Below are 56,622 nucleotides of genomic sequence, written 5' to 3' on the forward strand. Positions count from 1 at the left end.
CGGCGCGACGAGCGTGGAGAACGGTCGGCTGCTGTGCGGTCACCACCACCGCCGGGTCCACGATCCGGCCTACCACCACCGGGTCAGGCCCGACGGCAAGGTCGAATTCCACCGACGGGAGTGAGGGTGACCCGGTCGCGGAGCGACCTCCCGAGAGAGTCGGGTCCCAGGTCGTCGTCAGTGGTGCTGGTGCGGCGGCTGGGGCGTGCCGGGGACGAGGTCGGCCCAGAGGGCGATGAGGGCGGCGGCCGTGAGGGCCACGACGAGCGGGGCGTACGACGCGACGACGGGGGTGGCGGCGATGGTGCCGAACAGCCAGCCGAGGAGCGTGCCGCCGACCAGGCTCGAGACCGCGCCACCGATGGAGTGCAGCCCGCCGAGGCCCCGGAGGGCGAAGCCCTGGCAGTAGAGCAGCAACGGCCCCCCGAGCCCGACGACCACCACCTGCTCGAGGAAGCAGCCGAACGGGTCGTTGATCGAGGTGCGGCACCGCTCACCGGTGCCGAAGGCCTCGTAGGCCAGCACCAGGACGTGCACGCCGACGAACGTCACCAGTGCGGCTCGGACCGGACGTCGTGCCCACCAGCGCCGGCGCGGCGCCGCGCCCCCGTCCTCCCGCTCCACGCGCACGTTCCTAGCCCACCTCGCCACCACGGACCGTGCGACACCCGGGAGGGGCCGAAAACGGTTCGCCCCGCACGGGGCCCGCTCCGTAGCGTGGGCGGGTGCGCCACCTCCCCCTCACCCACCCCGGGACCGCCGACCACCGGTCGCCGGACCGGTTCTTGTGGTGGATGGCGCGCGGGCAGTGGCGCACGCTCGTGGTGGCGATGCTGTTCGGCATCGTGTGGATGGGCGCGCAGGCGGTGATGCCCGCGGTGATCGGTCGCGCCATCGACCAGGGGGTGGCGGCGCAGGACCTCCGGACCGTGGCGGCGTACGGCGGCCTGATGCTCGCCCTCGGCCTGGTCCAGGCGGGCAGCGGCATCATGCGGCACCGGTACGCCGTGACCAACTGGCTCACGGCGGCCTACCGCACCGTGCAGCTCGTGGGTCGGCAGACCACCCGGCTGGGCGGTTCGCTGCCACGGCAGGTTTCGACCGGCGAGGTCGCCGCGATGGGCACCAGCGACCTCGAGCACCTCGGCCACGTGATGGACGTGCTGGCGCGGTTCGCCGGGGCGGTCGTGTCGTTCGTGCTGGTGGCGGTGATCCTGCTGCAGACCTCGGTCACGCTCGGGCTGGTCGTGCTCGTCGGCGTGCCGGTGCTGGTGCTGCTCGTCGGGCCGCTGCTCTCCCCGCTGCAGCGGCGCAGCACCGCCCAGCGCGAGCTGATGGGGTCGCTGTCCAACACCGCCAGCGACATCGTCGCGGGCCTGCGGGTGCTGCGCGGGGTGGGTGGCGAGCAGGTCTTCGCCCGCCGCTACGCCGCCGAGTCGCAGCGCACCCGCCGCGCGGGGGTCGAGGTGGCGCGGCTGCAGTCGGTGCTCGACGCGCTCCAGGTGTTCCTGCCCGGTGTCTTCGTGGTCGTGGTGGTCTGGCTCGGCGCGCGGTACGCCGTCGCGGGCGACCTCACCGCCGGCGAGCTCGTCGCCTTCTACGGGTACGCCGCGTTCCTGGTGCTGCCGCTGCGGACCGCCACCGAGTTCGTCAACCGGCTGATCCGGGCCCACGTGTCCGCGCAGCGCCTGGTCAGCTTCCTGGCGCTGCAGCCCGAGCACGCCGACCCGGCCGTGACGCGGCCGGAGCCGCCCGTCGGGTCCGACCTCGCCGACGCGGTGAGCGGGCTGCACGTGCGCGGCGGGACGGTCGTGGCCCTGGTCGGCGAGCGGCCCGACGAGACGGCCGCGCTCGCGGAGCGGCTCGGGCTGGCGACGCCGGCGCGCGACGCGGCGGTGACGCTGGGCGGCGTACCCCTGACGGCGCTGCCGCTCGAGGTCGTACGCCGGCGCGTGGTGGTCTCCGACACCGGCGCGGCCCTGTTCTCCGGGCGGCTGCGCGACGTGGTCGACGTGACCGGGACCGGCGACGTCGGGGCGGCCCTGGCGACCGCGTCGGCGCAGGACGTCGTCGAGGCGCTGCCCGACGGGCTCGACCACGTCGTCACCGAGCGCGGCCGCAGCTTCTCCGGCGGCCAGCGGCAGCGGCTGGTGCTCGCCCGCGTGCTCGCCCTCGACCCCGAGGTGCTCGTGCTCGTCGAGCCCACCTCGGCCGTCGACGCCCACACCGAGGCGGCGATCGCCCGGCGGCTGTGCGAGCACCGCCGTGGCCGGACCACCGTGGTGACCACGTCCAGCCCGCTGCTGCTCGACGCGGTCGACGAGGTGGCCTACCTCCGCGACGGCCGCGTGGTGGCGAGCGGCCGGCACCGCGACCTGCTGGTCTCGGTGCCGGAGTACCGCCTGACCGTGACCCGCGAGGACCTCGAGGAGGTGGCCCCGAGGTGACCGCGACGACCACCCTGCCCGTGGCCCAGGGTCCGCAGGTGCGGCGCTACGCCCTCGACCTCGCCCGTCGCCACCCGCGGATGCTCGGCGCCGCGGTGCTGCTGCACCTGCTCGCGGCACTGGCCGGCCTGGCCGCCCCGCGGCTGCTGGGCGACCTCGTCGAGGGCGTCGAGACCGGCACCACGCTGGCCGCGGTTGACCGGGTGGGGGTGCTGCTGGCCGGGTTCCTGGTGCTGCAGACGGTGCTCACCCGGTTCGCGCGCTACCTCAGCCAGGTGCTGGGCGAGCAGGTGCTCGCCGAGCTGCGCGAGGACTTCGTCGGCCACGTGCTGCGGCTGCCGCTGGGCACCGTCGAGGACGCCGGGTCGGGCGACCTGCTGACCCGCACCGGCCGCGACACCGACCAGCTCGCCTGGTCGGTGCGCTGGGCTCTGCCCGAGTGGACGATCGCGGTGATCACCGCCGTGGTCACCTTCGCCGCCGCGCTCAGCGTCGGCTGGTGGGTGCTGCTGCCGTGCCTGCTCGGCGTGCCCCCGCTGGTGGCCGGGCTGCGGTGGTACCTCGCCCGCGCCAAGGACGGCTACCTGCGCGAGAGCGCGTCGTACTCCGCCATCAACGCGACCCTGACCGAGACCGTCGAGGGCGTCCGCACCGTCGAGGCGCTCGGGCTGGGCGAGCAGCGGGTCGGCGCCGTCGACGACGCCATCGCCACGTCGTACGCCGCTGAGCGCTACACCCTGCACCTGCGCACCGTGTTCTTCCCCAGCATGGAGCTGTCCTACCTGCTGCCCACGGTGGGCACCCTGCTCGTCGGCGGCTACCTCCACACCCAGGGGCAGGTCTCGCTGGGCGACGTCACCACGGCCACGCTCTACGTGCAGATGCTCATCGACCCGGTCGACCGGATCGTCTCGATCCTCGACGAGCTGCAGCTCGGCGCCGCGGCGCTGGCGCGGCTGCTCGGCGTGGCCCAGGTGCCCGACGACCGCGAGGCCACCGGGGTCCGCGCCCACGGCGAGGACCTGCGGGCCACCGGCGTGCGGTTCTCCTACGTCGAGGGGCGCGAGGTGCTCCACGGGGTCGACCTCGCGGTCGCGCCGGGGGAGCGGGTGGCGATGGTCGGGCCGTCGGGCGCCGGCAAGTCGACCCTGGGTCGGCTGCTCGCGGGCATCCACCCGCCGGGCTCCGGCAGCGTCCGCGTCGGCGGCGCCCCGCTCGTCGAGCTGCCGCTGGAGGAGCTGCGCGGCCACGTCGCGCTGGTCACCCAGGAGCACCACGTCTTCGCCGGCACGCTGCGCGAGAACCTCGCGCTCGCGCTGCGCGAGGACGCCGACGACGCCCGCATCCACGACGCGCTGGCCGCGGTCGACGCCGCGGAGTGGGTCGGCCTGCTGCCCGAGGGCCTCGACACCGTGGTCGGCTCGGGCGGGCTGGCGCTCAGCGCCTCGCAGGCCCAGCAGGTCGCGCTGGCCCGGCTGGTGCTCGTCGACCCGCACACGCTGGTGCTCGACGAGGCGACCTCGCTCATCGACCCGCGCGCGGCGCGCCACCTCGAGCGGTCGCTGGCCGCGGTGCTCGAGGGCCGCACCGTGGTGGCCATCGCCCACCGCTTGTTCTCGGCCCACGACGCCGACCGCGTCGCGGTCGTCGAGGACGGCCGCATCGCCGAGCTCGGCAGCCACGACGAGCTGGTCGCGGCCGACGGCTCGTACGCCGCGCTCTGGCGCAGCTGGCACGGCGAGGACGCCCCCGAAGTGGACCAGCGGTAGACCAGTCATCGGCCCTTCCCGCCGCCCGGCCCCCGTAGGGGGCCCGCCGGGAGGGCCGGTGAGCGGCCGGTCGGGCGGGTTTGCCGAGCCGTTGCAGCAAGGCGTTACGGTGACGCCGCATCCCCCTTGCACCACCAGCGCACCACCAGCGCACCATGAGCGAAGGACGAGAAACCCAGACGTGGCACACAAGCTCGTGATCGTGGAGTCGCCCGCCAAGGCCCGCACCATCGAGGGATACCTCGGTCGGGGCTACAAGGTCGAGTCCTCCATCGGTCACATCCGCGACCTCCCCCAGAGCGCCGCCGACATCCCGGCCAAGCTCAAGGGGGAGCCCTGGGCGCGCCTGGGGGTCGACGTCGACCACGACTTCGCACCGGTCTACGTCGTCTCCCGCGACAAGAAGTCGCACATGACCAAGCTCAAGGGCCTCCTCAAGGACGCCGACGAGCTCTTCCTCGCCACCGACGAGGACCGTGAGGGCGAGGCCATCGCGTGGCACCTGCTCGACGAGCTCAAGCCCAAGGTGCCCGTACGCCGGATGGTGTTCCACGAGATCACGCCGGCCGCCATCAACGCGGCCGTGGCGAACCCCCGCGAGATCGACATGGACCTCGTCGAGGCCCAGGAGGCGCGGCGCATCCTCGACCGGCTCTACGGCTACGAGGTCTCCCCGGTGCTGTGGCGCAAGGTCATGTCCGGCCTGTCCGCCGGCCGCGTGCAGTCGGTCGCGACCCGCCTGGTGGTCGACAAGGAGCGCGAGCGGATGGCGTTCCGCGTCGCGTCGTACTGGGACCTCGAGGGCACCTTCGACGCCGGTTCGGACCACGAGCAGCGGATGTTCCCGGCCCGGCTGCACTCCGTCGACGGCACCCGCGTCGCCCGCGGCTCCGACTTCGGCCAGGACGGCGAGCTCAAGGCCGCTGCGGCCAGCGGCTCCAAGGCCGTCGTCCACCTCGAGAAGACCCGCGCCGAGGCGCTGGCCGACGCGCTGTCGGACACCGAGTTCTCGGTCCGCAGCCGCGAGTCCAAGCCCTACACGCGCAAGCCCTACGCGCCGTTCCGCACCACCACGCTGCAGCAGGAGGCCAGCCGCAAGCTCGGCTACGGCGCCTCCCGCACGATGTCGATCGCGCAGCGGCTCTACGAGAACGGCCACATCACCTACATGCGCACCGACTCCACGACGCTGTCGGAGACGGCCGTGAACGCGGCGCGCAACCAGGCCCGCGAGCTGTACGGCGCGGAGTACCTCCCCGACAGCCCTCGCACCTACACCTCCAAGGTCAAGAACGCCCAGGAGGCGCACGAGGCGATCCGGCCCGCCGGCGACGCCTTCCGCACCCCGGCGCAGAGCGGCCTGACCGGCGACGAGTTCCGGCTCTACGAGCTGATCTGGATGCGCACCATCGCCTCGCAGATGCGCGACGCGCAGGGCCAGTCGGTCACCATCCGGCTCGGCGGCGCCGCCGCGACCGGCGAGGACGTCGTGTTCTCGGCCAGCGGTCGCGTCATCACCTTCCACGGCTTCCTCAAGGCCTACGTCGAGGGCAGCGACGACGACGGCGCGACCGACGACCAGGAGACGCGGCTGCCCAACGTCTCCGAGGGCGACCGCGTCACCGCGGCGCAGCTGCGCGCCGAGGGCCACGCCACCAAGGCGCCCGCGCGCTACACCGAGGCGACGCTGGTCAAGGAGCTCGAGGAGCGCGAGATCGGTCGCCCCTCGACGTACGCCTCGATCATCGGCACCATCCTCAACCGCGGCTACGTCTACAAGAAGGGCACCGCGCTGGTCCCGGCGTGGCTGGCCTTCTCGGTGATCCGGCTGCTCGAGGAGCACTTCACCCGGCTGGTGTCCTACGAGTTCACCGCCCAGATGGAGGACGTGCTCGACGACGTCGCCGGCGGGCGTCGTGACCGCAACTCCGAGCTCGGCGAGTTCTACTTCGGCACCCCCGAGGTCGAGGGCCTGCAGAAGCTGGTCAACGAGCTCGGCGACATCGACGCCAAGGAGCTGGCCACCTTCCCGATCGGCGGCCCCGACAGCGGGGTCCACCTGCGGGTCGGCAAGTACGGCCCCTACCTCGAGGGTCCGGGCGACGACGGGACGGCGTACGCCACCAAGGCCAACGTGCCCGACGACCTGCCGCCCGACGAGCTCACCATGGCCAAGGCCGAGGAGCTGCTCGCCAACCCCGCGGGCGAGGAGACGGTGCTCGGCGAGCACCCCGAGACCGGGCTGACCGTGGTCGCGAAGAACGGCCGCTACGGCCCCTTCGTCACCGAGCTGCTCCCCGACGACCCTTCGACGGGCTCAGGACAAGCGCGCAAGAGCAAGGACAAGCCGAGGACGGCGTCGCTGTTCAAGGACATGTCGCTGGAGACCATCGACCTCGACCAGGCGGTCAAGCTGCTCTCGCTGCCGCGCGTGGTCGGCGTCGACGACGACGGCGAGACGATCACGGCTCAGAACGGCCGCTACGGCCCCTACCTCAAGCGCGGCACCGACTCGCGCTCGCTCGCCACCGAGCAGCAGCTGTTCGACATCACGCTGACGGAGGCGCTGGAGATCTACGCCCAGCCCAAGCAGCGGGGTCGCGCGGCTGCCGCGCCGCCGCTCAAGGAGCTCGGCAACGACCCGGTCTCCGGTCAGCCGATGGTGGTCAAGGCGGGCCGCTTCGGGGAGTACGTCACCGACGGTGAGTACAACGCCACCCTGCGCAAGGACGACTCCGTGGAGGAGCTGACCGCCGAGCGCGCGGCCGAGCTCCTCGCCGAGCGCCGGGCGAAGGGCCCGGCCAAGAAGACGGCCAAGCGCGGGGCGAAGAAGACCACCGCCAAGAAGTCGACGGCCAAGAAGACCACCACGAAGAAGACGACGGCCAAGAAGACGACAGCCAAGAAGACGACCAAGAAGGCGGCCGCCGAGAAGTCCTGAGCGTCGCCGGTGAGACCGTAGGGTCGGGGCATGGCTCTGCCTCCCGTGACTCGTGCTGCGGCTGTCCCGGCCGTCCTCCTCCTCACCGCCCTGGCCGCGTGCGGTCAGTCGGCCGACACCTCCGAGCCGAGCGGCTCCCCGTCCCCGTCGGCCTCGGCATCGCCGTCCGGGTCGCCCTCGGGCTCGGCCGGAGCCGTCGAGCCCGGGGCCGCTGCGGACGGGAAGTGCGGTGGCGGGGCCTTCGAGACCACGACGGTCGACCTCTTCCAGGACGCCCGCATCACGGTGCCGGCCGACTGGGAGGTCGAAAGCTTCCGTGCCGGCCTGCAGAACCGCTTCTACCCGCCCGACCGGGACGTCGGCGACGGCTACCTGGCGATCGAGCCGTCGACGCAGACCCTCGACGAGGCCGTCGACGACGTGCTGGAGGCCACGCGGGCATCGGCCAGGACCACGTCGGAGCAGGAGCTCGAGCTGCCGGGGTTCGACGGCGCACGCATGGTCACCTTCGCGTACGACGACAGCACGTTCGCCGTCAACGTGGTGGCGGTCTACCGGGGCTTCCGGCTGCAGGCGAACATGACCCGCGAAGGGGTCCCGGAGGAGCAGCCGGTCGCCGAGTCCTGCCTGAGCTCGATCTCCCGACCGTCCTAGGGGGCCGGCCGGTCGGTCCCCTCCAGCACCGAGCCGGACACGATGGACTCCTGGCCGCACTTCTCGGCCCGGTACGTCAGGACGTGGCGGGCGGGAGAGGTCGGGTCGATGCAGGCGCGGAGCTTCGTGCCCGGGGTCCAGTAGTCGTCGGCCACCGAGTCGTCCCCGCCGTACCAGGTCCCGTCGCGCTCGTAGGCGTAGTCGAAGACGTAGCCGCTGCCCGTGGTGGAGTCGTAGGTCTCCCGGGGGTCGATCACGGTCACCGTCACGCGCTCGGTCAGGGCGCTCTGGTCGTCGCCCCGCGTCACGACGAAGGCTGCGACCGCGAAGAAGCCGCCGAAGAGCACCACGACCGCCAGGGCGGCGCAGCCGAGCGCCTTCATGCGGTCAGGCTCCAGGGACGTACGCGCAGGCTGCGGGTGACCCGCTCGACCAGCTCGGCTCCTGCCTCGTCGTCCGGGACCAGGATGCGGACGACGTGCATGAGCTCGCCGTCGGTCGTCACCACGACGCGCTGGTGGACCAGGTTGCCGCGCACCTCCCCGAACTGGTCGGCGGCCGACGCCGCGGCCCCCTCGACGAAGACGCCCACGTGGGTCTCGCGCAGGGTGTCCGACCCGGGCTCCGGTCCTGGTCGGAGCTGGGTCAGCTCGTGGTTCAGGTGGTGGCGAGCCCCCGTGGCGGTGCCGAGCCGCGTCTCGCGGGCCGCCACCGACAGGCTGAACAGGTCGGACCCGTCGCCCGTCCACTGCCACAGGTGACCGTAGGTGGCACGGACGTGCCGCGGCGCGGTGTCAGGGGCGAGCAACGACACGGGGCCGAGATCGGTCCGCAGCAGCAGGGTGCCCACGTCAGCCTCCCAGCCCGCCGTAGTGCGGCAGGTCCGTCGCGGGGTTCACCCGGATCATCTCGCTGCTCCCGGGCTCGCGGTGCCAGATCTGGGTGGCGGTCTCTCCGGACGCGCCCCACCCGGCCTCCACTTCGCCGAACTTGAAGTCGTACTCGCGGTCTTCCTCGGCGTACTTCTCGATCACGGTCTGGCGCACGTTGAGCTCTCCGTTGGCGAGGGCCAGGTCCTTGGCCCGGTCGATCTCACCGGCCTGCAGGGCCGCCTTGATGTCGTCGAGGGCCGGGTTCTTGGCATCGACCTTGAGCTCGACGTCGACGCCGGCACCGGTGCTGGTGTGGGGGGGAGCGGCGAGGCCCAGCGTGTCGTTGGCCACGGCCCCGTCCATCTTCCCGGCCAGGATGAACGAGTCGAAGTCGCCGTTGTCCTTGATCTTGATCTCTCCCGAGAGCTGTGCGGCAGCGCTGTACCCCGAGTCCTTCTGACCGAGCTCTGCCTCGGCGCTCGCGGCGACCTTGAGGCCGAACTGGTCCTTGACGTGGTCGTAGTACGCCTCGGCACGTCCCTCGACGGCACCGCGCGCCCACGAGGAGTCGAACTCCATCTCGCCGGAGGCGTAGACGCCGGTGCGGAAGCTGTCGATCTCCTGCTCGTTGACGTAGCGGGCCACGTTGAGGGCGACCTCGCGTGGGGCGTCACCCGTGGCGACGTCCCAGACGCCGACGTCCTTGAAGGCCTCGGACCGCAGGTTCTCCAAGAACTCCTGGGCCTCCTGGGGGTTGTCGAACTTCAGGTCCAGGTCGGTCGTGCCCCCGGCGCCCACGTCGGCCTCGGCGTCACCGACCTCGATCTCGCGACCCAGCCCGGCCTCGAGGTGCAGCGAGAGGACGGTGGTGCCGTCGGCCATGACCTTGTAGTCGGCCTGGGCCTTGCCCTCGAACTCGAAGCTGCCGATCTCGGCCTCGAGCTCGAGGTACGCCGAGACGGTGTGGATCGTGACGTCGTCACCGAGGAGGGCCGCCAGCTCTTCGGGGTCGAGGCGGTCCATGCTCACGGGTCGCTGGTTGATGGCGTCGTAGAGCGAGCCCGTCCCACCGTCGGTCTTCCCGTCCGCTGCCGCGGTGAGCGCCGCCGCGAGGTCCAGGTCTGCCTCCTGGGCGGCCATCAGGGCGGCGTCGATGTCGGCAGAGACGCGGTCGACCTCGACGCCCACCGCGTCGCGCTCGAGCGGGTCGTCGTAGGTGCGGGGGTCCTTCACGACGCCGGTCTGCTTGTCGACCGTGAACCCCTTGGCGGCCGCGGAGGACAACGCGTCCTGCAGCGCCTGCTTCGCCGACTTGATGCGGTTCGCGGCATCGTCGAGGTTGACCGTCACGTCCGAGACCTCGGCGGCCATGTCGAGCAGGCGTAGCCGCAGCTTCTCGTGGCCGGTATGGGCGCGCGACGCCGACCCGGCCACCCAGGTGGCCGGCGGCTTCGCCCCGTCGATCTCGTCCTGCAGGTCCACCAGCTTCTTGCGCTTCGCGGACAGCGTGTCGGCGACCTCGCCGAGGGTGCCCGGCTTCCAGTCCAGGAGCGTGTCGATCGAGACCATGGCGGCTCACAGCCCCCCGGTACGGCGCAGCAAGATCTTCTGCTCGACGTCGGCGCGGTAGTCACTGGCGTCATACGCGCCGGCGCTGTCCTCCATGCGCTGGGACTGCGCCTCCGCGTCGTCGTGCCACCCGGTGAAGCGGTCGCGCCACGCCGTGACCAGCTTGGCCGCCGCGGCAGCGCTCTTGCTGCTCGGCAGTGCGGTCGCGACGTCGTCGACGCTCGCGCTGGGGTCGGCCGACGTGACGCCCGTGGCTGCCGACGACATCTCCTTGCTCGCCGCGCGGATGTCTGCGGCGACCGCCTCGAAACCACTCACTGTGCGCGTCCCCCTGGTACGTCAGGGAAACGGTAGGTGATCTCGTGGGCGTCGGCCACGAACTCTCCTGATTCGGGCGTGAACCCGCCAGGACCGTGCGCTGCCGTCGCCCAGCACGGCTACGGTCGGCGCATGCCGTGGCCCGGGTACGTCTTCCTCTCCCTGCTCGCCCTCCTCGTCGTCGCAGCGGTGCTGCTGGTCGTCCACGCCGTGAAGAAGCAGGGGGCGGGCCAGGAGGAGCTCTCGCAGCGGGGCTGGACCGCGTTGCCCGACGAGGCCGGGCCCGACGTGGTCGCCGGGTGGCGAGGCTGGCCCTTCGACCGCGGCACGAAGCCCGGCGACGCGAGGGACATCGCCACCGGGCAGTACCAGGGCGTGCACTTCCTGCACCTGCGGTGGAACCAGCACGAGGGGAGCACCAACGGCGGCGCCAGCAGCGACAACGAGAGCTACACGATCCTCGCCCTCCGGGTGGAGCAGCAGTACCCGCACCTCTCGGTCGTGCGCGGCAACTACAAGGTCGACCGCTCCCGGCTGACCGAGGAGACGGCGGAGTTCGAGACCGGCGACGCGCGCTTCGACCGTCGTTGGCAGACCCTGGGCGACGCCGAGTTCGGGCGGGCGGTGCTCAGCCCGGAGGTCCGCGCCGCCCTCGACGCCGACAACCACGCCCTGGTCTTCCAGCCCGGCTCGATCACCAAGGTCCGGCCCTGGCGCTACTACGCCGGGGAGGACCAGATGACCGAGGACCTCGACCAGCTCGCGGCGGTGGTGCGGCTGGTCCCCACCGAGGTGTGGAAGCGGTACGGCGGCGCGCCGAGGTTCCTGCAGAGCCTGGGCCACGGCCAGGTCGGCGGCTGACACCCCTCCCGCCTAGGGTGTGCGGCGTGCAGGACTTCCCCGGGACGTACGCCGAGACCGGGCTCTTCGTCTGCTTCGAGGGCGGCGAGGGCGCCGGCAAGTCGACCCAGTCCGGCCTGCTCCGTGAGCGCCTCGAGGCCGCCGGCCGCACCGTGCTGCTGACCCGCGAGCCGGGCGGCACCCCCGTCGGCGCCGAGGTGCGCCGCATCGTGCTCGACCCCGCCACCGGCGTGCTCGCCGACCGCACCGAGGCCCTGCTCTACGCCGCCGACAAGGCCGAGCACGTCGAGTCGGTCGTGCTCCCCGCGCTCGCGCGCGACGAGGTCGTGGTGACCGACCGCTACGTCGACTCCACGCTGGCCTACCAGGGTGCCGGCCGCGCGCTCGACCCCGGCGAGCTCGAGCAGGTCGCCCGCTGGGCCACCGGCGACCTGCGGCCCCACCTGACCGTGCTGCTCGACCTCGAGCCGAGCCGCGGGCTGGTGCGCTTCGCCGAGCGCGACCGCATCGAGGGCGAGTCGCTGGAGTTCCACGAACGGGTCCGGGCGGCTTTCGTCGCGCTCGCCGGTGCCGACCCCGAGCACTACCTCGTGCTCGACGCCCGTGCCGAGGTCGACGAGATCGCCGCGCTGGTGTGGTCCCGCGTCGAGGGGTTGCTGGCGTGAGCGACGTCTGGAGCGGGCTGGTCGGCCAGGCCCCGGTGATCGCGCTGCTGCGGCGGGCGGTCGCGGGCGACATGACCCACGCCTGGCTGTTCACCGGACCGCCCGGGTCCGGCCGGTCCAACGCCGCGCTCGCGTTCGCCGCCGGCCTGCAGTGCGAGCGTGGCGGGTGCGGCGAGTGCCACAGCTGCCACGAGGTCTCGGTCGGGTCGCACCCCGACGTGCGCCTGACGCGCACCGAGAAGCTCTCGATCGGCGTCGACGAGGTGCGCGAGCTGGTCCGCACCTCTGCCCTCGCGCCGGCGGGCCGGCGCTGGCAGGTGATGGTGGTCGAGGACGCCGACCGGCTCACCGACCAGGCCGCCAACGCGCTGCTCAAGGCGGTCGAGGAGCCGACCGAGCGCACGGTGTGGCTGCTGTGCGCCCCCACCGTCGAGGACGTCCTGCCCACGATCCGCTCGCGCACCCGCCTGGTCGTGCTGGCCACGCCCTCGGCCGACGACGTCACCGACTTCCTGGTCCAGCACGACGGGTTGCCGGTCGAGACCGCGTCGTACGCCGCCCGCGCCTCGCAGGGCCACATCGGCCGCGCCCGGGCGCTGGCCCGCGACGAGGACACCCGGCGCCGTCGCCGCGAGGTGGTCTCGGTGCCCGGTCGGCTGAAGAACCTCGGCGCCTGCATGGCGGCCGCCGCCGACCTCCACGACCTCGCCAAGGAGGAGGCCGACGCGCTGACCAGCGAGCACGACCGGCGCGAGAAGAGCGAGCTCGAGCGGTCCTACGGCGTGGTGGAGCGGGGCCGGCGGCCCAAGGAGTACGCCCCCGCCCTGCGCGACATGGAGAAGGCCCAGAAGACGCGGGCCAAGCGGCGGGTGCTCGACGTCGTCGACCGGGGGCTGATGGACCTCGTCTCGGTCTACCGCGACGTGCTGACGCTGCAGCTGGCCACCGGCACCGACCTGGTCAACGAGGAGCTGCGCGGCGAGGTGGTGGCCCTGGCGCGTGCCTCGACCGCCGAGCTGACGCTGCAGCGGATCCAGGCGATCTTCGACGCCCGCGAGCAGATGCTGGAGTTCAACGTGCCGCCGCTGCTGGCGCTGGAGTCGATGACCGTCGCGCTGCAGCACCGCGCGCCCGCCTAGGCCGACGGGCTCGGGGCCCCGCCCCTAGGGTGGCGCCATGGCCTTCCCGCCCCCGCCGCAGCAGGTCCCGCCGCCGCCCGGGGACGGGGGCCCCCCGAAGCGGGGCTGGGGGACGACCGCGATCGTGCTCACGGTGGTCGGTGCGCTGGTCGCGGCGTTCGTGGTCGTGGGGATCGCGGGCTTCGTGACCTACCGGGTGGTCAGCGACGACGGCGACGCCGCGTCGTCCCCGAGCGTGACGCCGCCGTCCGACCCGGACTCGGAGGCCCCGGAGCCCGAGGTGCCCGCCGAGCTCCGGTCGTTCTACGACCAGGAGCTGGACTGGAGCGATTGCGGCGAGAACCAGTGCGCCCGGCTCACCGTGCCGCTGGACTACGCCGAGCCCGACGGCGAGACGATCGAGATCGCGGTGCTGCGCGTGCGAGCCGGTGACCCGGACGAGCGGGTGGGCCAGCTCGTGGTCAACCCCGGAGGCCCCGGCGGCTCCGGCGTCGACTACGCCGCCGGTGGGGAGGCCGTCTTCGGCGCGACCCTGGCCCGCTTCTACGACATCGTCGGCTTCGACCCGCGCGGCGTCGGCCAGAGCACCGCCCTGGAGTGCGCCACCACCGCGCAGACCGACGAGTTCCTCGCCTCCGACCCCGACCCCGACACCGACGCCGAGGTGCAGCGCAACGACCGCCTCACCCGCGCCTACGGCGAGGGCTGCCTCGAGCGCAGCGGCGACCTCGCCCGGCACGTGTCGACGGTCGAGGTCGCGAAGGACGTCGACGTGCTGCGCGGTGCGCTGGGCGAGCGGCAGCTGGACTGGTTCGGCGCGTCGTACGGCACCACGATCGGGGCGACGTACGCCGAGCTGTTCCCCGCCCAGGTGCGCCGGATGGTGCTCGACGGAGCCGTGGCGCAGAACCTGCCCGAGGACCAGATGGACGTCGACCAGGCCCGCGGCTTCCAGACCGCGCTGGACGCCTACCTGCGCGACTGCCTCGACCAGGGCTGCTTCCTCGGCGACGACCTCGGTGAGGCGCAACGCCGGCTGAGCGCGTTCCTCGCGGACGTCGACGCCGAGCCGCTGCCGACGGGAACGGCCGACCGCCCCCTGACCGAGGGGTTGGCGGTCTACGGCATCTTCCTGCCGCTCTACGTGCAGTCCTACTGGCCGCTGCTCACCGAGGCGCTGCGCCGGGCGATCCAGGACGGCGACGGCACGCAGCTGCTGACGCTGGCCGACCAGTACACCCAGCGCACCCCCGAGGGCTACCAGGGCAACCAGACCGAGGCGCTGTACGCCGTGAACTGCGCCGACTCCTCGGAGTCGGTCCCGCTGGCCGAGGTGCCGGACCGGTTCGGGGAGTTCGAGGCGGTCGCCCCGGTGTTCGCCCGGATCTTCGCCTACGGGCTCGCGACCTGCGACAGCTGGCCGATCGAGCCGGCGGAGAAGCGCCCGGAGGTCGACGGGAAGGGGGCGGCCCCGATCCTGGTGGTCGGCACGACCCGCGACCCGGCGACGCCGTACCGCTGGGCCGAGGAGCTGTCCCAGGAGCTGGACTCCGGTGTCCTGCTCATCCGGGACGGCGACGGCCACACCGCCTTCCAGCAGGGCAACGCCTGCATCGACGAGGCGATCGAGGCCTACCTGGTGGCCGGCACCGTGCCGCGCGACGGTACCTCCTGCTGAGCCCCCGGCCTCGCCAGGTCGGCCCGTCGAGACCCCCGGACCCGGTTTGGCGACCGCCCTGACCGCGCCCCTATACTCGTCCGGCGTGCCCGGCTGACCGGCCGGGCACTGCGCCGCCTTAGCTCAGTCGGTAGAGCGTCTCACTCGTAATGAGAAGGTCGTCGGTTCGATTCCGACAGGCGGCTCCCAACGTTTCGCTGACTTGACGGTCCGGCAGGTCACGGTCACTGCGGTGCGCCGGTCAGGCTCGGATCCATGCCGTACTGGGCGGGGACGCCGAGGTGCTCGCGCAGGGTGCTGCCCTCGTAGTCGCGGTGGTAGATGCCGCGGTCCTGCAGGATCGGGACGACGTGGTCGACGAAGGCGTCGATGCCGTCGTGGTAGGAGTCGATGGCCAGGGAGAAGCCGTCGCAGGCGCCGGCGTCGAACCAGGCCTGCATGTGGTCGGCGACCTCGGCGGCGGTGCCGGGGACGACCGGGTGGTAGTCGAGGACGCCGTGGGCGATGACGTCGCGCACGCTCCAGCCCTCCCGGGCGACGGCCGCGGCCCGCGGCGATCGCGGGTCCAGCGGGCTGGGTCGTAGCCGGGTGAGCTGGTCGGCGGTGAGCGGCTCGTCGAGCTGGGCTGGGTCGAGGGAGAGTCCGAGCATGGCGCCGAGGTGGCGTACCCGCTGGTCGAGGTCGACGGACTCGTCGAGGAAGCGGCGGTGATCGAGTGCGGCCGGGGTGTCGGTGAAGAAGGTGGTCTGGATCTTTCCACGCTCGGCGGCCTGGGCGTGGCGCACGTAGACGTCGAGGTCGGTGTAGCTCTGCAGGTTGGTCATCTGGTCGGTTGTGGTCGCTCCGGATCGTCCGAAGCGGGGGCTGGCCCCATGTGAAAGTAAACGGGGGACCCCCCTGTTTGACAAGTGGGGGTTGACCCCGTTTCACTGTTCCGGGGTTACCCCCCACATCCAGAACCCTCCCGCACGCCCAGCTGCCGACCGCCCATCCGGGGCCGCTGCGCCGTGCGCACCGCGAAGGAGCGCCTCCACCATGTCCCTGCACGACACCCCCACCGACGAGCGTCGGGGCCAGGGCGCCGCGGTGGTCGAGGACAGGCTGCCGCGCGCAGACGTCGTCGTCATCGCGTTGCTGATGGTCTCCACGTTCATCGTGCTGCTCAACGAGATGCTGCTCGGCGTAGCGCTGCCGACCCTCATCGAGGACCTCGACATCTCCGCTACGACGGGCCAGTGGCTCACCACCGGCTACCTGCTCATCCTGGCCGTGCTGATCCCGGCCACCGGGTTCGTGATGCGCAAGTTCCACCTGCGCACGATCTTCTTGACCTCCATGTCGCTGTTCGCGCTCGGCACCGCGTTGGCCGCGGTCGCGCCCGCGTTCGGACTGCTGATGACCGGCCGCGTCGTCCAGGCCATCGGCACGGCCGTCTTCCTGCCGCTGCTGATGACGACCACCATGCGGTTGGTCCCGCCCGCCCGCCAGGGGAGCGTCATGGCGTTCGTCGTGGTCGTCACCGCGGCCGCACCCGCCGTCGGCCCGGCCATCTCGGGCCTGGTCCTCTCCCAGCTCGGCTGGCGCTGGCTGTTCATCGCCATGCTCCCCATCGCGGTGCTGGGTCTCGTCCTCGGTGCGGCGATGCTGCGCAACATCACGACCCCCGAACCGGTCCGGCTGGACCTGTTCTCGCTCGCGCTGTCGGCGCTCGGGTTCGGCGCACTGGTCTTCGGGCTCGCCTCGATCGGTGAGTCGCTGTCCGGCCACACCCTCGTGTCGCCGTGGATCCCCCTGGTCGTCGGCGTGCTCGGTGTGGCTGCGTTCGTGCTGCGCCAGCGCCAGCTCCAGCGCGACGACGACGCCCTGCTCGACACGAGGATCTTCGCCGTGCCCGCGTTCGCGGTGCCGGCCCTGGGCATGCTCGCCCTCACCATGACCGCGTTCGGGACGGCCGTGATCTTCCCGCTGCTGCTCAGCAACGTGCGCGGACTCAGCTCGCTCGAGATCGGTCTGTTCCTGGTCCCCGGTGGCGTTACCATCGCGGTCGTCTCCGCGATCGGTGGCCGGTTCTACGACCGCTTCGGCCCCCGCCCCCTGGTGACTCCCGGTGCTGTCATCGTCGCTGCGTCGCTGTGGTTCCTCACCCAGACCAGCGCGACCACCAGCACCTGGACCCTCCTGGTCGCCTATGTGGTGATGATCGTGGGCCAGGCGCTGATGTGGTCGCCACTCACCACGGCCGCGCTCTCGTCGCTCCCCGAGCACCTCTACCCGCACGGCAGCGCCGCGTTCGGCGCCATCCAGCAGCTCGGCGGCGCCGCCGGCGCCGCGGTGCTGATCTCGGCGTACACGCTCGGATCGGGCACCAGCAACACCGGCGCCCTGGACGTGGCCAGCTCCGTCTCGGCCGCATCTGCCGCCTTCGCCGCCGCCGCCGTCATCGCCACTGTCTCGGCTCTGATCAGCCTGGGGGTACGGCGCCCCACTACCGCCTGACCCCCTCCTGCACGCCCATCCGACCCACCTGTCCCGACCTCAGCACACCAGGAGCACCACATGAAGATCGGCATCATCGGCGCAGGCAACATCGGCGGGTCCCTCGCCCGCACCCTCAGCCAGCTGGGCCACGACGTCCGTCTCGCGAACTCCCGCGGAGTCGAGGGCGTCCGCGAGGTGGCCGAGCAGGTCGGCGCCACTCCCGTCGATGCACGGGGAGCGGTCGAGGGCGCCGAGGTCGTCGTGCTCTCGATCCCGCTGCCGGCCGTGGCCGCCCTGCCCGAGGACCTGTTCGACGACCTGTCGGGCGACGTCCCGGTCATCGACACCGGCAACTACTACCCCGGCCTCCGCGACCCCCGCATCGGGGCCCTCGACGCCGGGCAGCCCGAGAGCGAGTGGGTCGCCGAGCAGATCGGACGCCCCGTCATCAAAGGCGTTCAACAACATCCTCGCCCCGTCACTGACCGACCGGGGTCGACCCGCGGGGGAGCCCGGACGGCTCGGCATCACGGTCGCCGGCCCGGACGGGTCCGCGAAGCGGACGGTGATGGACCTCGTCGACGCCGTCGGGTTCGACCCGGTCGACGGCGGCACCCTGGCCGAGTCGTGGCGCCAGCAGCCCGGCACCCCCGGCTACTGCTGCGACCACGACGCCGAGACGCTGCGCCGAGGCCTCACCCAAGCGGTGCCCGGCCGGGCACCGCAGAACCGCGACGAGATCACCCGCGCCCTGACCACCCCCGGCAGGGCCGTGGGCCTCCAGGACGTCGTCGCGGTCAACCGCGCCGTCAACGCCGTCTCCTGACCCGCGGCGCGCAGTACGCTGGCCAAACGGGGCCACCCCCCGGCACAGACGAGGAGAAGGCGACGATGGCGGCTGGTGAGACCCGGGCACGACGTACCCGGTCCGACTCCGAGCGCAACCGCTCAGGGATCCTGGACCAGGCCGAGAAGCACTTCACCGACCACGGCGTCGGTGCCTCCCTGGAGGCGGTCGCCCGCGACGCGGGCGTGGGCTCGGCCACGCTGTACCGGCACTTCCCGACCCGGGACGCGCTGCTGGCTGAGCTGCTGCAGCGTCGGGCGTCGCAGATCGAGGCCGAGAAGGAACGCATCGACGCCCTCGAGGACAGCGCAGCAGCTCTGGAGGAGTGGACCGTGGCCCTGGAGGAGTTCTTCGCCGCTTTCGACGGACTCCCGGGGCCGCTGCGCAGCGCGTTCCAGGAGGAGCACAACCCGCTCGCCGTCACCTGCGTCGGCTTCATCGAGTCCACCGACCACTTCCTCACCGCCGCCCAGCGCGACGGCCGGGCTCCGGACTGGCTCCGTGGCCGCGACATCTTCCTCGCCGCGCTCGCCGCGAGCTGGGTCCGCGGCTCGTCCCTGGCGGACGAGGTCTCGCAACAGCAGGTGCGGGCACTGCTGCGGGACGGCTACCTCTCGACGTCCCGCGACGCGTCGCGCCGCTAGGACGGGTCGGTACGACGGTCGAGCACGCCGCGGGCGGTCAGCCACCGCTCGGTCAGTCTCGCCAGGCCGACTTCGGAGCCGGTCAGGTCACGGGGTGGCTGCGCTCCAGCCTGGTGCCCTCGACGTCGAGGTCGGGCAGGAGGCGGTCCAGCCACCGCGGGAGCCACCAGGCCTTCTCGCCCAGCAGGTGCATCGCGGCGGGGATGAGCAGCATCCTGACCACGAACGCGTCGACCAGCACGCCGAACGCGAGCCCGAAGCCGATGGGCTTGATGGTCGCGTCGTGGCTGAAGATGAAGCCGGCGAAGACCGAGATCATGATGATCGCGGCCGCGGTGACCACCGAGCGCCCCGCGCGCAGGCCGCGCCGCACGGCGACGCGGGCCGGCGCACCGTGGGCGTAGGACTCGCGCATGCCGGAGACGAGGAACAGCTGGTAGTCCATGGCCAGCCCGAACAGGATGCCGGTCGCGATGATCGGCAGGAAGCTCAGCACCGGCCCGGGCGCGTTGACTCCGAACAGGTCGCCGAGGAAGCCCAGCTGGAAGATCGCCGTGATGCCGCCGAACGCCGCGAGCAGCGAGAGAACGAAGCCGAGCGTGGCGGTGACGGGCACCAGGACCGAGCGGAACACGAGCACCAGGATCAGCATCGACAGGCCCACCACGAGGGCGAGGTAGACGGGCAGGACGTCGAAGAGCTGGTCGGAGATGTCGATGCCCGCGCTGGCGTTGCCGGCCACGCCCAGGGTGGCCTCGTCACCGGAGGTGGTCGTGGGGGTCGAGGACCGGAGGTTCTGGACCAGCTCGGCGGTCGACGCGCTGGTGGGCGAGCCCTCGGGGATGACCTGGAACGCAAGGGCCGAGCGGTCCTTGGAGGCACCGATCGGCACGACCGCCTCGACGCTCCAGGCGTTGCCGACCTGTTCGCCGATCCTCGCCTGCTCGGCGGTGACGTCGTCCTCGGCGACCGGCTGCGGCAGGGTGGCGAGGACCAGCAGGGGGCCGTTGGCGCCCTCGCCGAACTCGTCGGCCTGCACGGCGTACGCCCGGTAGCCGCTGGAGTCCGGCGCCTGGGTCGAGCCGTCCGGGAGCCCGAGCCGCATCTGGGTCGCGGGGGCGGCCACGACCAGCAGGGCCACGATCCCCAGCCCCAGGACGGCCCAGGCGCGCGAGCTGCGCCTCGGGCGGTCGCGATCGGCGCGCCCGTCGGTGGGCGTCGGTGTCGACCCGAGCCGCTCGCGCTCGCGCCGGCGCAGGATGCGCATGCCGATGAGGGCGAGGACGGCCGGGGTCAGGGTGATCGACATCAGGACGGCCACGAGCACGGCGACGGCGCCGACGGTGCCCATCAGGCCGAGGAAGCCGACGCCGGTCACGTTCAGGGCCAGCAGCGCGACCATCACGGTGACCCCGGCGAACACGACCGCGTTGCCCGAGGTGCCGGTGGCCACCCCGATCGACTCGTGCAGGCCCACGCCTCGCATCAGCTCGCGACGGTGGCGGTTGATGATGAACAGCGAGTAGTCGATGCCGACGGCCAGGCCCAGCATCACGCCGAGCACGGGTGTCACCGACACGAACTCCACGACGCCGGACAGGGACAGCGAGGCCAGCGAGGCCACGCCGACGCCGAGCAGGGCGGTGAGCAGCGGTAGTGCCGCGCCGATCAGGGTGCCCAGCACGACGACGAGCGCGATGGCGGCGATGACGACGCCCGCGATCTCGCCCGGGCCCAGGATCGAGGGGACCGTCTGGGCGATCTCCTGCGAGGGGTGGATCGCGACGCCCGCGATGTCGGCGTCGGCGACGATCTCCTCGATCGCGGTCTTGGTCTCGGGCGAGACCTCGTTGACCGGGACGTCGAAGACCACGTTGGCCACGGCCGCCGAGCCGTCCTCGGACACGGTGCGGTAGCCGGCCGACAGCGAGGTCAGGGTCTCGCCGTCCGCGAGACGTGACTCCTGCACGTCGAAGTCCTGCCGCCCCCGGTCCAGCCGCTCCTGGCCCTGGTCGAGCTGCTGCGCCGCCGCTCGCAGCTGGGGCTGGGCCTGCGCGAGGGCGCCGGAGTCGCGCGCCAGCTCGCGCTGGGCCGCCAGGCCCTGACGTCCCGCGGTGATCTGCCCCTGCGCCCGGCTCAGCTCGGCGCGACCCTGCTCGAGCTGCTGACGCCCGTCGGCGACCTGTCGGGCGGCGGCGTCGAGCTGACGCTGCGTCGCGAAGGGGTCGTTCACGTCCGTGACCCCCTCGACCTCGGCGACCCGGTCGAAGGTGTCGGCGAGCTCCGCCTGCCGCTCGCGGGAGATGCGGGACCCGTCCGTGGCCTCGGCGACGAGCGCGCCGTTGCCGCCGCCGGCCGCCTCGAAGTCCCGCTCGAGCTGCTGCGAGACGCGTGTGGTCGGGGTGTCCGGCAGCGTGATGGAGGGCGACAGGGTGCCGGCGAAGGACACGTAGGTCACCGCGGTCACGGCGAGGACGCCCAGCCATGCGCCGATGACGGTCCAGCGGCGGCGGGTGGCGAACAGTCCGAGGCGGTAGAGGAGCTCAGCCATGACGTGGGGGAAGGCCTTTCGGGCTGGGAGGTGGGAGGGGTCGGTGCCGGGCGCGGACCGGCTCAGCCGGTGCGGACCCGGACCAGGACCCGGTCGAGGAGCTGGGCCCAGTCGGCGCGGGCCGTCGGCGACACCTCGCTGGTCGGGTCGCGGTGCCGGTCGAGCCAGATCTCGGCGATGACCGCGATCCCGGCGAAGAGCAGGGCCAGGCCGATCTCGAGGTCGACCGGGTCGAGGTCGGGGGCGCGGTGGAGGAGCTGCTCCCGCAGCCGACCGCCCGCGTGGTCGAACGCGGTGCGCGAGATGACCTGGAGGCGTTCGTCGTCGGAGTCCGGGGAGCCGAGGGCGCGGTCGATCGACGCGATCGCGCTGGGCAGGTCGATGCTGCGGGTCGCCTGGGCCACGGCGTCGAGCAGTGCCGGCGCGGCCGTCCCGGCCGCAGCGTCGTCGTCGCCCCAGCGGCGGAAGATCTCGGCCAGGAGCGCCGTGGTGGCGTCGTCCAGGATCTGCTCGCACACCTCGACGAGCAGCTGGTCGAGGCCCGCGACGTAGTTGAAGATGGTCCGCCGCGAGACGCCGGCGCGCTCGGCGACCTGCTCGACGGTGAAGCCGTCGGCGCCGTGCTCGGTGGCCAGCGCCCGGGTCGCCTCCAGGATGGCGCGTCGTCGTGCCTCGCGGAGAGCACTGAGCCCACGCGGGGGAGCGAGCGGTGCCATGCCGATCAGTATTGCACTCAGTGCAATTCCGGGCTCGGGCGCCCGGCCCTCTGAGGCGCCGCGGGAAGCCCGGGCCGCTCCAGGACGTTGGCGCCACGTGAAGGTCTCGCTGCTCGACCGGTCGCGGACCCGGCTGCACGAGCCGGACGCCGAGGCGCTGCACGGGTCGGTGGCCCGCGCCGTGCACGCGGAGCGGGTCGGCTACGACCGGTTCTGGGTGGCCGAGCACCACGGGGACAGCGCGGCGCACGTCACTATCTCGCTGGACGTGCTGGTGGCCGACGACGACTCATCGGCGCGCCGGCTCGCGCTGCCCGAGGCGTGGGCGATGGCACGGTCGCGGCAGACGGGGGGAGTTCCCGCCGCTGGAGCCCGTCGAGGACGTCGAGGCCGCCCCGCGGTCGGACCAGGTGGAGCAGCGGGTGGAGAGCCGGCTGGCCTCGGCCATGACCGGGAGCCCCGCCAGCGTGCGGCGACGCCTCGACCAGCTGGTGGGGTCGACGGGGCGGACGAGGTGATGTCGAGCGCCTCGACGTACGACCGGGAGGCGCTGGCCGAGTCCGACGAGCTGCTGCTGGAGCTCCTCGCCTGACGCCGGTGCCTGGCCGGGAAACGGGACGGGCGACCTGTCCGGGACGTCTGTCGTGGGTCAGGTCAGCTCGGCCGTGACGGCGTCGCAGAACTCTCCCGACTCGTTGCCGTGGAAGTCGCCGGAGACCTCCTCGACGAGCTGCGACCCCGGCATCTTGTCGCCGAGCGTGTCCTGGATGTTGGTGGCCTTGTAGACGCCGCTGATGCTGACGAGGCGGCCGCCGTCGGCGGCGTACATCCGGAACGTCCCGGCGTCCACGGTCGTGAACTGGTAGATCGTCGGCTTCGCGGGATCCAGCAGCGTCGCGGTCGTCTCGACGAAGCTGCCGCTGCCGATCGTGGTGACGTAGGGGCCGTCGGGGTCCGACGCGAGCGTGATCGTCTCGGTGAAGCGGTAGCGGTCGTGGAGCAGGAACGCCTCGTTGGAGCCGGGTGCCGGCTTGACGAACGACGTCCCGCTGTAGGACACCTCGAAGTGCAGCGCCAACCCGCAGTCCGTGGCGTCGAAGCTGTCGGTGCCGGAGTAGTGGTCGACGGGGTCGAGGGGTGGGGCGGCGCTCGCGATGCCCGGAGCTGCGCCCACGAACAGGACCGCCGTACCTGCTGCCGCTGCGACTGTCCGTGCTCGTGCCATCGGGATCCCCTGTGTCGAGTCAGGTCCTCAGACGACGCTCATCCCCGCCGTGCGTCAACACGTCGACCTTCGCGGTCTAGTGCGACGGGTGCCACGGTCGGTGGCGGAGCCGAGGTCCGACGGGACGGGCTCCACGGCGGGTGTCCTGGCCCGCTGGCGAGGGGTGCCCTGCGAGTACACCCCTCGCCAGGGACTTCCTGGCCGGTCGTCGCGCGCGTTGAATCGACGGGTGGGGCGTCGGGTGCGCCGCCACCGCCGTTCCCGGCTCGAGCGAGAGGACCCCGTTGTCCCGTCACCTCCACCTGCTGACCCGCCTCCTCGTGGCCCCGGTCGTCGCGGCCGCGACCCTGGCCGGGTGCGGGCCGTCCGGCACCGAGCAGCAGCAGGCCGACGCTCCGGTCCCCAGCCCCGACGCCACCGGCAGCGGGTCGGCACCGGGTGCCACGGAGTCCCCGTCCGGCGACCCGGTGGCAGACGCCCTGGCCGAGCACGACCCGTCGCTCGCGGACTACTTCGACCGGGCGCCGGCCGCGTCGGCGTTGCAGCTGGGACAGGTCCGGTCGCGCACCGCGACCCAGACCTCCTACGACGTGTCCTTCCGCAGCGAGGGCCTGCGGATCACCGGTGTCGTCGACGTGCCCACGGGCCCGGGGCCCTTCCCGGCCGTCGTGCTCGCGCACGGCTGGATCGACCCCGAGGTCTACGTCCAGGGCCAGGGGATGAACCGGGAGCGCGACCACTTCGCACGCGGCGGCCACGTCGCCCTGCACGTCGACTACCGCAACCATGCCGGCTCCGACGACGATCCGGGCCTGGTGGAGCAGATGTACCTCGGGTACGCCGCGGACGTCCTCGCCGCCGTCGCCGCCCTGCGTGCCTCGGACCTGCCCGTCGAGGACGACCGGGTCGCCCTCGTGGGGCGCTCGATGGGTGGCAGCGTCGTGCTGCAGGCCCTCGAGATGTTGCCGGGCTACGTCGAGGCCGGCGTCGTCTACTCGGGCCAGTCCTCGCTGGAGTCGGAGAACTACGTGCAGTGGGGCGGTCCCGGCGCGTCGTACGCCGCGGACTACGTACGCCGCCACGGCACGCCGGCCGAGGATCCCCTCGCCTGGCGGGCGGTGTCCACGCGGCCCTACTTCTCCCGGGTCACCGAACCCGTGCTGATGGTCCACGGCACACGTGATGAGCAGTGCCCGCCGCGCTGGGCGCGGGCCACACGCGACGCGCTCGCTCGTGCCGACGTCGACGTGCGCCTGCGCTGGTACGACGACCAGCACGCCTTCAGCCCCCGGTTCGAGGACTCCATGCGCGACATCGACACCTTCCTCGACCGCCACCTGACCTGATCCCCCCCACCGGCACCGCGGACCCGCGGCGACCGTCCAGCACGAAGCAAGGAGCACCACCATGCGAGCAGCACTCATGTACGAGGCCGGCGACGTCCGCGTCGAGTCCGTCCCCGACTCCGTCGTCAAGGAGCCGACCGACGCGCTGGTCCGCGTCACCGCCAGCTGCATCTGCGGGAGCGACCTCCACCCCTACCACTCGATGACGTCGGAGAACGGGCCCGCGCGCATGGGCCACGAGTTCATCGGCGTCGTCGAGGAGGTCGGCGGCAACGTCACGACGCTGTCCAAGGGCGACCTCGTGGTCGCGCCGTTCGCCTTCTCCGACGGCACCTGCTCCTACTGCCGCGAGGGGCTGCAGACCTCCTGCGAGAACGGCACCTTCTGGGACGCCCTGCCCGACGAGGGCGGCCAGTCCGAGCTCGTCCGCGTCCCGCTCGCCGACGGCACGCTCGTCAAGCTGCCGGTCGCGCCCGACTCCGCGCTGATGCCCTCGCTGCTCACCTTGTCCGACGTCTACGGCACCGGCTACCACGCCGCCGTCAGCGGCGGTGTCTCCGCCGGCAAGACCGTCACCGTCATCGGCGACGGGGCCGTCGGCCTGCTGGCCGTGCTCTCGGCACGCCAGCTGGGCGCCGAGCAGATCATCCTGATGGGCCGTCACCAGTCCCGCACCGACCTCGGCCGCGAGTACGGCGCCACGGACGTGGTCGCCGAGCGCGGCGAGGAGGGCGTGGAGAAGGTGCGTCAGCTGACCGGCGGTCAGGGCACCCACGTGGTGCTCGAGGCGGTCGGACACATGCCCGCCTACGAGCAGGCCTACGGCGTCGTCCGGCGCGGTGGCGTCATCAGCCGGGTCGGCGTACCCCAGTACGAGGAGGCCCCCGTCGGCTTCGGCAGCCTCTTCGCGCACAACATCACCCTGACCGGTGGACCGGCCCCTGTCCGCGCCTACATCGAGCAGCTCCTGCCCGCGGTGCTTGATGGGACTGTCGACCCGGGCAGGGTCTTCGACCGGACGATCGGCCTCGACGACGTTCCCGAGGGCTACCGCGCCATGGACGAGCGGAAGGCGCTGAAGATCCTCGTGAAGCCGTGAACACCTGCCACGGGTGCTTCCTGCACCGGTAGGAAGACGTCGGGTGCCCGTCCCTGAGGACGGGCACCCGACGTGCTCTGGTGCCGCTTCCGTCAGCGGCTGACGCGCTCGTAGGTGACGCGGAAGCCCTCGGCCGGATCGGCGGGGGTGAGGACGAGGGTGTCGCCCCGGACCTCGAAGCCGCGGGCGAGCTCCTGGCCGACCAGCGCGTCCGCCAGGGCGTTCTCGACGGTGACGACGAAGCTGCTCGACCGTCGGTCGACCGCGACCGAGCCGTAGAACGCCTCGTAACCGTCCACGGTGTAGGCCGTGTCGGGCGCGTTGGGGTCGGGGTTGGAAGCCTGGACCGACATGGTGCCGGAGCGGGTGAACACCACCTGCCCGGAATAGGGAATGGGCCGCAGGTCGCCCGGCGTCCCCACGCGGAGCTCGGTCATCCTCCACGCGCCCACCAGGGCGCCCAGACCGTGCTGGGCGGGCGCCGGTTTCCGCGGACCGCTGTGAGCGAGCGCGGGCGCGAACACCAGCAGGGCCGAGCTGAGCACGAGGGCGAGCAACGGAACGAGCCTCTTGGTCATGGGGTTTGTGCCTTCCGAGGGGAGAGATGGGTTGCCTGCGGAGCCCGACGGAGCCGGGCGCGGATCCAGGACAGCCCATTCCGCGGTCTGGGGGGAGTCACGCTCGTGAGGCGTACTGCCAGGGAACCCCAGGACAGGCGGCAAGCTCTCAGTCCAGACGCCCCAGGGGATCGTCGCTGGGGGCGGCCTGGTCGCGCTTCCCCGGGGTCGCCGGACTGCGGTCCGGCAACCAGATGACGAAGGTGCTGCCCACGCCCGGTCGGCTGGACAGGGCGAGCCGCCCGCCGTGCGCCTCGACCGCCTGCCGGGCGATGGTGAGCCCGATCCCGGATCCCGCATGGGCAGCCGGGTCCTCACCGGGGACCCGCGAGCTGAAGTAGCGGTCGAAGACCCGTTCCTGGTCGGCAGGCTCGATGCCCGGTCCGTCGTCCCTGACAGCGACCCAGGCCCAACCGCGTCTGCTGCCGACGGCGACCGTGAGGGTGCCACCCACGGGGGAGAGGCGCACGGCGTTGGCCATCAGGTTGTCCAGGACCCGGATGAGGGCCTGCCGGTCGGCGACCACGACCGGCCCGCGCTCGAGCCGCAGCTGGAGTCTCAGCGACCGCTCCTCGCTGGCGAGCCGGTGCTCCTCGACCACTTCGGTGGCGAGCACCGACAGGTCCACCTCCTCCTCGTCGAAGGCCCCGGAGCGTTGGCGTGCGGTCGCGAGCAGGTCGTCGAGGATCGTCGCGATCCGTTGGGTCGCCCGGGAGACGACGGCTGCCGCCTGGTGGCGCTGATCGGGCGTGGCGTCGTCGTGGCCGAGGACGGCGTCGACGTTGGTGCGGACGACGGCGACCGGGTTGCGCAGCTCGTGGGACACGTCGTCGACCAGGTGACGCTGGGCGGCGAAGGAGTCCTGGAGGCGCTGCAGCATGTCGTTGATGGTCTCGGCCAGGGTCCGAAGCTCGTCCCGCGGACCGGTGGTGGGGATACGACGGGACAGGTCGCTGGCGGTGATCTCGCGCGTCGTCGTCGTGATCTCCCCGATGGGGCGGAGCACCCGTCCCGACACCCACCAGCCGATGCCTAGGCTCACCAGGAACAGCGCGCCGAGGGCGACGCCGGAGTACGCGCCCAACGTGTCGAGCGTGCCCTGGTTGACCGCCTGCTGCAGGCTCCCGATGTCGGCGGCCTCGAAGGTCTCGCCCTCCTTGAGGACGTACTCGCCGTTGATCTTCACGACCTTCTTGATGGTCTTGCCCTCCAGGGGCTTGGCGTCGACGGTCTGGCTGACGGCGAGGTAGACGCCGGCGACCAGCAGGGCGGAGACGGCGAAGAGCAGGGCCGAGGAGATCAGGGCGAGGCGGAACCGCACGGTGCGGGCCCAGGAGGGCACCTGCACCCCGAGCAGGCGCGGTCGGGGTCCGGCCACGTCAGGCGCTGCCCTCGGCCAGTGCCTGCTCCCGGAGCCGGTAGCCGCGGCCGATGACGGTCTCGAGCAGGGCGTGCTCGCCGTCGACGGTCAGCTTTCGGCGAAGCGTCCCGACGGTGACGCGCACGGTCTGGGTGAACGGGTCGGCGTTCTCGTCCCACACGTGCTCGAGCAGCTCCTCGGCCGAGACCACGTGGTCGGGTCTGGACATCAGGTAGCGCAGCACACCGAACTCCTTCAACGTCAGCGACAGCTCTCTGTCCGAGCGGTGGGCCAGGTGGCGAGCGGGGTCGAGGCGGAGCTCGCCCACGACCAGGACCGGAGCGTTCGCCGACACGTCGCGACGCAGCAGCGCACGCACACGTGCCGTCAGCTCGGGCAGCGCGAACGGCTTGACCAGGTAGTCGTCGGCTCCCGAGTCCAGGCCCCGGACCCGGTCGGCAAGGCCACCGCGCGCGGTGAGCATGAGGATGCGCAGCTCGCGCCCAGCCGCACTGTCCACCTCGCCTGACCGGACGCGTGCGGCCAGGTCCAGGCCGTTGCCGTCGGGCAGGGTGAGGTCCAGCAGCATCAGGTCGTAGGCCGAGGCAGCCAGCTTGAGCTCGGCGTCGGCACACGAGCCCGCGACGTCGGCGGCGTAGCCCTCACGGACGAGGCCGATCTGGACGGCGCCCGCCAGGCCGTGCTCGTCCTCGACGATCAGCAACCGCATGGCGACACCGTAGCCGCGGTCGCGGCCTTCTCCGGGCTGTCCTTTCGGTGCACTTTCGGTCGGCTTTTCGCTGGCTTTCCACCCGGCTTGGTGGGGTGGTGCCTTCCCCAGGACCGAAAGAGGACAGACCATGAGCGACCCGAACTCCAGCACGGCATCCGCCCCCGACCGACTCTCCCTGACCACTCGGCTCGTCGTCGCCGGCTTGGGCGGGCTCGCGCTCGCCCTCGGCGCGGCCGGGGTGGCGCTGGCCGCCTCGGCGGACAGCGACGGCGCCCAGGAGGACTCGGCCTGGGTGACCGTCGAGGACGCCGGCGACTCCAGCGCCCCTGCGAGCTCCGACTGCCCGGAGAGGGACGGCTCCGGCAGCACGGACACGGCCGAGCTGCGGGAGTCGGCGTGAGCGCGCCCGAGCAGGTCCCGCTCGCCCCTGTCCCCAGCACCGCGGTCCTGGAACGCGCGCTCTTCGAGGTCAAGCGCGTCCTCGTGGGCCAGGACCACATGGTCGAGCGGATGGTGGTGAGCCTGCTCGCACGAGGCCACCTGCTGCTCGAGGGAGTGCCCGGCGTGGCCAAGACACTGGCCGTGCGGACGCTCGCCGAGGTCGTCGGCGGCTCCTTCCACCGGCTGCAGTTCACGCCCGACCTGATGCCGGGCGACATCGTGGGCACTCGCGTGTGGCGTCCCTCGACCGAGTCCTTCGACATCGAGCTTGGACCCGTGTTCGCCCACCTGGTGCTCGCCGACGAGATCAACCGGGCCCCGGCCAAGGTGCAGTCCGCGCTGTTGGAGGCCATGGCCGAGGGGCAGGTGTCGGTGGGCGGTACGACGTACCGACTGCCCGAGCCCTTCCTCGTGATGGCCACGCAGAACCCCATCGAGTCCGAGGGCGTCTACTCGCTGCCCGAGGCGCAACGCGACCGGTTCCTGATGAAGGTCGACATCGCCTACCCGACCGCCGAGGAGGAGCTGGCGATCGTGCAGCGGATGAGCGTCAGCCCGCCGCGCTCACGGGAGGTGCTCAGCACCGCCGACGTGCTGGCGCTGCAGGCGGCCGCCGACGACGTCTTCGTCCACCACGCCGTCGCGCAGTACACCGTCTCGCTCGTCGTGGCCACCCGGGAGCCGCACCTCCACGGGCTCGATTCCATCGCCCGGCACGTCGAGCTCGGGGTCTCTCCCCGGGCCACGCTGGGCCTGGTCGCCGCGTCCCGTGCGCTGGCCCTGGTCCGGGGCCGTGACTACGTGCTGCCTCGCGACGTGGCCGACGTCGCCGGTGACGTCTTGTCGCACCGGCTGGTGCTGACCTTCGAGGCGGCCGCCGACGGAGTGGACCCGCGCGCGATCGTCCGGCAGGTGCTGTCGGTCGTCCCGGCGCCGCTCGTCGCTCCGCAGGAGCCGGCGAACGACGACGAGGCGGGGGCGGCGTGAGGTCCCTGACCGAGGCGCAGCACGCGCTGCGGACCATCGAGCTGGCCGTGCACCGGCGGCTCGCGGGTCGTCGTCTGGGGTCCCACGGCGGGATCGCACTGGGTCCGGGGACGGACCCCGAGGAGGTGGTCCGCTACCGCCCGGGCGAGGACGACGTCCGTCGCATCGACTGGAACGCCACGGCGCGCAGCCAGGAGCCGCACGTGTGGCGCACCCGGGCCGAGCACGAGCTGGAGGTCTGGGTCCTGGTCGACGAGACGGCGAGCATGGACTTCGGCACCGTGGAGGTGGAGAAGGGCGAGCTCGCCGCCTGGGTCACCGGCGCCGTCGGGCTGCTCACCGACGCGCCGGGCAACCGGCTGGGCGTGGCGCACCTGGGTCACGCAGGAGTGACCTGGTCGCCCCCGGAGCGCCCCCGCCGGGCGGCACTGCGCGCGCTGGCCCGCCCGGCCACACGACCCCCGTGCGGGCGGGAGGAGTCCCCGGCCCCCGCCCGTACGGGCCTGGCTGCTGCCCTGGTCGAGCTCGGTCGGCGGCAGCGTCGCCCCGGCACCCGCGTGGTCGTCACGGACTTCGTCGAGCCCGACGGTGCTGCGGCGCGGCCGTTCCCGTGGGAGACCGCGCTGCGTCGTCTGGCGAGCCGGCACGACGTGGTGGTGGTCGAGGTCCTCGACCCTCGTGAGCTGGAGCTGCCCGACGTCGGCCCGGTGGTCCTCGTCGATCCCGAGAGCGGGCACCGGTGCGAGGTCTGGACCTCGCTGCCGCGGTTGCGGCAGCAGTACGCCGAGCTCGCCCACGCCCACCGCGCCGCGGTCGCGGACGCCGTCCGGTCGAGCGGCGCCCGCCACCTGGTGGTCCGCACCGACCGCGACTGGGTCGCCGACCTCGTCCACTTCGTCCGCGCCGATCGACGCCCTGCCGGGCGTCGTGCAGCCGTCCCGAGGAGTCCGCGATGAGCCTGCTGTCCCCGTGGTTCGCTCTGCTGCTGGTCCCCGTGGCGGCCCTCGCCGCGGCGTACGTGGTGCAGCAACGGCGGCGCAGCCGCTACGCGGTGCGGTTCGCGTCGCTGCCGATGCTCGAACGCCTCGCTCCGCACCGGCCCGGCTGGCGTCGGCACGCCGCGCCGGCCGCGCTGCTGCTCGCGTTCGCGCTGCTCGCCCTGGCCGCGGCCCGGCCCGAGGTCGAGGTGCGGGTGCCGCGCGAGACCGCCACCGTGGTCGTGGCCGTCGACGTGTCGGGCTCGATGCGCTCCACCGACGTGGGACCCAACCGGATCGAGGCCGCGCAGGCCGCCGCCACCCGCTTCGTCGGGGACCTTCCCGACGGGTTCAACGCCGGCGTGGTCACCTTCGCCGCGACCACGACGGTCCGGGCCGGCGCCGACCAGGATCGCGAGGCCGCGATCGCAGCGCTCCAGGACCTCTCGCTCGCCGACCGCACCGCGATCGGGGAGGGCGTCTTCACCTCGCTCGAGCAGGTGGCCCTGGCCGCCCGCGAGGCGGGCGAGGGCGAGGTCCCGGCCCACGTCGTGCTGCTGTCCGACGGGAGCAACACCACCGGACGGTCGCCGGAGGAGGCGGCCGCCGCGGCGCGGGCGGCCGGTGTCCCGGTGTCGACCATCGCCTACGGCACCCCCGACGGCACCATCACCGCTCCGGACGGTCGCGAGGTCCCGGTGCCGGTCGACGAGGAGACCCTGGCTGAGGTCGCCGACGTCAGCGCCGGACGCGCCTACACCGCGCAGAGCAGCGACGAGCTCAACGAGGTCTACGACGACATCCAGTCCTCCATCGGGTGGCGTCTGGAACCCGTCGAGGTCACCCAGTACGCCGCCGCGCTGGCCCTGCTCGTCGGCCTGCTCGGAGCCGCACTGTCGCTGCGTTGGTTCGCCCGACTGCCATGACGACCCCGTCCACACCCGAGAGGAACCCGATGAGCGCCACTCCGAGCTGGCCCGGGGTCGGGGCCCCCACGGGCTCCGACTTCAGCGCTCCCGTCCCACGCCCGTTCCCGGGCGACGAGACGGTGCGACCGGCCCCCGTCCCGACGCGGCCATCGAAGCGGTCGCGGGGTGCCGTCGTGGCCCTGTCCACCGTGTTGCTCGGGGGAGCCGCCGGTGTGGGGGGCGCCTGGGCCCTCGGGCCGGGTGACGGCACCGTCGTCTCCGCACTGCAACGGTCCGGACCTGGTCGCGAGCCGGCGGTAGCAGGCACCCAGGCAGCCGCAGCCGCAGCGGTGCTGCCCAGCGTGGTCCAGGTCCGCAGCGACCGCGGCAGCGGGTCGGGGTTCGTCTTCGACCGGTTGGGGCACGTCCTGACCAACCAGCACGTGGTGGACGGCGACCGGAGCCTGCTGCTCCAGCTCGACGGCGGTCGTCAGGTGAGGGCCGCCCTGGTGGGAGAGGACGAGGCCAACGACATCGCGGTGCTCCGCGCCGACCCCGAGGACCTGCCAGCGGCGGCCATGGGCGACTCATCGACCGTCCGGATCGGAGAGCCCGTCATCGCCATCGGCTCGCCCCTGGGTCTGAGCGGCACGGTGACCGCCGGCATCGTGAGCACCACGGCGCGAGAGGCTCGGCTCGGCTCGTCCAGCCGTCAGGCCGTCATCCAGACCGACGCGTCCATCAACCCGGGCAACTCCGGGGGCCCGCTGGTCGACCTGGACGGCCGCGTGGTCGGCGTGAACACCGCCATCGCCACGGTGCCCGGCACCGGGTCGGGCAACATCGGCATCGGCTTCGCGGTGCCGATCGACCGGGCGCTCCGCGTCGCCGAGGGGATCCTGCCCGACTGACCCGGTGGAGGACAGGGGGCACAGCGTGACCTGGAACCGCCCTGGGATCTGAGTGATGGTCGTCACGGCCAGTTCCGCAGCTGACGCGCGGAGCCCACGCAGGGACAGGGAGAAACGCATGGCGACCGAGACGAACCAAGCGGGCACACGTACGTCGATCACGTCGGACGACACGCCCCGAGGCGCCAACGGGTCGTCGGGGTCCACCGACCAGGGAAGGCGCGCGGCGCTGGCCGGGTTCTTCGGCACTGCGCTGGAGTACTACGACATGTACATCTACGCCGCCGCGTCGGCGCTGGTGTTCAGCCGGGTGTTCTTCCCCGACGCCGGCGCCACCGGTCTGTTGCTCTCTCTCGGGACCTACGGCGTGGCCTATCTCGCCCGTCCCCTGGGTGGCTTCGTCGCCGGTCACTTCGGCGACCGGTTCGGGCGGCGCAACGTCATGATCGCGACGCTGCTGACCATGGGTGTCGCCACCTTCGCGATCGGCTGCCTGCCGTCGTACGGGACCGCGGGCATCCTGGCCCCCTCGCTTCTGGTCGTCCTGCGCCTGCTGCAGGGGCTGTCGGTCGGTGGCGAGCTATCCGGGACCACCGGTCTGACGATCGAGCACGCCCCCGAGGGGCGTCGCGCGTCCTACAGCGTGTGGGCCCTCAACGGGTCGCTCGTCGGCTACATCATCGCCACGCTGGCCTTCATCTGGGTCGCCTCACTCCCCGAGGACGACCTGCTCGCGTGGGGCTGGCGGGTCCCGTTCTGGGCGAGTGCAGTCATCGCCCTCGTCGGTCTCTACATCCGTCGTCAGGTCGAGGACCCCGAGGTGTTCGAGGAGCAGCGGGAGCAGGGAGGAGTGGCCAAGGTCCCGCTGGTCGAGGTGTTGAGGCGGCAGCCGGCCGACGTAGCACGGGTCGTCTTCTCCTCCCTGCTGATCGTGGTCAGCGTCGTGGTGCCGGTGTACGGACTGTCCTACGCCACGAGCGTCATGGACATCGGGGCGGACACCATGCTCTGGGCCGTGGTGACGGCCTACGCGATCGCTCTGGTCACCCAGCCGTTCTTCGCAGCCCTGAGTGATCGAGTGGGGCGCAAGCCGGTGCTCATCGGCGGCAACATCGTCGCAGCGGTGGCCGTGTGGGAGTTCTTCTGGGCGGTCTCGCAGCGTGACGTGCCCATGATCTACCTGGGCATGGTGCTGTGCTTCTCCGTCGCGTACGCATCGATGAACGGCGTCTACCCGGCGTTCTTCTCGGAGATGTTCGCCACCCGTGTCCGGGTCACCGGCATGGCTGTCGGGCTCCAGGTCGGGCTGCTCGTGACCGGCTTCTCCCCGCTCATCGTGGCGGCGCTGTCGTCGGCGAACGCGGACGCCTGGTGGCCGGCGGCCGTGGTGACCTCCATCGCCTGCGTCATCTCGATCGGTGCGATCAGCACGGCCCGCGAGACGCACCGGACACCCATCGCGGAGCTCGGCCGGAGCTGATGGGCAGGAGATCCTCGACGACGGCGGCGTCGTGAGGGGAACAGTCCTCGGGCTCTACACGAGCACCCTGCTCGTCCAGGCCCTGACGTTCGTCCTCCGCCCGACGTCGGCCTACCGCGCCATCGAGCTGGGGGTGTCGGCGCAGTGGCTCGGCCTCCTCGCCGCCAGCTTCGCGCTGCTCCCGCTCGTGCTCGCCGTCGTCGTGGGCCGTCTCTCGGACCGCGTGGGCGAGAAGCTCGTGATGGTCGGCGGCGCGCTCCTGGTCCTCCTGGCGGCCCTGGTCCTCGCCGTCGGTGCTGGCCGGCTGCTCGGTCTGCTGGTGGCCAATGCGCTGCTCGGGCTGGGGCACCTGGCGTCGAGCGTCGCCCAGCAGGCATACGTCGCCAACACTGCCGATCCACGTCGTTACGACGCGGCGTTCGGCGTCTACACCTTCGCGTCCTCTGCCGGGCAGGCCGTTGGGCCGGCGATGCTGGCGGTCCTCGGTGGGAGTGGTGCCATCCCGGACACCTCGCGCGTCTTCTGGGCCGCGGTGGCCGCCGCGTGCGTACTGGTCGTGTGCACGTCCTGCCTTCCGGGCGGACGGACTGCGCGGGCGGACGGACCCGACGACTCCGGGTCGATCGGCACGCTGGTGCGGCGCCGGGGCTTCTTCGCCGCGCTCGGCGTCAGCTGCGTCCTCCTGGCGGCGATCGACATCACCCTGGTCTACCTGCCCGTCCTCGGCGCTGAGCGCGGCATCGCCGCGGCGACGATCGGTGGCCTGCTGACGGTGCGTGCCGTGGCGTCGATGGCCTCACGGCTGTGCTTGGGCCCCCTGTCGCGGCTGCTGGGCCGGTCGCGTCTGCTGCTCGGCAGCCTCGTGGTCTCGGCCATCGGGATGGCGCTCGTACCCGTGCCGATGCCGCTCGGGATGCTCGCAGCGGTCGTCGCGGTGATGGGGCTGGGTCTGGGAGTAGGACAACCCATGACGATGTCGTGGCTGGCCGAGGTGACGCCCGCAGGACAGCGGGGCCGGGCGATGTCGCTGCGTCTCACCGGGAACCGGCTCGGCCAGGTCGTCGTGCCCAGCGTGGCGGGGCTGGTCGCCGCCGGAGCAGGGGCAGTAGGGGTGTTCGGCGCGACGGCGGCCGCACTCCTGGGGGTGGGTTTCGCCGCTCGACGCATGGGGCCTCGGTGATGAGTGCCGCCGGCCCATCCCACGGGCACGGTCACCGACGAGGTGAGGGGTGCCCGTTCGCGTACCGTCGGGACCTCGACCTCGACTGCAGGACAGGAGGCGGGCATGTCACTCGTGCTCGTGACCGGGGCTTCCACGGGACTTGGGCTCGCGGCGACCACGGCTCTGCTCGACGCCGGTCACCAGGTCGTCATGCACGCTCGGCGTGCCGATCGCGTCGAGGACCAGTCCGTCCTCGACCGGGTCCACGCCGTCGTCACCGGGGACCTGGCTGACCCAGGGGTCACGGTGGGCCTTGCCGAGCAGGTCAATGCGTTCGGCGCTCTCGATGCGGTTATCCACAATGCCGGCACGATGCGCGGGCCCGTCATCGAGACGAACCTCGTGGCGCCGTACCTGTTGACGGCCCGACTGCGCACCCCGGGACGTGCCGTGTTCCTCAGCAGCTCGCTGCACCGGGGTGGACGGACCGACCTCGAGGCGATGGCGGTGCTCGGTGGCCCTGACGGTCGCCAGTCCTACGAGGACAGCAAGCTGCTCGTGACCGCGCTGGCGATGGCCCTCGCTCGGTCCTCGCCCGCGACCCCGTCGCACGCGGTCGACCCCGGCTGGGTGCCGACGAGGATGGGCGGCAGGGGCGCTTCGGACGACCTCGCGCTCGGTCACGAGACCCAGGTCTGGCTCGCGACGGCACCAGTCGGGACGGTGCAGCCGGCGACCGGCGGCTACTGGTACCACCGCCGGGCGCAGCAGCCGGACCCACGCGCGGAGGACGAGCGGTTCCAGCAGGAGCTGCTCGACCGCCTGCATGCTGCCACCGGCGTGGCGCTCAGCTGAGCCCGAGGAGGCTGGCGCCGGCCAGGACCTCGTGGAGCCTCGCCGCAGTGGGGGAGTCGAACGGGGCGACGTAGGTCACCACCGTCAGGTCCGGTTCGGCCGATACCTGCAGAGCCTCCAGGTCGAGGGTGATGGGCCCTACCTCGGGGTGCAGGAAGGTCGTGCTCTCGGTCACGAGGCGGCGTACGTCGTGCGTCGACCACAGGCCGGCGAAGTCCGCGCTCGCGTCAGCCAGCCGCTCGACGAAGTCGTGCGTGCGACGGTCCGTCGGGTGTCGGACCAGCTCGGCGTGAAGGAGGGCGACCATCTCGCTTGCGGCCGCCGACCAGTCGGCGAAGAAGGTCCGGGCACGCGGATCGGTGAAGCAGAAGCGGGCCAGGTTGGGCGTCGGGTCGTCGCAGTCGAACAGGGGCGGGTAGAGCCAGCGGGCCAGTGCGTTGTGCGCCAGGATGTCCATCCGGCCGTTGCGGACGTAGGCGGGCGAGGTCGTCATCGTGTCGAGCAGCCGCTGCAGGCGTGGCCTCACCCCGGCCCGCTCCCGGGCCGGGGCGCCGGGGTCGAGCTCGCCCCGCGCAGCCCTGGCGAGGGACTGGAGGTGGGACCGCTCCGCATCGTCCAGATCGAGGGCGCGTGCGATGGCGTCCAGGACGGCGGCCGACGCCGTCTCGAGGTGCCCCTTCTCCAGACGGGTGTAGTAGTCGACGCTCACACCGGCGAGGTCGGCGACCTCCTCGCGCCGCAGCCCGGGGACACGCCGACGACCACCGACCGTCACGCCGGTGCTCTCGGGATCCAGCTTCGCTCGACGGCTCTGCAGGAACTCCCTGGCCTCGGTCCGGGTGTCCACGACCGCAGCATAGGTGTCGGTGTGAGGGGGGTCACGCCCTGCCCTGGAAACGTTCTGACATTTGACCGATAGTCAAGGTCGTTCCGACGTCCGCCGAGCGAGCCCGAGAGTGAACCGGCTCGCCGCCAAGAAAGGGGAGCGCCGTGGCCGGCCTCACCGACAAGTCCATCGTCATCACCGGTGCCGCGAGCGGCATGGGTGCATCCACCGCCAAGCGTGTGCTGGAGGCCGGAGGGCGGGTGGTGGCGGCCGACCTCGACGAGGCCAAGCTCAAGGCGCTCGTCGAGGATCTCGGTGACCGCGACCGCGTCGTGGCGGTGGTCACGGACGTGACGCAGAGCGACCAGGCCGAAGCCCTCGCCGATCGCGCCGTCGCCGAGTTCGGGGCGCCCTACGGCCTCGTGAACGCCGCGGGCATCACCTGCGTCGGGTCCCTCCTCGACGTGCCCGCCGACGCGTGGAGCCGCGTGCTGGCCGTGAACGTCGACGGCACCTTCAACGTCAGCCGCGCCGTCGTCCGCACGATGGTCGATGCGGGGGTGCGCGGGTCCGTCGTGAACTTCTCCTCGGGCGCCGGTATCCGCGGCGTGGCGAACCGCATCGGCTACGTCGCCTCCAAGTTCGCCGTCACCGGGATGACCTACACGATGGCCCTCGAGCTGGCCCCGCAGGGCATCCGTGTCAACGCTGTCGCGCCCGGGATGATCCGGACCCCGCTGACGCAGTACATGTTCGACGACCCCGAGAACGCCGCCCGCATCGCGGCCTCGCACCCCATCGGCCGCGCGGGGGAGGCGCACGAGGTCGCCGACGCGGTGACGTTCCTGCTCTCGGAGCAGGCGAGCTTCGTCACGGGCGCGGTCCTCACCGTGGACGGTGGCAACACCATCGGCATCGGCAACTTCTAGTGGCCACCGCCAGCTACCAGGTCCACGCCCTACGGCTCGGCACCATCCGGGCCGACAAGAGCGGCACCGTCTACGGCTACCCCAGGGGAACCGTGCTCGACGTCCCCGTGTGGGCGGCCGCCATCGAGGGCGGTGGGCGCAAGATCCTCGTCGACACGGGCATCAAGGACGCCGAGAAGTGGTCCCGGATCGAGCCGCACACCATCGCCGCCGAGGAGACCATCGACGCCGCCCTGGCCGAGCTGGGCTGGCGACGCCAGGACGTCGACACGGTCATCAACACCCACCTGCACTACGACCACGCGGAGAACAACCTGGCGTTCCCGCAGGCGCAGTTCTACGTCTCCGAGGCCGAGTGGAACTGGGCGTCGGACCCGAGCAGCTCGCAGGCGTGGTCCTACGACATCGAGTGGACCGACGACGAGGTGACCTTCATGGACTACCACCTCGTGCAGCGGGACCACTTCGACGTCGCCCCGGGCCTGCGCATCATCCAGACCCCCGGCCACACACCCGGGCACCAGTCCGTTCTCGTCACCACCGAGGAGGGCGTGCTCTGCGTCAGTGGTGATGCCGCTTGCATGATCGAGAACCTCGAGCTGCCCACCCCGCCCGGGACCCACATCGGTTCCGCGGTCTCGCTGGCCTCGCTCAAGAAGATCTCGGACCTCTCCGACCGGGTCCTGATGAACCACGACCCCGAGCTGGCGCGCTTCCAGAGCTCGGGCTTTCCGATCACACCTCAGGTGCAGCTGCCCTGAGGCCCCGGCACGGTCCGTGCCGACAACACGCCGACGCACCTCACCGGAGGAACACGCATGAGCATCATCGACCAGCACGCCCGAGTCGGCTACATCTCCGCACGTGGGCACGTCGTGCCCGAGCACGGTGACTACCTGCCGCTGCAGAACCCCGCCACCGGCGCCGGGACCGGTGAGGTCTTCGAGATGGACGCAGCGACCCTGGACGAGGTGGTCGTCCAGGCTCGTACGACGTACGAGCAGACCTGGCGCCGAACCGCTCCCGACGTCCGCGGGGCCATGCTCGCGCGCTGGGCGGACCTGATCGAGCAGCGCCGCGAGGAGCTGGCCGACCTGGAGGTCTCCGACGTGGGGCACCTGCGTCGTGAGGCCCTCGGCGACATCGACACCGGCACCAGGCTGATCCGCTACTACGCGGGCATGGCCGACAAGATCGAGGGGAAGACCTACTCCCAGTTCCCGGACCGGATCGCGTACGGCGTCGGGGAGCCGTTCGGCGTCGTGGGAGCGATCACCCCCTTCAACGCCAACGCGGTCATGGTCGGCCTGAAGGCAGCGCCCGCCCTGGTGGCGGGCAACTGCATGGTGCTGAAGGCGCCCGAGTCCGCACCGCTGCTCGTCCTCAGCCTGATCGAGCTGGCGCTCGAGGCCGGCATCCCGCCGGGCGTGCTGAGCGCGTTCACCGGGCGCGGGCACGTGGTCGGTCCGATGCTGATGGAGAACAAGGGCGTCGGCATGCTGTCCTTCACTGGCAGCGTGGAGGCGGGTCGTGCCGTCATCCGACAGTCGGCCGACCGCATCATCCCCCTGGTCCTGGAGCTCGGCGGCAAGAGCCCGATCATCCTGCTGCCGGACGCCAAGCTCGACTTCGCGATCCCCTCCGCCGTGCACTCGAACTTCGTCAAGAGCGGGCAGAGCTGTGTAGCGGGGTCGCGCATCCTGGTGCACAGCTCCATCTATGACGAGGTCGCCGCCCGGGTCGCCGAGCTGGCGGGACGCATCAGGGTCGGTCTTCCCACCGAACCCACGTCGCAGATGAGCACCCTGATCAGCACGCGTCAGCGCGAGAGCGTCGATGCGCTGGTCACGTCGGCGGTCGCCGCCGGTGCCACCCGGTTGGCCGGTGGCGCTGCCGCCGACTGGGACCCGCTGGGTGGCGGCGCCTTCTACCAGCCGACCGTCCTCGCCGACGTCACCGATGACAACCCCGCGGCGAGGACCGAGGCCTTCGGGCCCATGGCCAGCCTGCTGCGGTTCGACACCGTGGACGAGGCGCTCGCGCGCGCGAACGACTCCGAGTTCGGTCTGAGCGCCCAGGTGTGGGGAAACGACGCCGGCGCCATCCAGCACCTCGCGCAGAACCTCGAGGCGGGAGCCGTCTGGGTCAACACCTATCGCGCGGCGCACCCGACCCTGCCGCTCGCGGGCATGAAGACCAGCGGGTACGGCCAGGAGTACGGCTTCGAGGCGGTCCTGGCGTACACCCGACCCAAGTCGGTCATGTGGGACCTCACCACCGAGCGCGTGCTGCCCTACCAGGACTGAGGCCCGGCACCGCGACGGCCGCCCCGGCGACGGGTCGGCCGTCGACGCCGGTCCTGGGTGATCGAAACCCGGTATAGACGGTCAACAACGTTGGCGGACTTCTATATGTCAGACTCTTGTCGGGTTGCAAAATGTATGGTCTCATTCCTGTGGTCGGCGTCACTTCTTGTCCAACGTGACAGCCGGCTCGTGACGACGGACTGAGGAAGAAGGGCCCGGAGATGGCGATCCAGACCAGCACCCCCGACGAGGCTGTGACCACACGGCGCTGGTCGCGCAAGGTGGACCTGGGCTACCGCTGGCCGAGCCGCTTCCTCGTCGCCTGGTACGCCCTCATCGGTGCCCTGGTGATCGTCGGGATCTTCGAGCCGAGCACCTACTCGAGCGCCTCGCGCGAGCTCGTCACCGCGCTGGCGGCCTGCCTCCTCGTCGCGGCGCTGGGCCAGCTGCTCGTCGTCATGGTGGGCGCCATCGACCTCGCCGTTCCCGGCTACATGACGCTGGCGGCGGCGGTGAACGTGCACTACGTGGAGACCCGTGGTCCCGTCTTCGCGATGGTCGCGGCCGTCGTGCTGTGCGCCCTGCTGAGCGCGGTCAGCGGCGCTCTGGTGAGCGTGCTGCGGCTCAACGCCCTCATCGTCACGCTTGCGATGAACACGATGATCACCGGTGCGCTCATCATCTGGATGGGCCAGACCTTCTCCACCGGTGGCCGCGCGCCCCAGTGGCTGCAGACCATCGGCGGCCAGGACGTGGCGAGCATCAGCATGCTGTTCGTGATCGCCGTGGTGCTGGCGGCCGCCGTCAGCTTCGTGGTGCACCGCACCCGGGCCGGCCGACAGATCGCCGCCGTCGGGTCGAACCCCACCGCAGCCCGTCTCCTGGGCATTCGGGTGCACGCCGTCGTGGTTCTGACCTTCCTGGGAGCCGGCGTGCTGTACGCATTGGCCGGGTCGCTCGCCGCAGGCTACGTGCAGACCCCGGACTCGACGCTGGGCGTCACCTACCAGATCACCACCCTCACGGCGGTCGCGATCGCCGGCGCCATGTTCGGTGGCGGGCCTGCGAGCGTCTCCCCGCTGGTCGCCGGGTGCCTGCTCCTGCCGCTCATCGACCAGGCCCTCGCCCTGCACGACCTCAGCTCGGGTCTCAGGGTCGTCGTCCAGGGCGTGATCCTCGTCGCCGCCGTCGCGGCGGGCGCCCTGACCCAGATGGGCCGCTCCGGCCTCAAGCGCTTGGTGGGCTCGGGCTCCACCAGGGGAACGTCCTGAACCCGGGACCTCTCCGCAGCACCCCCACCACCCTCACAAGCACCGCTTTCATCAAGAACCCCACCGGAGGTACATCGTGACAACCGCTATGACTCGAAGCGCGCGGCTCAGGCGGCTCGCGCTCGCGGGCGTGAGCGTCCTGCTGGCCGCATCCGCAGCAGCCTGCGGCAGCTCCTCGGGTTCTTCGGGCGGAGGTGGTGAGGCCAGCGACTCCGAGAAGGCGGCATGGGCCGACACTGCCTACCCGGAGCCCGACGAGGCGAAGATGAAGGAGTACGCCACGCGGCTGATGAACCCCGACGTGGACGTCAACAAGCTCGCCCCGGAGATCCAGACGGCGCTGATGGTGGCGCACACGCCCCTCACGGACGCGCAGCAGAAGGTGTTCGACAAGTGCATGACGCAGGACACCTGTGAGACCGGCACCGGCAAGTACTACCTCGCGATCGTCGACGACCAGGTGAACACCTACTACAGCGTGTCCCGCGCCGAGACCACGGCGTACGCCATCAAGACGGGTGCGATCGCCAAGATCTCCTACAACACGGTCAACATGAACGTGCAGCAGTACCTCTCCAACTTCCGCACCGCCATCGGTCAGAAGGCGGACCTCATCGTCAGCAACTTCGGCGGACTGGGCAACCAGGCCGGACAGGTGATCGCCCAGGCGAAGGCCGCAGGCATCCCGATGACCAACGGTGTGGCCACGCTGTCGGAGGACGTGATGTCCAAGCTCAGCGTCCAGTTCAGCGCCAACCTCTGCGACATGTGGGCCAACGGGGCCCAGTCCATCGCCGACAAGCTCGAGGAGGAGGGCAAGCCCCTCACCTACTCCCTGTTCACCGGGCCTGCGGGCAACGCCTACGCGGCGTTCTGGCAGCCGTGCGCCGAGAAGGCGCTCGACGAGGCCGGCATGAAGAAGGTCTACACCGGCAACACCGAGTGGACCCCGCAGGGCACCGTGAAGGCGGCCGCGGCGCTGCGAGCGTCCGGGAAGAAGCCGTCGCTGATCGCCTACGACACGTTCCCCGAGAACTTCATGCAGGCCTACATCGACGCCGGTGACAAGGACATGCCGGCGTTCGCCCTCACCGGGGCCTCGGACATCGGAACGGCCAAGGCCTACAAGGACGCGCAGGACGCGGGCCTCGCCCCGATCGTGTTCGTCTCCCCGAACAACACGTGGCTGAGCTCGATCGAGCTGTCGATCAACCTGGCGATCAAGGACGGCAAGGGGCCCTCCTCGACCAAGATCGACTGGCCGGTCAACTTCAGCGACTTCGAGCAGTTCGTCCCGCAGTTCGACCTCACGCAGAACAACTTCGCGTTCCTCGGCTCGCCGCTCTCCGCGGAAGAGCAGGCCGCGGCGCTCAAGCAGTAGCACCACCTCTCCCCGCACGTCACCGACAGGTTGGGTGCCGGTCGGCTCGATGCACGTCGCTCGAGCCGGCCGGCACGCGGAAGGACCCTCATGACCAGCTCCCAGACCGTGACCGAGCAGCTGCACCACCTCGCTCGGCCCGAGGGCGGCCTCCGGATCACCGGCGTCACCAAGACGTATCCCGGTGTCGTCGCCGTCAACGACGCCACCTTCGAGTGCCTCGCCGGGGAGGTGCACGCCCTCGTCGGAGAGAACGGGTCCGGCAAGTCGACCATGATCAAGGTGGCCGCGGGGCTCGTGGCACAGGATTCGGGGCTCGTCCAGATCGGTGGCCAGACCCTCACCAAGAGCGACCCCCGCCTGGCGCGTCGCCTCGGGCTGATGACGGCCTACCAGGACACCTCACTGGTCAACCAGCTCACGGTGGCCGACAACGTGGAGATGTCCTTCTACTGCCTGGGCGAACCGGCGCCCAAGAACCTCAAGCAGGTGCTGAAGGAGTTCGACCTGCCCTTCGGACCGAAGGACCTGCTGACCTCGCTCGGTCCCGGCGGACGTCAGATGCTCGAGGTCGTCCGCGCCATGATCCACCGGCCCCAGGTGCTGCTCGTGGACGAGCCGACGGCCGTGCTCGACCTCAACTCCGCCGACCAGCTCGAAGGCCTGATCTCCAACATCCGTGACGAAGGCTGCGCAGTCGTCTACGTCAGCCACCGGCTCGAGGAGGTACGTCGGCTCGCCGACCGCCTCACCGTCATCCGTGACGGTGTCATCCAGGGCACCCACGACCGCATGGACTGGGACGTCGAGACGATCGTCGAGCTCATGGTCGGCGCGCCCATCGACCTCGAGTTCCCCGGAAAGGTGCCCAGCACCGGCGCCGCCCCCGCTCCGCTGTTCGAGGTCGCAGGCCTGATGGGCACGGCGGTCGGCCCCATCGACCTCCACGTGGGTGCTGGCGAGATCGTCGGCGTGGCCGGGGCCGAGGGCAACGGCCAGCGCCACCTGCTGCGCGCGATCATCGGTGTGGACCGCAAGGCCGGCTCGGTCACCCTGGAGGGCAAGCCGGTCGGTGGCGGGCCGGCCGGAGCGTTGAAGTCCGGCATCAGCTTCCAGAGCGGCGACCGGGTGGCAGAGTCCGTCTTCCCGAGCATGTCCATCGGCGCCAACGGCACCATGCAGCTGGGTCCTGCGCTCGGCCCGGCAGGCACGATCCAGACGAAGAAGCTGAAGGACAAGTTCGGTGCCGCCGTCCGCAAGCTCGGCATCGTCAGCGCCTCGGCCTACCAGCCCATCAGCGCGTTGTCGGGCGGCAACCAGCAGAAGGTGGTCCTGTCCCGCGCCTCGATGCGTCGACCCAAGCTGCTGGTGATCGACGAGCCGACCCAAGGCGTGGACGCCAAGGCACGGCTGGACATCTACCAGCTGGTCTCGGAGACGGCGCAGAGCGGGGTCGGGGTCCTGGTCAACTCCTCGGACTCCTTCGAGCTCGCCGGGCTGTGCGACCGCGTCTACGTGATGTCGGAGGGGACGGTCATCGACGAGGTGACCGGTTCGTTCACGGAGTCCGACATCGTCCGACGTTTCGTGAGCACGACGGGCAAGCGCGACGAGATCGTCGACGAGGGGGCGCGCAAGGCGCGCCGCCTGGCGACCACCCTCGCCTCCCCGCGTGTCCCGGTGGTCGTCCTCCTGCTCCTCATGCTTCTGCTGGGCGGCTACGCGGCCAGCCGCTCCCCGCTGTTCCTGCAGGGCTTCAACCTGAACAACCTGTTCCTCTCCGCACTGCCGCTGCTGTGGGTGGTGATCGGACAGCAGTTCGCGCTGCTCGTGGGCGAGCTCGACATCTCCATCGGCGCCTCCATGACGTTGTCCGTCGTCCTGGCCTCCTTCGTCCTCGCTGAAGCAGGGGTGGGATCGATAGCCCTCGGCGCGGCCATCATCCTCGGGGTCGCGCTCGTGGTCGGCTTGTTCAACGCGTTCGTGACCCAGATCCTCGGCGTGACGCCACTCGTGGCGACGATCGGGACGCTCGGGATCGTGTCCGGCATCTGCGTCCTGCTGCGGCCCGAGCCCTCGGGAAGCATCGACGTCAACCTGGGCCTGGCGCTGTCGCAGGGCATCGCCTACGTGCCCATCGGCTTCATCGTCGCCATCGCGGTCGCGGCGGCCATGGACTTCTGGCTGTTCCGCACCGGCGGTGGTCTGGCCACACGAGCAGTCGGGCTGGAGAGCAAGGCCAGCGAGCGCGTGGGGGTGCGCGTACGGACCATCAAGATGGCCGGCTACGTGCTGGCCGCGATCGGGGCCGCAATCGGAGGCGTGTTCCTCGCCGTCCAGGTCGGGGTGGGCAGCAACGACGTGGCGCTCTCGCTCGCGCTCCCGGCCTTCACCGCGTGCTTCCTGGGCGGTGCCAGCCTCACGGGTGGCAGGGGAACCTTCATCGGGGCCGCGCTCGGTGCCTTGTTCCTGACCCTCATCGGCAACACCGCACAGCTGATCAACCTGTCGTACGCGTGGACGCAGGTCGTCTACGGACTCATCCTGCTGATCGCGGTGACGGTCTACTCCGTCGCTGCACGCCGCGCCGTCGCCTGAGGGCGGCGACCGGACGTCCACCCCGTCGGAGCGGCATGCTCCCACCACACAGTCACCCGAGACAGGAGAGTCAGATGGCAGGCAAGTACGACGACGTGAGGGTCCGCCGCGTGGTGGCCGGGCTCGCGGAGAACGGTAGGTCAACCATCGTCAGCGACGGGTTCACCGAGACCCGCCTCGTCACCGACGCCTTCGTCCTCAACCAGATCTGGCAGGTCCCCAACTGCCCCCCGAACGTCGACGACGAGAACACCCTGGGCTCGGAAGCGGTCATCCCACCTCCTCCGAACGGGTTCACCCACGTGCTGGCGACGTTCCCCCCGGACAGCTCGTGGGCGTACGGATCCGGTGGCTACGAGGCGTCCATGGCGGCAGCGGGAGCCGCGGACGGGTACGTCGAGGACGGGACCGACCCGGGCATGCACCAGACCGACAGCGTCGACATCATCACGATCGTCTCCGGCGAGTGCGTGGTCATCCTGGAGGAGGCCGAGACGGTGCTGCGCGCCGGGGACACGTTCATCCAGCGAGGGACCAAGCACGCCTGGCGTGTGAGCGGCGACGAGCCGTGCGTCCACTCGACCCTCATGGTGGGCGCCCGACGCGCCACCGCACCAGGCAGCTGAGCCCACGACATGGCAGCACGAGCATCGGGTCGAAGGACGGTGGATCGATGAAGGCGGCAGTCTTCCTCGGCGACAAGCAGGTCGCGCTCACCGACGTGGAGGAACCCCGACCCGGGCCGGGTGAGGTGGTCGTGCAGGTCTGCTCCTCTGGCATGTGCGGGAGCGACCTGAAGTACTACCGCGGCCCCGGCAACGACACCTACGCCTCGGGCACCATCACCGCAGGCCACGAGCCCGCCGGTGTGGTGCACGCCGTCGGACCGGGTGTCCCGGACAGTGCCGCGGTCGTGGGCGACCGCGTCATGGTGCACCACTACATCGGGTGCGGCTCGTGCGCACAGTGCCGGTCGGGATGGACGCAGATGTGCACCCGGCAACCGGTGGTCGTGCTCGGCATGAACGGCAACGGATCCCACGCCCCCTACCTCACGGTGCCGGCGGCCACGCTGGTCAAGCTCGACGATCGCCTCAGCTTCGACGCGGGAGCAGCGATCGGGTGCGGCACCGGCACCGCCTGGGGCGGTCTACGTCGCCTCGGCGACCTCGGAGGTGCCACGGTGGCGATCTTCGGGCAGGGTCCGGTCGGCCTGTCGGGCACCATGCTCGCCGTGGCGCTCGGCGCGCGGGTGATCGCCGTCGACATGGCCCCCAGCCGGCTGGCGCAGGCGCGCGCCCTCGGAGCCACGGCGGTCGTCGACCCGTGCCAGGACGACCCCGTCGCGGCCATCCGCGACCTCACCGGTGGGCGGGGGGCGCACGCCGTGCTCGAGTCCTCGGGATCGTCTGCCGCTGCCTCGGCCGGTCTGCGCGCCCTGGGCCCCTGGGGGAGGTTCTGCGTCGTCGGCCTCGGGGGCGAGGTGCGCTTCGACGTCCTGGAGTTCCACCGATCCCAGATGACGGCGATGACCTCGTGGTCGATGTCTCTTGTCGGTCAGGAGGAGTGCGCCGCGTTCGTCGCGGAGAACGCCGTGCCGGTCGACGACCTCTTCACCCACCGTTGGTCCCTGGACGAGGTCGTGGAGGCCTACGAGCTCTTCGACCGACAGGACGCTGGCAAGGGCGTCATCCAGTTCACGTGACGCGTCGGCGTCACGCCACACCACCCACCAGGAGCACACACATGTCAGAGGCAGTCGGTTTCATCGGGGTCGGGGCCATGGGCTCGGCGATCGCGAGCAGGCTCGTGGACAACTACGAGCTGCACGTCAACGACCGCAACCCCGCGGTGGCCGACAAGCTGGTCGAGCGGGGCGCCACCTTCTCGTCCTTGACGGACATCGCTTCCCGCTGCTCCTACGTGTTCCTGTCGCTGCCGCGCCCCACCGACGTCGCCGACCTGCTCCAGGGTCAGGACGGCCTGGCGCAGCAGCTCAAGCCCGGGTCCGTCATCATCGACACGACGACGGGCACCCCCACGAGCGACCAGGCACTGCTCGCGCTGTTGAATCCCCTGGGTGTCGACTACGTCGACGCGCCCATCGGAGGGGGCGTCCGTCGCGCGGAGGCCGGCAACGCGGCACTGATGATCGGCGCGAGCGACGACGTCTACGCGCGGGTGGAGCCACTGCTGCGCGCCGTCACCGAGGACGTCATCCACGTGGGCCCGGTGGGGTCTGGTCACGCCGCGAAGCTCGTGAACAACCTGCTCAACAGCTGCAACCGTTTCGCAGCGATGGAGGCGATCCGGCTCGGCGAGGTCGCCGGGATCTCGCGCGAGATGATCGTCGACGTCATCAACCGAGGTTCGGCGCGCAACTACGCCACCGAGAACACCTACCCGCAGCTGCTCATGGGTGGCACGGCCGAGCAGCCCTACAAGCTGCAGAACTTCACCCTCCAGCTGTTGGAGAAGGACCTGCGGCTCGCCAACCAGCTCGCCGAGGAGCTGGGCCACGACACCCCGATCGGGCACCTGGTGCAAGAGTTCGTCGCGCAGGCGGTCGAGCGCTTCGGCCCTGATGCCGACCAGAGCCAGATGATGGCCGAGTGGTACCCGGAGACGCCGTGAACGCCGGGAACCCGGCCTACGACTTCGGCGGCCAGGTCGCCCTCGTCACGGGCGCCGGCATGGGGATGGGGCTGGCCGCCGCCACGGCGTTCGCCGAGAGCGGGGCCAAGGTGGTCCTCGGTGACCTCGACGAGCAGGCGCTGGACGAAGCGACCACCACGCTCGGCGACCGCGGGTTCGACGTCGTCGGAGTGCGGTGCGACGTGTCCGACGAGCACCAGGTCGCCGGGCTCGTCGACACGGCGGTCCAGCGATACGGCCGTCTCGACATGGCCTTCAACAACGCCGGCATCATGGCGCCCGCCACGGACGCGGCCGAGGAGTCGCTGGAGCAGTTCGAGCGGATCAACGCCGTCAACCTCCGGGGTGTGTGGGCCAGCGTCAAGCACGAGCTGCGCGTGATGGGACCCCAGGGATCTGGCGCGATCGTCAACAACTCCTCCCTCGGGGGCCTCGTCGGCAACCCCGGCCGGGCGGCGTACCACGCCTCCAAGCACGGGGTGATCGGCCTCACCGGGAGCGTCGCGCTCGAGTACGCCCCGCGCGGGGTGCGGGTCAACGCCGTCTGCCCCGGCACGATCGTCACCCCGATGGTGCAGTCGATGCTCGACGGGGGAGACCTCGCCGAGGCGGACGCGGTGGCTGCTACCCCGATCGGTCGCATGGGCGGCGCGAGCGAGGTCGCGGCGGCGGTCCTGTGGTTGTGCAGCCCCGGCGCCAGCTTCGTCGTCGGCGTGGCCCTGCCCGTCGACGGTGGTTACGTCGCTCGCTGACCTGCAGCGAGCACAGACACGAGGAGGCACTTGATGGCGAACGTGATCGTGGTGGGCGTGGACGGCACCGACACGTCCCGACATGCGGCACGACGGGCAGCCGAGCTCGCCGTCCGGCTCGGGGCAGACCTGCACGTCCTGACCGCGGCGGACAAGGCCATGGTCGAGGAGTTCCCGGACCGGCCCGGCGCCAGCCTGCTGACCTCCGGCGAGCTCGCCGAGGCGGTGGCGTCGGAGGTGGCCGACGAGCTCCGGGCCACGGCGCCGAGCGTCACGAGCTCCCCGCTGCAGGGAAAGCCCGCCACGGCGCTCGTGGACGAGGCGACCCGGCTGGGTGCGGCGGTCATCGTCGTGGGCAACCGGCGAGTGCAAGGAGTCGGACGCCTCCTCGGCAGCGTGGCGTCGGGTGTCGCGGCGCATGCTCCGTGCGACGTCTACATCGTCAAGACGATCTGACCGGCTGTACTGCTCGCCGTGGCCGTCCCGCGTCCCGCGCTACCTCGAGTGCGAGTAGCGCAGCACGAAGTCGAGGTGCTCCCGCATCGCCTCACCGGCGGCATCGGGGTCGCTGTCCTCGATGGCGGCCAGGATGGCGATGTGCTGGCGCACCGTCTTCTGGGCGACCGGCTTGGTCACCTCGAGGAACTGGGCCGGGTGGGTGGCGCCGTGGACGGCGGCGATGAAGGCCTCGAGGAGCCGGTTGCCCGACGCCCGTCCGATGGTGGTGTGGAAGCGGAGGTCGTACGTCGGGATCTCGGGATCGTCCAGCGTCGTGCTCTTCTGCGTCTCCACGACCGACCGCATCACCTCGATGTCCTCGTCGGTGCGGTTGCGCGCCGCCCACTGTGCAGCAGGGATCTCCAGCACACGCCGCACCTCGGTGATCTCGTCGATGGTGAGCGCCCCGATGCGCACGATCGTGTCCATGGACTCGCTGAGCATCTGGCTCAGCGAGTCGGGCGTGACGGTGTTGACGAAGCTGCCGCCCGCGACGCCGGGGATCTTGCGGATCAGGCCCGAGCTGACCAGCGCACCGAGCGCCTCGCGGACCGTCGGTCGGCTGACACCGAACTGGGCGGCGAGCTCGGTCTCGGCGGGGAGCTTGTCGCCCTGCGCGAAGTGGCCGTCGAGGATGGCCTCGCGCAGCTGCGACTCCACCTGGTCTCGAGGCCGCGTGACCTGACGGGCTTGGAAGCGCTTGTCCTCGGTGCCGGTGGTGGCCATGGTCGTGTCTCCTCGGGTGGCAGAACTACGCCGCATCACCGGCTGCGGGCCGGTAGCAAAGTGCGACGCTCCCATATTGTCCTACAGATGACACGATGGTGTGAGCCGCCCCGACGGCGAGAGCGGCGGTGTCCGGTGCTCGCCGGTCGACCCAGGACAGCGTCGTGAGTGCCGACGAGCCGCGCGCGGCGATCGAGACCGCACGCAGCTTCTTGTTCGTGCCGGGCAACCGGCCCGACCGCTTCGCCAAGGCGGAATCGGCCGGTCCGGATCTCGTCATCCTCGACCTCGAGGACGCCGTCGCCCCGGCGGAGAAGGAACGCGCGCTGCACGAGGTCGTCCCGTGGGCCGCGGCCCACGGTCGCTGCATGGTGCGGGTGAACGGGCTCTCGACCCCCTGGGGCCGTTCCGAGCTGGAAGCGTTGCGCGGCGCAGGCGTCCCGATCATGCTGCCGAAGTCCGATCGCGTGGCTGACCTGCTCGAAGCCGCGGAGCTGTCCGGCGGCGCGCCGCTCCTTGCGCTCGTCGAGACACCGCGCGGTGTCCAGGCCGCGTCCGCTCTGGCTGACAGTGGCATGGTGGCGCGACTGGCCCTCGGCAACGTGGACCTCGCGGCCTCGCTCGGGGTGGACCCTGCGTCGCGGGCCGCCCTCGCAGCCGCGCGCAGCGCGTTGGTCGCGGCCAGCGCCGCGGCCTCGCTGCCGGGTCCGGTCGACGGCGTCACCACGGCGCTCGACGACCCAGACCGGCTCGTCGACGACCTCGACCACGCCAAGGAGATGGGCCTCACCGGGCGGCTGTGCATCCACCCGCGCCAGGTCGGGCCCACCAACACGGCGATGAGTCCGTCGCCCGCGGAGCTGGCCTGGGCGCAGGGCGTGCTGGACGCCGAAGGGGGTGGCGGGGTGGTGGTCCTGGACGGGGCGATGCTCGACGCCCCCGTGTTCGACCGCGCGCGACGTCTCGTCGCGCGGTCGCGAGCATCGCGCATCGACAACATTTGACTAACGCGTAGTTGTCAGACATATTACAAGGAACCGGCGCGTCAGCGCAGCCCGGGTGTCCCAGGTCCGGCACGGCAGGCCGTGCATCGGCAGCAGCGGGAGGGCGAGCTCGACGCCGAGCCCGACCGACCTGGAGGAACACCTGTGGAGCACTTCGGAGAGCTGTACATCGACGGGCGCTGGATCGCCCCCTCGGGCGACACCCGGACCCTGATCGACCCGACCACCGAGGACCCGTGGGCCACCGTGACCGCTGGAGGCGGCGAGCAGGAGGTCGATCTGGCCGTGGCTGCGGCCACCCGCGCCTTCGCGACGTTCTCCCGGACGACGGTCGCGGAACGTGTCGAGCTCATCGACCGGATCATCGAGGCCTACGAGCGCCGTGAGGACCAGCTCTCGCAGCTCATCGCCCGGGAGGTGGGCGTGCCCGTGTCCTTCAAGGCGCAGGTCACGGGCCCTGCTGGACACATGAAGGTCGCTCGCGACCTGGTCAGCAGCTACGCGTTCGAGCACCAGATCGCCGACACGGTCGTCCGGCGCGAGCCGATCGGGGTGTGCGCCCTGATCTCACCGTGGAACTGGCCCATCCAGACCTCCGTCATCAAGGTCATCTACGGGATCGCGGCCGGCTGCACCATGGTGCTCAAGCCCTCGGACGCCTCGCCCGCCTCGGGCGTCGCCCTGGCCGAGATCATGCACGAGGCCGGCACGCCGGCGGGCGTGTTCAACCTGGTGATCGGTCCGGGACGCGTGGTGGGCGAGGCCCTCTCGCGCCACCCCGACGTAGCCATGGTCTCGTTCACCGGGTCCACCGGCGCCGGAGCCCGCGTCGGTGAGGCCGCGGCGCAGACCGTCAAGCGCACGTGTCTCGAGCTCGGCGGCAAGTCGGCCAACGTCGTGCTCACCGACGGAAACCTCGAGAAGGCTGCCCGCTGGAACGTCTCGAGGGCGTTCTCCAACTCCGGTCAGTCCTGCCACGCTCCCAGCCGACTCCTGGTCCACCGTGACCAGGTCGACGGGCTGGTCCCGTTCCTGGTCGACGAGATCGACCGCATGTCGATCGGTGACCCGCGTGACCCGGCGACGACGCACGGACCTCTCGTTCACGCCCAGCAGTACGACAGCGTGCAGCGGCACATCGGCATCGGCCTCGACGAGGGTGGCCGGCTCGTCACGGGAGGGCTGGGGCGGGTCGAGGGTCTCGACCGGGGCTACTTCTGCAAGCCCACGGTGATCGCCGGCGTGACGCGCGAGATGACCCTGGCTCAGGAGGAGATCTTCGGGCCCGTCATCGTCGTGATGCCCTACGACTCCGAGGAGGAGGCGCTGGAGATCGCGAACGACTCCGTGTTCGGGCTCGGTGGTTACGTGTTCAGCGAGGACCGCAAGCGCGGGTACGACTTCGCCTGCGGCATCCGAGCCGGTCGCGTCGCCTTCAACGGGGCCGCCGTCAACTCCCATGCGCCCATGGGCGGCTACAAGCAGTCCGGGGTGGGTCGGTCGATGGGTGTCTTCGGGCTCGAGGAGTACCTCGAGGTCAAGTCGGTCTTCGGTTTCGAGGACGAGTCGCACGACCTGCCCACCTTTTCGTGACCGAGCCCGACAGCAGTACTTGACTGTCGGTTAGTTGTCAGACATATTACCTACATGTCTAATCGCGTGGCCGTCGTCACAGGTGCCGGTAAGGGGCTGGGTGAGGCCATCGCCCGCGAGATCGCCGCCTCCCAGGTGAGCGTCGTGCTCGCCGGCAGGGCTCTCGAGCCGCTCGAGCGGACGCGAGAACGGATCGTCTCGGCCGGAGGGACGGCGATCGTCAAGCGCACCGACGTGACCGACGCCCAGTCGGTGGCCGAGCTGTTCGACACCGCCGAGGCGGAGTTCGGTCGTCTCGACGTCCTGGTCAACAACGCCGGCGTCACCGCGCACGTCAACCTGGACGACCTCGACGAGTCCGAGTTCGACCGGATCTTCGCCACCAACGTCCGAGGCATGTTCCTCTGCAGCCGCGAGGCGGGCCGGAGGTTCGCCGCCGCAGGCTCGGGTCGTGCCATCAACGTGGCCTCCGTCTTCGGCTTGCTGGGACGTCCCGGGTTCTCGGCGTACTGCGCCTCCAAGGGAGCGGTCGTGAACTTCACCCGCTCGGTGGCCGCGGAGTGGGCAAAGTTCGGCGCGCAGATGAACGCCGTGGCGCCCGGCTACTTCGCGACCGACATCAACGCCGAGCTGCGCGAGGACGACGCCGCCATGGCGAAGGTCCTGCGCCGCATCCCGGCATACCGGATGGGGACTCCGGACGAGCTGGCCAACATCGTGGCCTACCTCGCCCTGCAGGCCCCTGACTTCCTCACCGGACAGACGATCGCCGTCGATGGCGGCGAGTCGAGCGTCTGAGGACGACAAAGGAGATCAGCGTGGTGGAAGCAGTCATCTGCGAGCCGGTGAGGACCCCGGTCGGACGCTACGGCGGGATGTTCAAGGACGTGCCCGTCACGGCGCTCGCCTCGACGGTCGTCAAGGGCCTCGTCGAGCGCACCGGCATCACCTCCGGTGACATCGACGACGTCATCTTCGGCCAGGGTTACCCCAACGGGGAGGCAGCCGCCCTGGGGCGGATCGCCGCACTCGATGCGGGGCTCGACATCGACGTGCCGGGGCTGCAGATCGATCGCCGTTGTGGATCGGGCCTCCAGTCGGTGCTGTACGCCTGCATGCAGGTGGCCACGGGCGGCTCCGAGCTGGTGCTCGCGGGCGGTGCGGAGAGCATGAGCCAGGCGGAGTACTACGTCCCCGACATGCGCTGGAACAACGGCGGAGCTCCTCAGCTCCACGACCGGCTCGCCCGCCCACGACACAACTCAGGCGGTCACCGCTTCCCTGTCGAGGGCGGCATGATCGAGACCGCGGAGAACGTCGGGCGCGAGTACTCCATCAGTCGGCTCGAGCAGGACGAGTGGGCCGTGCGCTCCCACGCGCGCGCCGTGGCAGCGATGGACGGTGGGCTCTTCGACGACGAGACCGTCCCGGTCGTCGTGCCCCAGCGCAAGGGGGACGCGCTCACCATCACCCGGGACGAGCACCCCCGTCCGGGCACCACCGTCGAGAGCCTCGGCCGGTTGCGGCCGATGATGTCCCGGACACGGCCCGACGCCACGGTCACGGCCGGGAACTCCTCCGGCCAGAACGACGCGGCTGCCGTCGCCATCGTGACCACGCCCGAGAAGGCGGAGGCGCTGGGCCTGCGTCCGCTCGCGAGGCTCGTGACCTGGTCGCTCGCCGGCGTCGAGCCGAGGCTGATGGGTATCGGTCCGGTCCCGGCCGCGCAGCGTGCGCTCAAGAACGCCGGCCTCTCCTGGTCCGACATCGACCTCATCGAGCTCAACGAGGCCTTCGCGGCCCAGGTGCTGGGCTGCTTCCGGGGCTGGGGGCTGGCCGAGGCCGACCTCGAGCGGGTCAACGTCAACGGTTCGGGCATCTCGCTGGGGCACCCCATCGGCGCCACCGGCGGCCGGATCCTGGCCAACCTGCTGCGTGAGATGGACCGTCGGGAGTCGCGCTTCGGCATGGAGACCATGTGCATGGGCGGCGGACAGGGCCTCGCGGCCATCTTCGAGCGGATCGCCCGATGACCCGCATCCTCTACCTCAGCATGTCGCGCGAGGAGTACTCGCCCAACTACTTCCCCTTCCTGCGCTCCTACCTCGATCAGATCAGGTCGCCGGACACCGAGGTCGACCTGCGCGGCACCCGCGTTGGTCGCATCGACAGCTTCCGGTTCTTCGAGACCCTCGACTGGATCTCCATCCTCGACTCGGTCATCGAGGCCGAGCTCGACGGCTACGACGCCGTGGCGATCGGCAACATCCTCGATCCCGCCCTTCGTGAGGCCCGCTCCATGGTGGACATCCCGGTCCTCGGGCTGGGCGAGACCTCCATGCTGACGTCGTGCCTGATGGGCAGCTCGTTCTCGCTCGTCGGGGTCAACCCCTACTTCGGCGGTCGGTTCGAGGAGAACGTGGCCAAGTACGGCCTGCGGGAGCGGCTCGCCAGCATCGAGTGCATGGGGCTCACCCCACACGAGCTGGACGCCTGCTTCTCCGACCCGGAGCAGCGGGGGAAGGCCATCGCGTCCTTCGAAGAGGCTGCCCGCGCATCGCTCGACAAGGGCGCGGAGGTCGTGATCCCCGCGGGCGGGAGGCTGACCGCCTTCCTCAACGCCAACGGCATCCGTGAGGTGGACGGGGCGCCCCTGCTGGACGGGACCGTCTCGCTGATCACCGCCACCGAGTCGGCGGTCCGCATCAGGCAACAGAGCGGCACCTTCGTGAGCAGACGACGTCTCTACGCGCGCGCGCCGCAGGCCTCGATCGAGGCCGCTGGTGCGGAGTACGCCGAGCGCTACCAGCTGCCCGCGCTCGGCCGCCTCGCTGCGCGCACCGACACCGAGGAGAAGGCATGAGCTTCGACTACCCGCTCAGCAAGCAGGACGAGTTCATCTCGAACCTCGACCGGCTCCGGACGTATGCGCCGGACCTCGCCACGGCGTTCCGCGGGGTGCGGGTCGCGGCCGACGCCCACGGCCCGCTCGACCACAAGCAGCGCGAGCTCACCCTCCTCGCCGGCTTCGCGGCCACACGCAACGAGGGTGGCTTCCGGGTGCACTGCACCCGGGCGAGCGAGGCCGGCGCCACCGTGGCGGAGATCGAGCACGTGGTCGTCCTCCTCCTGGGCACGAGCCTGGGCCTCGTGCCCGTGGTCGAGGCGCTGACCTGGCTGCACGACGAGCTCGACTGACCACCCGAGGAGAGGACCCCATGACCAACGCCAACGACACCTCCGAACGCCCCGAGACCGCCCTGGTCGTCGGCGCGGGGTCCGGTATCGGCCGCGCCGTCGCCGAGCTCTTCGCGAGCCGAGGAATCCGCACGGTCGCCGCCGACCTCGACCCCACGGGTCCCCGGCAGCTGGCCGACGAGCACGAGCACGTTCACGTCGTCGGCGACGAGGGCTGGGACGCCACCGACCCTGCTGCGTGCGACCGGCTGCTCGAGGCGACGGTGGCCGAGCTCGGCTCCGTCGACCGTGTCGTGTCGACCGTCGGCTGGACCGCGATCACCCGCTTCCTCGACGAGTCGCCGGACTACTGGCGCCGCATCATCGACCTCAACCTCATGTCGGCCATCTACCTGTCGGCCGCAGCAGGTCGGGTGATGAAGGACAACGGTGGCGGCAGCATCGTGCTCACCAGCTCCGAGGCCGGGGTGGCCGGTCAGTCAGGTGAGGCCGTGTACTCCGCGGCCAAGGCCGGCGTGGTGACCCTGGGGAAGGCACTGGCCCGCGAATGGGCGCGCTTCGGGGTCCGGGTCAACGTCGTGGCGCCGGGCGTCACGCAGACGCCCCTGCTCGACAGCCAGGGTGGCGAGGAGCTG

Annotated in this window: 54 protein-coding genes, 1 tRNA gene and 1 pseudogene (1 of these 56 only partly in view); 42 read left to right on the forward strand and 14 right to left on the reverse strand. The window is 71.4% G+C overall.

The genetic code is table 11. The features are described 5' to 3' along the window. Positions 1-177 precede the first annotated feature (177 nt). Positions 178-624, reverse strand: a complete 447-nt coding sequence (locus ASG49_RS00005; protein ID WP_156384125.1) for a hypothetical protein — start codon at positions 622-624, stop codon at positions 178-180. A gap of 101 nt (positions 625-725) precedes the next feature. Between ASG49_RS00005 and ASG49_RS00010 the strand changes: the two genes are divergently transcribed. The 4 genes from ASG49_RS00010 to ASG49_RS00025 all read left to right on the forward strand — a co-directional run bounded on the left by ASG49_RS00010 (position 726) and on the right by ASG49_RS00025 (position 7,811). Beyond that, positions 726-2,447: an ABC transporter ATP-binding protein gene (locus ASG49_RS00010; RefSeq protein WP_056535458.1), complete on the forward strand. Its 1,722-nt coding sequence runs from the start codon at positions 726-728 to the stop codon at positions 2,445-2,447. Next, the gene (locus ASG49_RS00015; protein ID WP_235561835.1) at positions 2,444-4,216 is read left to right on the forward strand and encodes an ABC transporter ATP-binding protein; all 1,773 of its coding nucleotides are present in this window, start codon (positions 2,444-2,446) and stop codon (positions 4,214-4,216) included. The genes ASG49_RS00010 and ASG49_RS00015 overlap by 4 nt, the downstream gene beginning before the upstream one ends. Before the next feature lie 181 nt (positions 4,217-4,397). Then, a complete protein-coding gene (topA, locus tag ASG49_RS00020) occupies positions 4,398-7,157 on the forward strand; it encodes a type I DNA topoisomerase (RefSeq protein WP_056535463.1) in 2,760 nt (919 codons plus the stop codon). A gap of 30 nt (positions 7,158-7,187) precedes the next feature. Beyond that, positions 7,188-7,811 (forward strand): hypothetical protein, encoded by a 624-nt coding sequence (locus tag ASG49_RS00025; protein ID WP_156384126.1) that lies wholly within the window; start codon positions 7,188-7,190, stop codon positions 7,809-7,811. Here ASG49_RS00025 and ASG49_RS00030 read toward each other — a convergent pair. From ASG49_RS00030 to ASG49_RS00045, 4 genes are read right to left on the reverse strand one after another with little or no spacing between them, the layout of a single operon-like run. Continuing rightward, a complete protein-coding gene (locus tag ASG49_RS00030; RefSeq protein ID WP_056535467.1) occupies positions 7,808-8,194 on the reverse strand; it encodes a hypothetical protein in 387 nt (128 codons plus the stop codon). The two genes, ASG49_RS00025 and ASG49_RS00030, sit on opposite strands and share 4 nt — an antisense overlap. Then, on the reverse strand, positions 8,191-8,661 hold the full coding sequence (locus tag ASG49_RS00035; RefSeq protein WP_056535474.1) for a hypothetical protein: 471 nt from the start codon (positions 8,659-8,661) through the stop codon (positions 8,191-8,193). Before ASG49_RS00035 ends, ASG49_RS00030 begins: the two co-directional genes overlap by 4 nt. 1 nt (position 8,662) lies before the next feature. Continuing rightward, positions 8,663-10,252 carry a hypothetical protein gene (locus ASG49_RS00040; RefSeq protein WP_056535475.1) on the reverse strand — a complete coding sequence of 530 codons (1,590 nt, stop codon included), beginning with the start codon at positions 10,250-10,252 and terminating at the stop codon, positions 8,663-8,665. Between the two features lie 6 nt (positions 10,253-10,258). Continuing rightward, positions 10,259-10,570 carry a hypothetical protein gene (locus ASG49_RS00045; RefSeq protein WP_056535476.1) on the reverse strand — a complete coding sequence of 104 codons (312 nt, stop codon included), beginning with the start codon at positions 10,568-10,570 and terminating at the stop codon, positions 10,259-10,261. A gap of 132 nt (positions 10,571-10,702) precedes the next feature. On the opposite strand from ASG49_RS00045, the gene ASG49_RS19000 reads away from it, so the two are divergent. The 5 genes from ASG49_RS19000 to ASG49_RS00070 all read left to right on the forward strand — a co-directional run bounded on the left by ASG49_RS19000 (position 10,703) and on the right by ASG49_RS00070 (position 15,098). Further along, entirely contained in the window at positions 10,703-11,431 is a 729-nt protein-coding gene (locus tag ASG49_RS19000) for a hypothetical protein (RefSeq protein WP_056535479.1), read from the forward strand. A gap of 26 nt (positions 11,432-11,457) precedes the next feature. Further along, positions 11,458-12,096: a dTMP kinase gene (gene tmk / locus ASG49_RS19005; protein WP_200936158.1), complete on the forward strand. Its 639-nt coding sequence runs from the start codon at positions 11,458-11,460 to the stop codon at positions 12,094-12,096. Further along, positions 12,093-13,235 (forward strand): DNA polymerase III subunit delta', encoded by a 1,143-nt coding sequence (locus ASG49_RS00060; RefSeq protein ID WP_056535486.1) that lies wholly within the window; start codon positions 12,093-12,095, stop codon positions 13,233-13,235. Before tmk ends, ASG49_RS00060 begins: the two co-directional genes overlap by 4 nt. A 37-nt stretch (positions 13,236-13,272) precedes the next feature. Beyond that, on the forward strand, positions 13,273-14,913 hold the full coding sequence (locus ASG49_RS00065) for an alpha/beta hydrolase (protein WP_082533667.1): 1,641 nt from the start codon (positions 13,273-13,275) through the stop codon (positions 14,911-14,913). A 112-nt stretch (positions 14,914-15,025) separates the two neighbouring features. After that, positions 15,026-15,098 (forward strand) — tRNA-Thr (locus tag ASG49_RS00070). A gap of 39 nt (positions 15,099-15,137) precedes the next feature. On the opposite strand, the gene ASG49_RS00075 is transcribed toward ASG49_RS00070, so the two are convergent. Next, complete coding sequence (locus ASG49_RS00075; RefSeq protein ID WP_200936160.1) at positions 15,138-15,737, reverse strand: hypothetical protein; 600 nt, start codon at positions 15,735-15,737, stop codon at positions 15,138-15,140. Between the two features lie 211 nt (positions 15,738-15,948). On the opposite strand from ASG49_RS00075, the gene ASG49_RS00080 reads away from it, so the two are divergent. The 4 genes and pseudogenes from ASG49_RS00080 (at position 15,949) to ASG49_RS19185 (ending at position 18,882) form a co-directional block, all read left to right on the forward strand. After that, complete coding sequence (locus ASG49_RS00080; protein WP_056535489.1) at positions 15,949-17,409, forward strand: DHA2 family efflux MFS transporter permease subunit; 1,461 nt, start codon at positions 15,949-15,951, stop codon at positions 17,407-17,409. Positions 17,410-17,469: 60 nt separating this feature from the next. Then, positions 17,470-17,697: pseudogene (locus ASG49_RS19540) on the forward strand (NAD(P)-binding domain-containing protein); the annotation flags it as partial. A 262-nt stretch (positions 17,698-17,959) separates the two neighbouring features. Beyond that, complete coding sequence (locus ASG49_RS19180; RefSeq protein ID WP_235561837.1) at positions 17,960-18,217, forward strand: hypothetical protein; 258 nt, start codon at positions 17,960-17,962, stop codon at positions 18,215-18,217. A 65-nt stretch (positions 18,218-18,282) separates the two neighbouring features. Further along, positions 18,283-18,882 (forward strand): TetR/AcrR family transcriptional regulator, encoded by a 600-nt coding sequence (locus tag ASG49_RS19185; protein WP_056535491.1) that lies wholly within the window; start codon positions 18,283-18,285, stop codon positions 18,880-18,882. Positions 18,883-18,964: 82 nt separating this feature from the next. Here ASG49_RS19185 and ASG49_RS00095 read toward each other — a convergent pair whose 3' ends face one another. Together ASG49_RS00095 and ASG49_RS00100 are read right to left on the reverse strand one after the other, a co-directional pair. After that, positions 18,965-21,433 carry an MMPL family transporter gene (locus tag ASG49_RS00095; protein WP_056535494.1) on the reverse strand — a complete coding sequence of 823 codons (2,469 nt, stop codon included), beginning with the start codon at positions 21,431-21,433 and terminating at the stop codon, positions 18,965-18,967. A gap of 62 nt (positions 21,434-21,495) precedes the next feature. After that, a complete protein-coding gene (locus tag ASG49_RS00100) occupies positions 21,496-22,149 on the reverse strand; it encodes a TetR/AcrR family transcriptional regulator (RefSeq protein ID WP_056535497.1) in 654 nt (217 codons plus the stop codon). 97 nt (positions 22,150-22,246) lie between these two features. On the opposite strand from ASG49_RS00100, the gene ASG49_RS00105 reads away from it, so the two are divergent. Further along, positions 22,247-22,741, forward strand: coding sequence for an LLM class flavin-dependent oxidoreductase (locus ASG49_RS00105; protein WP_056535500.1), 495 nt, complete (start codon positions 22,247-22,249; stop codon positions 22,739-22,741). Between the two features lie 57 nt (positions 22,742-22,798). Here ASG49_RS00105 and ASG49_RS00110 read toward each other — a convergent pair whose 3' ends face one another. After that, entirely contained in the window at positions 22,799-23,374 is a 576-nt protein-coding gene (locus tag ASG49_RS00110; protein WP_156384127.1) for a hypothetical protein, read from the reverse strand. A 284-nt stretch (positions 23,375-23,658) separates the two neighbouring features. Here ASG49_RS00110 and ASG49_RS00115 point away from each other — a divergent pair, with 284 nt between their 5' ends. Next, positions 23,659-24,720, forward strand: coding sequence for a S9 family peptidase (locus tag ASG49_RS00115; protein WP_200936162.1), 1,062 nt, complete (start codon positions 23,659-23,661; stop codon positions 24,718-24,720). A 61-nt stretch (positions 24,721-24,781) separates the two neighbouring features. Further along, positions 24,782-25,819 (forward strand): zinc-dependent alcohol dehydrogenase family protein, encoded by a 1,038-nt coding sequence (locus ASG49_RS00120; RefSeq protein WP_056535506.1) that lies wholly within the window; start codon positions 24,782-24,784, stop codon positions 25,817-25,819. Positions 25,820-25,911: 92 nt separating this feature from the next. Here ASG49_RS00120 and ASG49_RS00125 read toward each other — a convergent pair whose 3' ends face one another. The 3 genes from ASG49_RS00125 to ASG49_RS00135 all read right to left on the reverse strand — a co-directional run bounded on the left by ASG49_RS00125 (position 25,912) and on the right by ASG49_RS00135 (position 28,526). Further along, positions 25,912-26,397, reverse strand: a complete 486-nt coding sequence (locus ASG49_RS00125; protein WP_056535509.1) for a lipocalin-like domain-containing protein — start codon at positions 26,395-26,397, stop codon at positions 25,912-25,914. A 148-nt stretch (positions 26,398-26,545) separates the two neighbouring features. Then, the gene (locus ASG49_RS00130; RefSeq protein WP_235561838.1) at positions 26,546-27,814 is read right to left on the reverse strand and encodes a cell wall metabolism sensor histidine kinase WalK; all 1,269 of its coding nucleotides are present in this window, start codon (positions 27,812-27,814) and stop codon (positions 26,546-26,548) included. 1 nt (position 27,815) lies between these two features. Beyond that, the gene (locus ASG49_RS00135; RefSeq protein ID WP_056535512.1) at positions 27,816-28,526 is read right to left on the reverse strand and encodes a response regulator transcription factor; all 711 of its coding nucleotides are present in this window, start codon (positions 28,524-28,526) and stop codon (positions 27,816-27,818) included. Between the two features lie 130 nt (positions 28,527-28,656). On the opposite strand from ASG49_RS00135, the gene ASG49_RS00140 reads away from it, so the two are divergent. The 8 genes from ASG49_RS00140 to ASG49_RS00175 all read left to right on the forward strand — a co-directional run bounded on the left by ASG49_RS00140 (position 28,657) and on the right by ASG49_RS00175 (position 36,250). Next, the gene (locus ASG49_RS00140) at positions 28,657-28,929 is read left to right on the forward strand and encodes a hypothetical protein (RefSeq protein WP_056535515.1); all 273 of its coding nucleotides are present in this window, start codon (positions 28,657-28,659) and stop codon (positions 28,927-28,929) included. After that, positions 28,926-29,957 (forward strand): MoxR family ATPase, encoded by a 1,032-nt coding sequence (locus ASG49_RS00145; protein ID WP_056535517.1) that lies wholly within the window; start codon positions 28,926-28,928, stop codon positions 29,955-29,957. The genes ASG49_RS00140 and ASG49_RS00145 overlap by 4 nt, the downstream gene beginning before the upstream one ends. Then, positions 29,954-30,913, forward strand: coding sequence for a DUF58 domain-containing protein (locus ASG49_RS00150; RefSeq protein WP_056535520.1), 960 nt, complete (start codon positions 29,954-29,956; stop codon positions 30,911-30,913). Before ASG49_RS00145 ends, ASG49_RS00150 begins: the two co-directional genes overlap by 4 nt. Beyond that, positions 30,910-31,860, forward strand: coding sequence for a VWA domain-containing protein (locus tag ASG49_RS00155; RefSeq protein WP_056535523.1), 951 nt, complete (start codon positions 30,910-30,912; stop codon positions 31,858-31,860). The genes ASG49_RS00150 and ASG49_RS00155 overlap by 4 nt, the downstream gene beginning before the upstream one ends. Positions 31,861-32,192: 332 nt before the next feature. Beyond that, the gene (locus ASG49_RS19190; RefSeq protein ID WP_235561839.1) at positions 32,193-32,753 is read left to right on the forward strand and encodes a S1C family serine protease; all 561 of its coding nucleotides are present in this window, start codon (positions 32,193-32,195) and stop codon (positions 32,751-32,753) included. A 118-nt stretch (positions 32,754-32,871) separates the two neighbouring features. Further along, a complete protein-coding gene (locus tag ASG49_RS00165; protein ID WP_162244485.1) occupies positions 32,872-34,233 on the forward strand; it encodes an MFS transporter in 1,362 nt (453 codons plus the stop codon). Positions 34,234-34,264: 31 nt separating this feature from the next. Then, complete coding sequence (locus ASG49_RS00170; RefSeq protein WP_056535526.1) at positions 34,265-35,413, forward strand: MFS transporter; 1,149 nt, start codon at positions 34,265-34,267, stop codon at positions 35,411-35,413. Between the two features lie 105 nt (positions 35,414-35,518). Further along, entirely contained in the window at positions 35,519-36,250 is a 732-nt protein-coding gene (locus tag ASG49_RS00175) for an SDR family NAD(P)-dependent oxidoreductase (protein WP_056535529.1), read from the forward strand. Here ASG49_RS00175 and ASG49_RS00180 read toward each other — a convergent pair. Continuing rightward, positions 36,243-37,097, reverse strand: coding sequence for a helix-turn-helix domain-containing protein (locus ASG49_RS00180; protein ID WP_056535531.1), 855 nt, complete (start codon positions 37,095-37,097; stop codon positions 36,243-36,245). The two genes, ASG49_RS00175 and ASG49_RS00180, sit on opposite strands and share 8 nt — an antisense overlap. 143 nt (positions 37,098-37,240) lie before the next feature. Between ASG49_RS00180 and ASG49_RS00185 the strand changes: the two genes are divergently transcribed. The 11 genes from ASG49_RS00185 to ASG49_RS00235 all read left to right on the forward strand — a co-directional run bounded on the left by ASG49_RS00185 (position 37,241) and on the right by ASG49_RS00235 (position 49,424). Further along, entirely contained in the window at positions 37,241-38,005 is a 765-nt protein-coding gene (locus ASG49_RS00185) for an SDR family NAD(P)-dependent oxidoreductase (protein WP_200936163.1), read from the forward strand. Further along, positions 38,005-38,766 carry an N-acyl homoserine lactonase family protein gene (locus ASG49_RS00190; RefSeq protein WP_056535534.1) on the forward strand — a complete coding sequence of 254 codons (762 nt, stop codon included), beginning with the start codon at positions 38,005-38,007 and terminating at the stop codon, positions 38,764-38,766. The genes ASG49_RS00185 and ASG49_RS00190 overlap by 1 nt, the downstream gene beginning before the upstream one ends. A 57-nt stretch (positions 38,767-38,823) precedes the next feature. Beyond that, positions 38,824-40,311 (forward strand): aldehyde dehydrogenase, encoded by a 1,488-nt coding sequence (locus ASG49_RS00195; protein ID WP_056535536.1) that lies wholly within the window; start codon positions 38,824-38,826, stop codon positions 40,309-40,311. Positions 40,312-40,532: 221 nt separating this feature from the next. Then, positions 40,533-41,582: an ABC transporter permease gene (locus ASG49_RS00200; RefSeq protein WP_056535539.1), complete on the forward strand. Its 1,050-nt coding sequence runs from the start codon at positions 40,533-40,535 to the stop codon at positions 41,580-41,582. A 130-nt stretch (positions 41,583-41,712) separates the two neighbouring features. Further along, positions 41,713-42,963, forward strand: coding sequence for a substrate-binding domain-containing protein (locus tag ASG49_RS00205; protein ID WP_156384128.1), 1,251 nt, complete (start codon positions 41,713-41,715; stop codon positions 42,961-42,963). A 90-nt stretch (positions 42,964-43,053) separates the two neighbouring features. Then, a complete protein-coding gene (locus ASG49_RS00210; RefSeq protein WP_056535544.1) occupies positions 43,054-45,561 on the forward strand; it encodes an ATP-binding cassette domain-containing protein in 2,508 nt (835 codons plus the stop codon). Between the two features lie 74 nt (positions 45,562-45,635). Further along, a complete protein-coding gene (locus ASG49_RS00215; protein WP_056535547.1) occupies positions 45,636-46,187 on the forward strand; it encodes a cupin domain-containing protein in 552 nt (183 codons plus the stop codon). 47 nt (positions 46,188-46,234) lie between these two features. Then, positions 46,235-47,266, forward strand: coding sequence for a zinc-binding dehydrogenase (locus ASG49_RS00220; RefSeq protein WP_056535550.1), 1,032 nt, complete (start codon positions 46,235-46,237; stop codon positions 47,264-47,266). A 41-nt stretch (positions 47,267-47,307) separates the two neighbouring features. Beyond that, positions 47,308-48,195 (forward strand): NAD(P)-dependent oxidoreductase, encoded by an 888-nt coding sequence (locus tag ASG49_RS00225; protein WP_056535553.1) that lies wholly within the window; start codon positions 47,308-47,310, stop codon positions 48,193-48,195. Beyond that, complete coding sequence (locus ASG49_RS00230; RefSeq protein ID WP_235561840.1) at positions 48,192-48,968, forward strand: SDR family NAD(P)-dependent oxidoreductase; 777 nt, start codon at positions 48,192-48,194, stop codon at positions 48,966-48,968. The genes ASG49_RS00225 and ASG49_RS00230 overlap by 4 nt, the downstream gene beginning before the upstream one ends. Positions 48,969-49,001: 33 nt before the next feature. Further along, positions 49,002-49,424 (forward strand): universal stress protein, encoded by a 423-nt coding sequence (locus ASG49_RS00235; RefSeq protein ID WP_056535556.1) that lies wholly within the window; start codon positions 49,002-49,004, stop codon positions 49,422-49,424. A 39-nt stretch (positions 49,425-49,463) separates the two neighbouring features. Here the strand turns inward: ASG49_RS00235 and ASG49_RS00240 are convergent, their stop codons facing one another. Continuing rightward, positions 49,464-50,192: a FadR/GntR family transcriptional regulator gene (locus ASG49_RS00240; RefSeq protein WP_156384130.1), complete on the reverse strand. Its 729-nt coding sequence runs from the start codon at positions 50,190-50,192 to the stop codon at positions 49,464-49,466. A 164-nt stretch (positions 50,193-50,356) separates the two neighbouring features. Between ASG49_RS00240 and ASG49_RS00245 the strand changes: the two genes are divergently transcribed. From ASG49_RS00245 to ASG49_RS00275, 7 genes are all read left to right on the forward strand, one after another. Continuing rightward, on the forward strand, positions 50,357-51,196 hold the full coding sequence (locus ASG49_RS00245) for a CoA ester lyase (protein WP_082533670.1): 840 nt from the start codon (positions 50,357-50,359) through the stop codon (positions 51,194-51,196). 144 nt (positions 51,197-51,340) lie between these two features. Beyond that, positions 51,341-52,789, forward strand: a complete 1,449-nt coding sequence (locus tag ASG49_RS00250) for an aldehyde dehydrogenase family protein (protein ID WP_056535562.1) — start codon at positions 51,341-51,343, stop codon at positions 52,787-52,789. A gap of 54 nt (positions 52,790-52,843) precedes the next feature. Beyond that, on the forward strand, positions 52,844-53,587 hold the full coding sequence (locus tag ASG49_RS00255; RefSeq protein WP_056535567.1) for an SDR family NAD(P)-dependent oxidoreductase: 744 nt from the start codon (positions 52,844-52,846) through the stop codon (positions 53,585-53,587). 20 nt (positions 53,588-53,607) lie between these two features. Next, positions 53,608-54,822: an acetyl-CoA C-acetyltransferase gene (locus ASG49_RS00260; protein ID WP_056535570.1), complete on the forward strand. Its 1,215-nt coding sequence runs from the start codon at positions 53,608-53,610 to the stop codon at positions 54,820-54,822. Further along, on the forward strand, positions 54,819-55,652 hold the full coding sequence (locus ASG49_RS00265; protein ID WP_056535572.1) for an aspartate/glutamate racemase family protein: 834 nt from the start codon (positions 54,819-54,821) through the stop codon (positions 55,650-55,652). Before ASG49_RS00260 ends, ASG49_RS00265 begins: the two co-directional genes overlap by 4 nt. Then, positions 55,649-55,987 carry a carboxymuconolactone decarboxylase family protein gene (locus tag ASG49_RS00270; RefSeq protein ID WP_056535576.1) on the forward strand — a complete coding sequence of 113 codons (339 nt, stop codon included), beginning with the start codon at positions 55,649-55,651 and terminating at the stop codon, positions 55,985-55,987. Before ASG49_RS00265 ends, ASG49_RS00270 begins: the two co-directional genes overlap by 4 nt. A gap of 20 nt (positions 55,988-56,007) precedes the next feature. Further along, a protein-coding gene (locus tag ASG49_RS00275; RefSeq protein WP_082533671.1) for an SDR family NAD(P)-dependent oxidoreductase crosses the window boundary here: on the forward strand, positions 56,008-56,622 show its 5' portion. Its footprint extends 150 nt past the window's final position; the window shows 615 of its 765 coding nt (coding positions 1-615); its start codon is at positions 56,008-56,010; its stop codon lies off the right edge, out of view.

Origin of the sequence: Marmoricola sp. Leaf446 (assembly GCF_001424755.1) — a bacterium.
Classification (GTDB): domain Bacteria; phylum Actinomycetota; class Actinomycetes; order Propionibacteriales; family Nocardioidaceae; genus Marmoricola.

What these genes read in the sequence shown, in the direction of transcription:
- ASG49_RS00110 (WP_156384127.1), bottom strand. Translation starts at nt 23,374, where the DNA reads ATGGCACGAGCACGGACAGTCGCAGCGGCAGCAGGTACGGCGGTCCTG.
- ASG49_RS00240 (WP_156384130.1), bottom strand. Translation starts at nt 50,192, where the DNA reads ATGGCCACCACCGGCACCGAGGACAAGCGCTTCCAAGCCCGTCAGGTC.
- ASG49_RS00265 (WP_056535572.1), top strand. Translation starts at nt 54,819, where the DNA reads ATGACCCGCATCCTCTACCTCAGCATGTCGCGCGAGGAGTACTCGCCC.
- ASG49_RS00195 (WP_056535536.1), top strand. Translation starts at nt 38,824, where the DNA reads ATGAGCATCATCGACCAGCACGCCCGAGTCGGCTACATCTCCGCACGT.
- ASG49_RS00215 (WP_056535547.1), top strand. Translation starts at nt 45,636, where the DNA reads ATGGCAGGCAAGTACGACGACGTGAGGGTCCGCCGCGTGGTGGCCGGG.
- ASG49_RS00030 (WP_056535467.1), bottom strand. Translation starts at nt 8,194, where the DNA reads ATGAAGGCGCTCGGCTGCGCCGCCCTGGCGGTCGTGGTGCTCTTCGGC.
- ASG49_RS00100 (WP_056535497.1), bottom strand. Translation starts at nt 22,149, where the DNA reads ATGGCACCGCTCGCTCCCCCGCGTGGGCTCAGTGCTCTCCGCGAGGCA.
- ASG49_RS00200 (WP_056535539.1), top strand. Translation starts at nt 40,533, where the DNA reads ATGGCGATCCAGACCAGCACCCCCGACGAGGCTGTGACCACACGGCGC.
- ASG49_RS00225 (WP_056535553.1), top strand. Translation starts at nt 47,308, where the DNA reads ATGTCAGAGGCAGTCGGTTTCATCGGGGTCGGGGCCATGGGCTCGGCG.
- ASG49_RS00125 (WP_056535509.1), bottom strand. Translation starts at nt 26,397, where the DNA reads ATGACCAAGAGGCTCGTTCCGTTGCTCGCCCTCGTGCTCAGCTCGGCC.
- ASG49_RS00120 (WP_056535506.1), top strand. Translation starts at nt 24,782, where the DNA reads ATGCGAGCAGCACTCATGTACGAGGCCGGCGACGTCCGCGTCGAGTCC.
- ASG49_RS19185 (WP_056535491.1), top strand. Translation starts at nt 18,283, where the DNA reads ATGGCGGCTGGTGAGACCCGGGCACGACGTACCCGGTCCGACTCCGAG.
- ASG49_RS00210 (WP_056535544.1), top strand. Translation starts at nt 43,054, where the DNA reads ATGACCAGCTCCCAGACCGTGACCGAGCAGCTGCACCACCTCGCTCGG.
- ASG49_RS00095 (WP_056535494.1), bottom strand. Translation starts at nt 21,433, where the DNA reads ATGGCTGAGCTCCTCTACCGCCTCGGACTGTTCGCCACCCGCCGCCGC.
- ASG49_RS00040 (WP_056535475.1), bottom strand. Translation starts at nt 10,252, where the DNA reads ATGGTCTCGATCGACACGCTCCTGGACTGGAAGCCGGGCACCCTCGGC.
- ASG49_RS00255 (WP_056535567.1), top strand. Translation starts at nt 52,844, where the DNA reads ATGTCTAATCGCGTGGCCGTCGTCACAGGTGCCGGTAAGGGGCTGGGT.
- ASG49_RS00220 (WP_056535550.1), top strand. Translation starts at nt 46,235, where the DNA reads ATGAAGGCGGCAGTCTTCCTCGGCGACAAGCAGGTCGCGCTCACCGAC.
- ASG49_RS00165 (WP_162244485.1), top strand. Translation starts at nt 32,872, where the DNA reads ATGGCGACCGAGACGAACCAAGCGGGCACACGTACGTCGATCACGTCG.
- ASG49_RS00135 (WP_056535512.1), bottom strand. Translation starts at nt 28,526, where the DNA reads ATGCGGTTGCTGATCGTCGAGGACGAGCACGGCCTGGCGGGCGCCGTC.
- ASG49_RS00270 (WP_056535576.1), top strand. Translation starts at nt 55,649, where the DNA reads ATGAGCTTCGACTACCCGCTCAGCAAGCAGGACGAGTTCATCTCGAAC.
- ASG49_RS00080 (WP_056535489.1), top strand. Translation starts at nt 15,949, where the DNA reads ATGTCCCTGCACGACACCCCCACCGACGAGCGTCGGGGCCAGGGCGCC.
- ASG49_RS00065 (WP_082533667.1), top strand. Translation starts at nt 13,273, where the DNA reads ATGGCCTTCCCGCCCCCGCCGCAGCAGGTCCCGCCGCCGCCCGGGGAC.
- ASG49_RS19000 (WP_056535479.1), top strand. Translation starts at nt 10,703, where the DNA reads ATGCCGTGGCCCGGGTACGTCTTCCTCTCCCTGCTCGCCCTCCTCGTC.
- ASG49_RS00140 (WP_056535515.1), top strand. Translation starts at nt 28,657, where the DNA reads ATGAGCGACCCGAACTCCAGCACGGCATCCGCCCCCGACCGACTCTCC.
- ASG49_RS19180 (WP_235561837.1), top strand. Translation starts at nt 17,960, where the DNA reads ATGGACCTCGTCGACGCCGTCGGGTTCGACCCGGTCGACGGCGGCACC.
- ASG49_RS00155 (WP_056535523.1), top strand. Translation starts at nt 30,910, where the DNA reads ATGAGCCTGCTGTCCCCGTGGTTCGCTCTGCTGCTGGTCCCCGTGGCG.
- ASG49_RS00025 (WP_156384126.1), top strand. Translation starts at nt 7,188, where the DNA reads ATGGCTCTGCCTCCCGTGACTCGTGCTGCGGCTGTCCCGGCCGTCCTC.
- ASG49_RS00235 (WP_056535556.1), top strand. Translation starts at nt 49,002, where the DNA reads ATGGCGAACGTGATCGTGGTGGGCGTGGACGGCACCGACACGTCCCGA.
- ASG49_RS00075 (WP_200936160.1), bottom strand. Translation starts at nt 15,737, where the DNA reads ATGACCAACCTGCAGAGCTACACCGACCTCGACGTCTACGTGCGCCAC.
- ASG49_RS00175 (WP_056535529.1), top strand. Translation starts at nt 35,519, where the DNA reads ATGTCACTCGTGCTCGTGACCGGGGCTTCCACGGGACTTGGGCTCGCG.